General features: G+C 66.6%; 58 protein-coding genes, 5 tRNA genes and 1 pseudogene (2 of these 64 only partly in view). 19 read left to right on the forward strand and 45 right to left on the reverse strand.

The features are described from left to right. Nucleotides 1-503, forward strand: partial view of a recombinase family protein gene (locus CSW62_RS27485; protein ID WP_099582303.1) — the 3' end only. 1,180 nt of this gene lie to the left of the window's left edge; 503 of the gene's 1,683 nt are visible here — the last part of the coding sequence; its start codon lies off the left edge, out of view; it ends in the stop codon at nucleotides 501-503. Here CSW62_RS27485 and CSW62_RS14240 read toward each other — a convergent pair. The 13 genes and pseudogenes from CSW62_RS14240 to CSW62_RS14300 form a co-directional block, all read right to left on the reverse strand. After that, nucleotides 462-538, reverse strand: a tRNA-Arg gene (locus tag CSW62_RS14240). The two genes, CSW62_RS27485 and CSW62_RS14240, sit on opposite strands and share 42 nt — an antisense overlap. Before the next feature lie 28 nt (nucleotides 539-566). After that, nucleotides 567-872, reverse strand: coding sequence for an ETC complex I subunit (locus CSW62_RS14245; protein WP_099578850.1), 306 nt, complete (start codon nucleotides 870-872; stop codon nucleotides 567-569). A gap of 40 nt (nucleotides 873-912) precedes the next feature. Beyond that, a tRNA-Pro gene (locus tag CSW62_RS14250) sits at nucleotides 913-989 on the reverse strand. Between the two features lie 65 nt (nucleotides 990-1,054). Then, nucleotides 1,055-1,721: pseudogene (locus tag CSW62_RS14255) on the reverse strand (DUF192 domain-containing protein). Next, nucleotides 1,633-2,223, reverse strand: a complete 591-nt coding sequence (gene cspD, locus CSW62_RS14260) for a stationary phase survival cold shock domain protein CspD (RefSeq protein WP_099578854.1) — start codon at nucleotides 2,221-2,223, stop codon at nucleotides 1,633-1,635. The pseudogene CSW62_RS14255 and the gene cspD overlap by 89 nt, the downstream one beginning before the upstream one ends. A 172-nt stretch (nucleotides 2,224-2,395) precedes the next feature. Then, nucleotides 2,396-2,470, reverse strand: a tRNA-Glu gene (locus CSW62_RS14265). Nucleotides 2,471-2,516: 46 nt separating this feature from the next. Beyond that, nucleotides 2,517-2,591 (reverse strand) — tRNA-Glu (locus CSW62_RS14270). A gap of 101 nt (nucleotides 2,592-2,692) precedes the next feature. After that, nucleotides 2,693-4,522, reverse strand: a complete 1,830-nt coding sequence (gene recJ / locus CSW62_RS14275; protein WP_099578856.1) for a single-stranded-DNA-specific exonuclease RecJ — start codon at nucleotides 4,520-4,522, stop codon at nucleotides 2,693-2,695. Nucleotides 4,523-4,648: 126 nt separating this feature from the next. Next, complete coding sequence (locus CSW62_RS14280) at nucleotides 4,649-5,626, reverse strand: class 1 fructose-bisphosphatase (RefSeq protein ID WP_099578858.1); 978 nt, start codon at nucleotides 5,624-5,626, stop codon at nucleotides 4,649-4,651. A gap of 63 nt (nucleotides 5,627-5,689) precedes the next feature. After that, the gene (gene glpX / locus CSW62_RS14285; protein WP_099578860.1) at nucleotides 5,690-6,643 is read right to left on the reverse strand and encodes a class II fructose-bisphosphatase; all 954 of its coding nucleotides are present in this window, start codon (nucleotides 6,641-6,643) and stop codon (nucleotides 5,690-5,692) included. A gap of 76 nt (nucleotides 6,644-6,719) precedes the next feature. Next, nucleotides 6,720-8,009, reverse strand: a complete 1,290-nt coding sequence (locus CSW62_RS14290; RefSeq protein ID WP_099578862.1) for a homoserine dehydrogenase — start codon at nucleotides 8,007-8,009, stop codon at nucleotides 6,720-6,722. 30 nt (nucleotides 8,010-8,039) lie between these two features. After that, on the reverse strand, nucleotides 8,040-9,260 hold the full coding sequence (locus CSW62_RS14295) for an LL-diaminopimelate aminotransferase (protein WP_099578864.1): 1,221 nt from the start codon (nucleotides 9,258-9,260) through the stop codon (nucleotides 8,040-8,042). 109 nt (nucleotides 9,261-9,369) lie between these two features. Then, the gene (locus CSW62_RS14300; RefSeq protein WP_099578866.1) at nucleotides 9,370-9,810 is read right to left on the reverse strand and encodes a hypothetical protein; all 441 of its coding nucleotides are present in this window, start codon (nucleotides 9,808-9,810) and stop codon (nucleotides 9,370-9,372) included. 82 nt (nucleotides 9,811-9,892) lie between these two features. Here CSW62_RS14300 and CSW62_RS14305 point away from each other — a divergent pair, with 82 nt between their 5' ends. Further along, nucleotides 9,893-11,893, forward strand: coding sequence for a class I poly(R)-hydroxyalkanoic acid synthase (locus CSW62_RS14305; RefSeq protein ID WP_199170603.1), 2,001 nt, complete (start codon nucleotides 9,893-9,895; stop codon nucleotides 11,891-11,893). Between the two features lie 99 nt (nucleotides 11,894-11,992). After that, nucleotides 11,993-12,625: a DUF1287 domain-containing protein gene (locus CSW62_RS14310; protein WP_099582305.1), complete on the forward strand. Its 633-nt coding sequence runs from the start codon at nucleotides 11,993-11,995 to the stop codon at nucleotides 12,623-12,625. A gap of 9 nt (nucleotides 12,626-12,634) precedes the next feature. On the opposite strand, the gene argC is transcribed toward CSW62_RS14310, so the two are convergent. The 5 genes from argC to CSW62_RS14335 all read right to left on the reverse strand — a co-directional run bounded on the left by argC (nucleotide 12,635) and on the right by CSW62_RS14335 (nucleotide 17,583). Continuing rightward, entirely contained in the window at nucleotides 12,635-13,588 is a 954-nt protein-coding gene (gene argC, locus CSW62_RS14315; RefSeq protein WP_099578868.1) for an N-acetyl-gamma-glutamyl-phosphate reductase, read from the reverse strand. A gap of 153 nt (nucleotides 13,589-13,741) precedes the next feature. Continuing rightward, nucleotides 13,742-14,215, reverse strand: a complete 474-nt coding sequence (gene rpsI / locus CSW62_RS14320) for a 30S ribosomal protein S9 (protein ID WP_096051467.1) — start codon at nucleotides 14,213-14,215, stop codon at nucleotides 13,742-13,744. 3 nt (nucleotides 14,216-14,218) lie between these two features. Further along, a complete protein-coding gene (gene rplM, locus CSW62_RS14325) occupies nucleotides 14,219-14,692 on the reverse strand; it encodes a 50S ribosomal protein L13 (protein WP_099578870.1) in 474 nt (157 codons plus the stop codon). A gap of 224 nt (nucleotides 14,693-14,916) precedes the next feature. Continuing rightward, nucleotides 14,917-16,470: an alkaline phosphatase gene (locus CSW62_RS14330; protein WP_233206689.1), complete on the reverse strand. Its 1,554-nt coding sequence runs from the start codon at nucleotides 16,468-16,470 to the stop codon at nucleotides 14,917-14,919. Between the two features lie 81 nt (nucleotides 16,471-16,551). Next, nucleotides 16,552-17,583, reverse strand: coding sequence for a COX15/CtaA family protein (locus CSW62_RS14335; RefSeq protein ID WP_099578872.1), 1,032 nt, complete (start codon nucleotides 17,581-17,583; stop codon nucleotides 16,552-16,554). 149 nt (nucleotides 17,584-17,732) lie between these two features. Here CSW62_RS14335 and CSW62_RS14340 point away from each other — a divergent pair, with 149 nt between their 5' ends. Beyond that, nucleotides 17,733-17,984 carry a GlsB/YeaQ/YmgE family stress response membrane protein gene (locus tag CSW62_RS14340; RefSeq protein ID WP_099578874.1) on the forward strand — a complete coding sequence of 84 codons (252 nt, stop codon included), beginning with the start codon at nucleotides 17,733-17,735 and terminating at the stop codon, nucleotides 17,982-17,984. Between the two features lie 8 nt (nucleotides 17,985-17,992). Then, nucleotides 17,993-18,232 carry a DUF2842 domain-containing protein gene (locus CSW62_RS14345; RefSeq protein WP_099582306.1) on the forward strand — a complete coding sequence of 80 codons (240 nt, stop codon included), beginning with the start codon at nucleotides 17,993-17,995 and terminating at the stop codon, nucleotides 18,230-18,232. Between the two features lie 81 nt (nucleotides 18,233-18,313). Here CSW62_RS14345 and CSW62_RS14350 read toward each other — a convergent pair. The 7 genes from CSW62_RS14350 to CSW62_RS14380 form a co-directional block, all read right to left on the reverse strand. After that, nucleotides 18,314-18,390, reverse strand: a tRNA-Pro gene (locus tag CSW62_RS14350). Nucleotides 18,391-18,452: 62 nt separating this feature from the next. Then, nucleotides 18,453-18,881 carry a MerR family transcriptional regulator gene (locus CSW62_RS14355; protein ID WP_099578876.1) on the reverse strand — a complete coding sequence of 143 codons (429 nt, stop codon included), beginning with the start codon at nucleotides 18,879-18,881 and terminating at the stop codon, nucleotides 18,453-18,455. 12 nt (nucleotides 18,882-18,893) lie between these two features. Beyond that, the gene (locus CSW62_RS14360; RefSeq protein ID WP_099578878.1) at nucleotides 18,894-19,196 is read right to left on the reverse strand and encodes an integration host factor subunit alpha; all 303 of its coding nucleotides are present in this window, start codon (nucleotides 19,194-19,196) and stop codon (nucleotides 18,894-18,896) included. A gap of 257 nt (nucleotides 19,197-19,453) precedes the next feature. Further along, nucleotides 19,454-20,431, reverse strand: a complete 978-nt coding sequence (locus tag CSW62_RS14365; protein WP_099578880.1) for a beta-ketoacyl-ACP synthase III — start codon at nucleotides 20,429-20,431, stop codon at nucleotides 19,454-19,456. Next, nucleotides 20,428-21,492 carry a phosphate acyltransferase PlsX gene (gene plsX / locus CSW62_RS14370; RefSeq protein ID WP_099582307.1) on the reverse strand — a complete coding sequence of 355 codons (1,065 nt, stop codon included), beginning with the start codon at nucleotides 21,490-21,492 and terminating at the stop codon, nucleotides 20,428-20,430. Before plsX ends, CSW62_RS14365 begins: the two co-directional genes overlap by 4 nt. Nucleotides 21,493-21,586: 94 nt before the next feature. Further along, the gene (locus tag CSW62_RS14375; protein ID WP_099578882.1) at nucleotides 21,587-22,123 is read right to left on the reverse strand and encodes a DUF177 domain-containing protein; all 537 of its coding nucleotides are present in this window, start codon (nucleotides 22,121-22,123) and stop codon (nucleotides 21,587-21,589) included. After that, on the reverse strand, nucleotides 22,108-22,638 hold the full coding sequence (locus CSW62_RS14380) for a ubiquinol-cytochrome C chaperone family protein (protein ID WP_099578884.1): 531 nt from the start codon (nucleotides 22,636-22,638) through the stop codon (nucleotides 22,108-22,110). The genes CSW62_RS14375 and CSW62_RS14380 overlap by 16 nt, the downstream gene beginning before the upstream one ends. 120 nt (nucleotides 22,639-22,758) lie before the next feature. Here CSW62_RS14380 and CSW62_RS14385 point away from each other — a divergent pair, with 120 nt between their 5' ends. After that, nucleotides 22,759-23,241, forward strand: a complete 483-nt coding sequence (locus CSW62_RS14385) for an outer membrane protein assembly factor BamE (RefSeq protein ID WP_099578886.1) — start codon at nucleotides 22,759-22,761, stop codon at nucleotides 23,239-23,241. A gap of 264 nt (nucleotides 23,242-23,505) precedes the next feature. Beyond that, nucleotides 23,506-24,048: a response regulator gene (locus tag CSW62_RS14390; protein ID WP_199170605.1), complete on the forward strand. Its 543-nt coding sequence runs from the start codon at nucleotides 23,506-23,508 to the stop codon at nucleotides 24,046-24,048. Between the two features lie 96 nt (nucleotides 24,049-24,144). Here CSW62_RS14390 and CSW62_RS14395 read toward each other — a convergent pair whose 3' ends face one another. From CSW62_RS14395 to glyA, 7 genes are all read right to left on the reverse strand, one after another. After that, nucleotides 24,145-26,280 (reverse strand): sodium-translocating pyrophosphatase, encoded by a 2,136-nt coding sequence (locus tag CSW62_RS14395; RefSeq protein WP_099578890.1) that lies wholly within the window; start codon nucleotides 26,278-26,280, stop codon nucleotides 24,145-24,147. 245 nt (nucleotides 26,281-26,525) lie between these two features. Next, nucleotides 26,526-27,023 carry a flagellar basal body-associated FliL family protein gene (locus CSW62_RS14400; RefSeq protein WP_099582308.1) on the reverse strand — a complete coding sequence of 166 codons (498 nt, stop codon included), beginning with the start codon at nucleotides 27,021-27,023 and terminating at the stop codon, nucleotides 26,526-26,528. A gap of 68 nt (nucleotides 27,024-27,091) precedes the next feature. Beyond that, complete coding sequence (thiL, locus tag CSW62_RS14405) at nucleotides 27,092-28,156, reverse strand: thiamine-phosphate kinase (protein WP_099578892.1); 1,065 nt, start codon at nucleotides 28,154-28,156, stop codon at nucleotides 27,092-27,094. After that, on the reverse strand, nucleotides 28,116-28,565 hold the full coding sequence (gene nusB / locus CSW62_RS14410) for a transcription antitermination factor NusB (protein WP_099578894.1): 450 nt from the start codon (nucleotides 28,563-28,565) through the stop codon (nucleotides 28,116-28,118). The genes thiL and nusB overlap by 41 nt, the downstream gene beginning before the upstream one ends. Continuing rightward, a complete protein-coding gene (locus tag CSW62_RS14415) occupies nucleotides 28,562-29,026 on the reverse strand; it encodes a 6,7-dimethyl-8-ribityllumazine synthase (protein ID WP_099578896.1) in 465 nt (154 codons plus the stop codon). Before CSW62_RS14415 ends, nusB begins: the two co-directional genes overlap by 4 nt. A gap of 65 nt (nucleotides 29,027-29,091) precedes the next feature. Further along, complete coding sequence (gene nrdR, locus CSW62_RS14420) at nucleotides 29,092-29,565, reverse strand: transcriptional regulator NrdR (protein WP_099578898.1); 474 nt, start codon at nucleotides 29,563-29,565, stop codon at nucleotides 29,092-29,094. A 31-nt stretch (nucleotides 29,566-29,596) separates the two neighbouring features. Next, nucleotides 29,597-30,883: a serine hydroxymethyltransferase gene (gene glyA / locus CSW62_RS14425; RefSeq protein ID WP_099578900.1), complete on the reverse strand. Its 1,287-nt coding sequence runs from the start codon at nucleotides 30,881-30,883 to the stop codon at nucleotides 29,597-29,599. 164 nt (nucleotides 30,884-31,047) lie between these two features. On the opposite strand from glyA, the gene CSW62_RS14430 reads away from it, so the two are divergent. Beyond that, the gene (locus CSW62_RS14430) at nucleotides 31,048-31,491 is read left to right on the forward strand and encodes a MucR family transcriptional regulator (protein WP_099578902.1); all 444 of its coding nucleotides are present in this window, start codon (nucleotides 31,048-31,050) and stop codon (nucleotides 31,489-31,491) included. A gap of 102 nt (nucleotides 31,492-31,593) precedes the next feature. Here CSW62_RS14430 and hemA read toward each other — a convergent pair whose 3' ends face one another. From hemA to CSW62_RS14465, 7 genes are all read right to left on the reverse strand, one after another. Next, nucleotides 31,594-32,820 (reverse strand): 5-aminolevulinate synthase, encoded by a 1,227-nt coding sequence (gene hemA, locus CSW62_RS14435; RefSeq protein ID WP_099578904.1) that lies wholly within the window; start codon nucleotides 32,818-32,820, stop codon nucleotides 31,594-31,596. A 178-nt stretch (nucleotides 32,821-32,998) separates the two neighbouring features. Continuing rightward, on the reverse strand, nucleotides 32,999-33,895 hold the full coding sequence (mmsB, locus tag CSW62_RS14440) for a 3-hydroxyisobutyrate dehydrogenase (RefSeq protein WP_099578907.1): 897 nt from the start codon (nucleotides 33,893-33,895) through the stop codon (nucleotides 32,999-33,001). A 76-nt stretch (nucleotides 33,896-33,971) separates the two neighbouring features. Then, on the reverse strand, nucleotides 33,972-34,775 hold the full coding sequence (locus CSW62_RS14445) for a class I SAM-dependent methyltransferase (RefSeq protein ID WP_099578909.1): 804 nt from the start codon (nucleotides 34,773-34,775) through the stop codon (nucleotides 33,972-33,974). Between the two features lie 56 nt (nucleotides 34,776-34,831). Beyond that, entirely contained in the window at nucleotides 34,832-35,884 is a 1,053-nt protein-coding gene (locus CSW62_RS14450) for an enoyl-CoA hydratase/isomerase family protein (protein WP_099578911.1), read from the reverse strand. A 9-nt stretch (nucleotides 35,885-35,893) separates the two neighbouring features. Further along, on the reverse strand, nucleotides 35,894-36,493 hold the full coding sequence (locus tag CSW62_RS14455; RefSeq protein ID WP_099578914.1) for a histidine phosphatase family protein: 600 nt from the start codon (nucleotides 36,491-36,493) through the stop codon (nucleotides 35,894-35,896). Beyond that, nucleotides 36,490-36,852 (reverse strand): hypothetical protein, encoded by a 363-nt coding sequence (locus CSW62_RS14460; protein ID WP_099578916.1) that lies wholly within the window; start codon nucleotides 36,850-36,852, stop codon nucleotides 36,490-36,492. The genes CSW62_RS14455 and CSW62_RS14460 overlap by 4 nt, the downstream gene beginning before the upstream one ends. Next, nucleotides 36,849-37,994 carry an isobutyryl-CoA dehydrogenase gene (locus CSW62_RS14465; protein ID WP_199170606.1) on the reverse strand — a complete coding sequence of 382 codons (1,146 nt, stop codon included), beginning with the start codon at nucleotides 37,992-37,994 and terminating at the stop codon, nucleotides 36,849-36,851. The genes CSW62_RS14460 and CSW62_RS14465 overlap by 4 nt, the downstream gene beginning before the upstream one ends. A 276-nt stretch (nucleotides 37,995-38,270) precedes the next feature. Between CSW62_RS14465 and CSW62_RS14470 the strand changes: the two genes are divergently transcribed. The 6 genes from CSW62_RS14470 (at nucleotide 38,271) to CSW62_RS14495 (ending at nucleotide 43,844) form a co-directional block, all read left to right on the forward strand. Next, nucleotides 38,271-38,735 carry a DUF2147 domain-containing protein gene (locus tag CSW62_RS14470; protein ID WP_099578920.1) on the forward strand — a complete coding sequence of 155 codons (465 nt, stop codon included), beginning with the start codon at nucleotides 38,271-38,273 and terminating at the stop codon, nucleotides 38,733-38,735. Nucleotides 38,736-38,875: 140 nt separating this feature from the next. Then, on the forward strand, nucleotides 38,876-40,375 hold the full coding sequence (locus CSW62_RS14475; RefSeq protein ID WP_099578922.1) for an NAD(P)/FAD-dependent oxidoreductase: 1,500 nt from the start codon (nucleotides 38,876-38,878) through the stop codon (nucleotides 40,373-40,375). A gap of 57 nt (nucleotides 40,376-40,432) precedes the next feature. Further along, the gene (gene hemB / locus CSW62_RS14480; protein WP_099578924.1) at nucleotides 40,433-41,434 is read left to right on the forward strand and encodes a porphobilinogen synthase; all 1,002 of its coding nucleotides are present in this window, start codon (nucleotides 40,433-40,435) and stop codon (nucleotides 41,432-41,434) included. Between the two features lies 1 nt (nucleotide 41,435). Then, entirely contained in the window at nucleotides 41,436-42,299 is an 864-nt protein-coding gene (locus tag CSW62_RS14485) for an AraC family transcriptional regulator (protein WP_099578926.1), read from the forward strand. A gap of 30 nt (nucleotides 42,300-42,329) precedes the next feature. Next, entirely contained in the window at nucleotides 42,330-43,415 is a 1,086-nt protein-coding gene (locus tag CSW62_RS14490; RefSeq protein WP_099578928.1) for a serine hydrolase, read from the forward strand. 36 nt (nucleotides 43,416-43,451) lie between these two features. Continuing rightward, on the forward strand, nucleotides 43,452-43,844 hold the full coding sequence (locus CSW62_RS14495) for an NUDIX domain-containing protein (protein WP_099578930.1): 393 nt from the start codon (nucleotides 43,452-43,454) through the stop codon (nucleotides 43,842-43,844). Here the strand turns inward: CSW62_RS14495 and CSW62_RS14500 are convergent. Then, complete coding sequence (locus tag CSW62_RS14500; RefSeq protein ID WP_199170607.1) at nucleotides 43,841-44,446, reverse strand: TetR/AcrR family transcriptional regulator; 606 nt, start codon at nucleotides 44,444-44,446, stop codon at nucleotides 43,841-43,843. The genes CSW62_RS14495 and CSW62_RS14500 overlap by 4 nt on opposite strands. A 73-nt stretch (nucleotides 44,447-44,519) precedes the next feature. Between CSW62_RS14500 and CSW62_RS14505 the strand changes: the two genes are divergently transcribed. Together CSW62_RS14505 and CSW62_RS14510 are read left to right on the forward strand one after the other, a co-directional pair. Beyond that, nucleotides 44,520-45,377 (forward strand): metal-dependent hydrolase, encoded by an 858-nt coding sequence (locus CSW62_RS14505; protein ID WP_099578934.1) that lies wholly within the window; start codon nucleotides 44,520-44,522, stop codon nucleotides 45,375-45,377. A 47-nt stretch (nucleotides 45,378-45,424) separates the two neighbouring features. Then, nucleotides 45,425-45,751: a GIY-YIG nuclease family protein gene (locus CSW62_RS14510; RefSeq protein ID WP_099578936.1), complete on the forward strand. Its 327-nt coding sequence runs from the start codon at nucleotides 45,425-45,427 to the stop codon at nucleotides 45,749-45,751. 156 nt (nucleotides 45,752-45,907) lie between these two features. Here the strand turns inward: CSW62_RS14510 and glyS are convergent, their stop codons facing one another. The 3 genes from glyS to CSW62_RS14530 all read right to left on the reverse strand — a co-directional run bounded on the left by glyS (nucleotide 45,908) and on the right by CSW62_RS14530 (nucleotide 49,931). Then, complete coding sequence (glyS, locus tag CSW62_RS14515; protein ID WP_099578938.1) at nucleotides 45,908-48,016, reverse strand: glycine--tRNA ligase subunit beta; 2,109 nt, start codon at nucleotides 48,014-48,016, stop codon at nucleotides 45,908-45,910. Between the two features lie 6 nt (nucleotides 48,017-48,022). Then, entirely contained in the window at nucleotides 48,023-48,922 is a 900-nt protein-coding gene (locus tag CSW62_RS14520) for a glycine--tRNA ligase subunit alpha (RefSeq protein WP_099578940.1), read from the reverse strand. An 85-nt stretch (nucleotides 48,923-49,007) separates the two neighbouring features. Next, entirely contained in the window at nucleotides 49,008-49,931 is a 924-nt protein-coding gene (locus tag CSW62_RS14530) for a fasciclin domain-containing protein (protein ID WP_099578942.1), read from the reverse strand. 386 nt (nucleotides 49,932-50,317) lie between these two features. Here CSW62_RS14530 and CSW62_RS14535 point away from each other — a divergent pair, with 386 nt between their 5' ends. The 3 genes from CSW62_RS14535 (at nucleotide 50,318) to CSW62_RS14545 (ending at nucleotide 53,135) form a co-directional block, all read left to right on the forward strand. Then, complete coding sequence (locus CSW62_RS14535) at nucleotides 50,318-50,656, forward strand: P-II family nitrogen regulator (RefSeq protein WP_004623580.1); 339 nt, start codon at nucleotides 50,318-50,320, stop codon at nucleotides 50,654-50,656. A gap of 26 nt (nucleotides 50,657-50,682) precedes the next feature. Then, entirely contained in the window at nucleotides 50,683-52,212 is a 1,530-nt protein-coding gene (locus tag CSW62_RS14540; RefSeq protein ID WP_099578944.1) for an ammonium transporter, read from the forward strand. Between the two features lie 119 nt (nucleotides 52,213-52,331). Further along, nucleotides 52,332-53,135: a lipid II flippase Amj family protein gene (locus CSW62_RS14545; protein ID WP_099578946.1), complete on the forward strand. Its 804-nt coding sequence runs from the start codon at nucleotides 52,332-52,334 to the stop codon at nucleotides 53,133-53,135. Here CSW62_RS14545 and CSW62_RS14550 read toward each other — a convergent pair. Both CSW62_RS14550 and CSW62_RS14555 read right to left on the reverse strand, forming a co-directional pair. Continuing rightward, a complete protein-coding gene (locus tag CSW62_RS14550; RefSeq protein ID WP_099582309.1) occupies nucleotides 53,132-53,767 on the reverse strand; it encodes a peptidylprolyl isomerase in 636 nt (211 codons plus the stop codon). The genes CSW62_RS14545 and CSW62_RS14550 overlap by 4 nt on opposite strands. Nucleotides 53,768-53,777: 10 nt before the next feature. Then, on the reverse strand, nucleotides 53,778-54,076 hold the end of the coding sequence (locus tag CSW62_RS14555; protein WP_099578948.1) for a 4-(cytidine 5'-diphospho)-2-C-methyl-D-erythritol kinase. Its footprint extends 574 nt past the window's final position; the window shows 299 of its 873 coding nt (coding positions 575-873); the start codon falls outside the window, past its right edge — the gene reads right to left on this strand; it ends in the stop codon at nucleotides 53,778-53,780.

Below are 54,076 nucleotides of genomic sequence, written 5' to 3' on the forward strand. Positions count from 1 at the left end.
ATCGGCGCGACGCGTTCGTGCAGCGCCGCAGCAAACACATCGCCGACCTGCGCAAGCGGGCGACCGAGACCGACGCCAAGCTTCAACGGCTCTACCAGGCGATCGAGGATGGCCTGACCGATCCACGCGACAAGTCGCTCAAGTCCCGAATCTTCGAGTTAAAGGAAATCCGCGACGGTCTGGAAGGTGAGGCCACGCGCGCCGCCGCGGCCGTCGAACGGATGGGCACGAGCCTCACCCCGGCGCTTCTGAAACAGTTCGCCAAGGCGACTCGGGAAATGTTGAGGAGTGAAAACGGCGGCTATCGGCGGGATCTGCTGAAGGCGGTTGCTCAGCGGGTCGAGGTGACCCCAGAGGGGGGTCTTCGCGTCAGCGGCTGCAAGGTCGAGTTGCTGAGGACGATTTCAGCGAACAATGGCGTAGAGTCGGCGGCTGTAGACGTTCATACGCGTGTACCGGAGTGGCGCGCCCTGCTGGATTCGAACCAGCGACCGCTCGCTTAGAAGGCGAGTGCTCTATCCAGCTGAGCTAAGGGCGCGCGCTGGCCGGCCTGGTCCGCGAGCGCCCTAGTGGGTCCAGGGTTGCTTGCGGTTGGCGGCGAAGTTGTCGGCGTAGGCCTTGATGATCCGCTTGGGAGTCTTCGGCTCGAAGAGCTGGAACGGGATCTCGTGGCGCTGGGCGTAGGCCACCGCCTCGTCGCGCGTCTCGAAGGTCAGGCGGATCTGGCCGTTCATGTCGCTGGAGGTGGTCCAGCCCATCAGCGGGTCGGGCTTGCGGGCCGAGGCCGGTTCGAACTCCAGCACCCAGTCCTTGGTCTTGGCCTTGCCCGACTGCATGGCGTTCTTGGCGGGGCGATAGATGCGGGCCAGCATGGACCTCTCCCAGAGTACCTTACCGAGAATACCTTGCCGATGGTCGGAGCGGCAGGATTTGAACCTGCGACATCCTGGTCCCAAACCAGGCGCGCTACCAGACTGCGCTACGCTCCGAAACATCGGCAGGCGCGTGCTCTACAGGGGTTCGATGCGCGGATCAACGATCCGAACGCCCCAATTCACCCCTTCGGGAAGATTCGATGCATAACCCGGTCGCCAGGCAGGATGCCCAACTGCGCCGCGCGACCGCCCGCCAGCTCCAGAACGCCCAGCACTAGGCCGCCGGAGGCCAGCGGCGTCTCGTCGTGCGGACGGGCGTTGCGGGCGATCGACAGGATCTTGCCGTTCGGCGCGATGTAGATGATGTCGAGCGGAATCAGGGTGTTCTTCATCCAGTAGGCCACGCGTTGCGGCTTGGCGTAGGTGAAGAGCATCCCGTGGTCTGGGGCCAGGCTCTTGCGGAACATCAGCCCCCGCTCCTGCTGGGCGCGGGTTGCGGCGATCTCCACCTGGAAGCTCTGGCGACCACGCATGGTGACGATCTCGACCGTCTCCAGCTTGCCGCCAGCCGACTTGCCCTGAGGCGCGGCCCTGGCGCTGGCGCCCGCGCCGACGCCAAGCATCAACCCGGCCAGCAGCGCCCGCCTTCCGATCATCCGTTCCGCCACGCATCACCTCGGTGAAAGCCAATCTCGACCGAGACTAGCCTTCCCCCAGAGATCGAGGAAGCGAGATGGCGAAAGCGAGGCGGCGAAAGTCAGGCGTCGCCGGCGGTGATTTCCGCGACCACCAAGCCTTTGGGCCCGCGCGCGAACCGCACCAGGACGTCGTCGCCCGGCTGCAGATCCTCGAGCCCCCCCCTGCGGAGCGTCTCGATATGCACGAAGATGTCGCCCGGCTCGGCGTCACGAATGACGAAGCCGTAGCCCTTGGTGCGGTTGAACCACTTGACCTTGGCGTGCTCGGCCGGCCCCTCGGGCTCCAGGGCGTGACGCCCGTGGCCTTCCCGCATCGGATCGCGGCGCGGCGGCCCCTCGGCGAACGTTCGCCTCTGCCGCTCAAGCGGCGCGGCGGCGCTGCTTTCGTCAAGATTGACGACCTCGCACACTTGCCAGCCTTTCGGCCTTCGCACCACGTCACACACGATCACCGCCCCCTCCATGGCGGTTTCGCGGCCGCAGTTACGCAGCGATGTCACATGTAGAAGCACGTCCTTGAGCCCGGTTTGGCCCGGATCATCCGGTACGATGAACCCGTAACCCTTGCCGGCGTCGAACCACTTCACCTTACCGCTGATGCGCACGAACTCTTCGTGCGCCGCAGCGTCCTCAAAATCGAAACCAGACATCCCACCCCTCTGGCTCGCCCAATCAGCCCATCGGAGCGAGCACTACAAGAACAGTGTTCTCGCGTGAGGAGAGCCGTCAATGACGAATTCACGTCAAAACGGCGCTCATAGGCGAACCGCGACATTTCGTCGCAGAAACACCACAGAAACAATTCTGAAATACAGCCGAAGGTGGCAGTCCCTAGGGGAGTCGAACCCCTCTCTCCAGATTGAAAATCTGGCGTCCTAACCGATAGACGAAGGGACCACGTCGCCGCCGAAGCGGAACACAGCCGAAATATAGCCTCGCGGGGTGGCAGTCCCTAGGGGAGTCGAACCCCTCTCTCCAGATTGAAAATCTGGCGTCCTAACCGATAGACGAAGGGACCACGGCCCCGCGAGGAAGCGGGTGTATAGCCGCGACCTTAGGGGTGCGCAAGCGGGCGAAAGTCATTTTTTCGGTCCGCCCACACCGCCTGCGTCAAGGCGGCTAATCCGAGTACCTTGCGCGAGGATCGTGAGCGTCCTCGATCTCCAGCTGGACGCCATTGCGGCCCATGTAATCGTCCGGCTTCAGCTTGCCGACCACATCCAGCGCGCCGCCGCCGGCCAGCAGGCGCTGGCCCAGCGGTGTCTCGGCGCTGCGCCAGCTGATGGCCTTGATGCGGTCGCCGGTCGGACCGACGAGGTCCATGCGGACATGCCCCCCCTTCAGGGCCGAGACGCGGTCGGGCCGCACCTGGGTGAGCGCGAACATCGGCTCTGGATTGCCGGGTCCGAACGGCGCCAAGCGCTGGAAGTCATCGAGCAGCGCCCGATTCGCCGCGCGCGGCTGCACCAGGGCGTCGATCTCGACCGATTCGATTCCCACGGCCTCCATCTCTCCGGCCAGCCGCTCTTCCAGGAAGGCGCGGAACTCGGGAATCATCTCGGGACGGATCGACAGACCGGCCGCCATGGCGTGGCCGCCGCCGGCCATCAGCAGGCCGGCCTCGAAAGCGGCCTGGATAGCGCGCCCCAGATTGACGCCGGGCTGCGAGCGGCCGGAGCCCTTGCCGACATTGGCGGCGCGGTCGATGCCGATGACCACCACCGGCTTGCGATAGCGCTCGCGCAGGCGACCGGCGACGATGCCGATGACGCCGGGATGCCAGTCTTCGCCGGCCACAACGATCACCGGCGCTTCGGTGTTGAAATTGCCGCGCTCCAGAACGGCGGCGGCCTCTTCGACCACGGCGGCCTCGACGGCCTTGCGCTCGGTGTTGAGGCCGTCCAGCTCCTCGGCCAGGGCCGCAGCCTCCAGCGGATCGTCGGTCGACAGCAGCATGGCGCCAAGGTCCGAACGCCCGATACGCCCACCGGCGTTGATGCGCGGCCCCAGGATGAAGCCGGCGTGGAACACGGACGGTTCGCCCGAGCCCTTGCCGACCTCGAACAAGGCCTTCAGTCCGGGATTGGCCCAGGCGCCCATGGTCCGCAGGCCCAGCGCCGTCAGGGCGCGGTTGAAGCCGACCAGCTGGGTGACGTCGCAGACCTCGCCCAGGGCCACAAGGTCGAGCCATTGGCGCAGGTCCGGCTGCGGCCGCTCGTCGGTGAATAGACCGCGCTTGCGGGCCTCGCGGTTCAAGGCGGCCAGCAACACGAAGGTGACCCCGGCGGCGGCCAGAACCCCCTGCCCGCTCTGACAGCCCGGACGGTTGGGATTGACCACGGCGGCGGCGGCCGGCGGGTCCTCGCGCATCAGGTGGTGGTCGATGACCACGACCTCCAGGCCGATCTCGCCGGCGCTGGCGATGGCGTCATAGGCCGCCGCCCCGCAATCCAGGGTCACGACCAGTTCGGCCCCGCCATCGCGGATCGTCTTGAACGCCGCCGGGCTTGGGCCGTATCCCTCGGTTAGTCGGTCGGGAATGTAGATGGGCAGTTCGACGCCCATATAGCGGAACCAGCGAACCAGTTGCGCGGCGCTGGTGGCCCCGTCGACATCATAGTCGGCGAAGACCATGGTCGGCCGGCCCTGCTCCAGAGCGTCGATCAGGATCTCGGCAGCCCGGTCCATGTCGGTGAAGCTGGACGGATCGGGGAACAGCGCCTTCAGGGTCGGACGCAGATAGTGCTCGGCCTGCTCCAGCGAGACGCCGCGCGAGGCCAGGGCCCTAGCCAGCGGCTCGGTCAGGCCGTGCCGCTGCTGGATGTCGCGCACCACGGCCATGTCGGCCGGCCGCTCGCGCCAGGCGCGGCCGCTCAGCGAGCGTTCGACGCCCAGGAAGGCGCTGGGCAAGGCGCTGGCGGAAATATCGGTGACACCATCGGCAGGCATCGCTGGAGAGTAGCTGGTCACTTGGATTCGGACCATGCGGCGCCGAGACGACAGTCCCGGACGTGGGGAGTCTTTGCTTGGCGCGCGATGGCCGCCGAAACCGGCGACCACTTTCGGCTATCGCGCTTAGCCGGCCTGAACCTCGCGACGGACCGCCTCGACCTCGTTGGCCGAACCCAGCACCACGGGCACGCGCTGGTGCAGCTTGGTCGGCTGGATGTCGAGAATATCCGTGACACCCTCGATCGACTTGCCGCCCGCCCGCTCAATCAGCAGGCTCATCGGGTTGGCCTCGTACATCAGGCGCAGCTTGCCGGGCTTGGCCGGCTCGCGAGCGTCCCACGGGTACATGAAGATCCCGCCGCGCATCAGGATGCGGTGGACGTCGGCGACCATCGAGGCCACCCAGCGCATGTTGAAATTCTTGCCCCGCGGGCCATCCTTGCCGGCCAGGCAACCGTCGATGTAGCGGCGCACGGGCGGCGCCCAGTGGCGTTGGTTGGACATGTTGATCGCGAACTCGGCCGTGTCGGCCTTGATCGCCAGGTTCGGGTGGGTCAGCAGCCACTGGCCGTCGGCGCTCAGCGTGAAGCCATCGACGCCGTCCGACAGGGTCAGGACCAGCATGGTCTGCGGGCCGTAGACGGCGTAGCCGGCCGCGACCTGATTTCTGCCCGACTGCAGGAAGTCGGCCTCGGTCGGCGCATGGCCGCCGGGCGCGGGCAACACCGAAAAGATCGTCCCGACCGAGACGTTGACGTCGATGTTGCTGGAGCCGTCCAGCGGGTCGAAGGTCACCAGATAGCCGCCCACACGGCCGGTCGGCTCGACCTCTTCCAGTTCTTCCGAGGCCAGGCCAGCGACGGCGGCGCAGGCTTTCAGGGCGTCGCTCAACATGTCGTTGGTGATGACGTCGAGCTTCTTCTGCTCCTCGTCCTGGACATTGGTGCTGCCGGCCGCGCCCAGGCTGCCCGACAGGGCGCCGCTGGCGACGACCCGGCTGATCTCCGCACAGGTCTTGGAGATCGTCAGGACGACGTCCTTGAGGGCGGCGTCGGCCGGCTCGGCCGCGAGCCGGGCGGCCAGGTCGACAAAGGCAGTCATCTATAATCCTCGAAACCGAAAGCAGAGCGGTCGCCTCTACACGGCGGCCGTGACAGGAAGATCCTAGACCTTCCGCTTCATGCGAACCTCGCGGACCGTGCCCGTCGAGGAGTTCATAACCAGGGTATGGGTGTGGACGCAGCCATCGCGGAAGACGACGCCGTCCAGCAGTCCGCCGCGGGTCACGCCGGTGGCGGCGAAGATCGCCTCGTCCCGGACGATCTCATGCAGGTCGTACTTCTTGTCGAGTTCGGTGATGCCCCACTTGGAGGCGCGCGCCCGCTCGTCGTTGTTGCGGAACAACAGGCGTCCCTGGAATTGGCCGCCGACGCACTTCAACGCCGCGCAGGCCAACACGCCTTCCGGCGCGCCGCCCGAGCCCAGATAGAGGTCGATACCGGTCGAAGGATCGGTGGTGTTGATCACCCCAGCCACGTCGCCGTCCGTAATCAGATGGATGCGGGCGCCGGCGGCCCGGACTTTGGCAATGATGTCGGCGTGACGCGGACGATCCAGCACGCAGACGGTGATCTCGGTCTCGGCCACGCCCTTGGCGTCGGCGATGGCCTTGATGTTCTCGGCTGGCGAGCGGTCCAGGTCGATCACCCCGGCGGGCAGGCCCGGACCGCAGGCGATCTTGTCCATATAGGTGTCGGGCGCGTTCAGCAGCGTCCCCTTCGGCGCCCAGGCCATCACCGTCAGGGCGTTAGGCTGGGCCTTGGCCGCCAGGGTCGTGCCTTCCAGCGGATCCAGGGCGATGTCGACCTTGGGGCCTTTGCCCGTACCGACCTTCTCGCCGATGTACAGCATTGGCGCTTCGTCGCGCTCACCTTCGCCAATGACGATCTCGCCATCGATATCCAGCGTGTTCAAGGCGTTGCGCATCGCGTCGACGGCGGCCTGGTCGGCGGCCATCTCGTCGCCACGACCAAGCATCGTCCACGAGGCGATGGCGGCGGCTTCGGTTACGCGAACGGCGTCCAGGACCAGCGAGCGGTCCAGGGTGTTCGAACTCATCCGTCTCTCCCGACCGCCCCGAAAGAAGGCGGCCTTGTTCCCAATGTCGCCTTCAACGCCGAGTTTTCTCGGTCGTCTAGATGCGCGCGACGCGCAGGAGGCGGGGACGCTCTAGCACGGTATCGAGCTTTTCGATGCGGCTAATCGCGTCCAGAAGTTTCGATTCCGGCGTCGCATGGGTAACGAGCACGATCGGCACGCCACCTGCGCCTTCGACGGGCTTTTGCAGGAAGCTGTCGATCGAAACGCCGCATTCGGCCAGGGTTTCGGAGATGGCGGCGATCACGCCCGGCTGGTCCTTAACCATCACGCGCAGATAGGCCTTACCCACCGCGCGGGCCGGATCGATGGCGATGAACGGGGCCAGATCGCCGGCCGGAGCCTGGAACACGGGGCGCACGGCCTTGGTCATCACGTCGGCGATGTCGGCGGCGACTGCGGCGGCTGTCGGACCCGCGCCCGCGCCCGGCCCCTGGATGAAGATCCGGCCGATGCGCTTGCCCTCGATGAACAGCGCGTTGAGCGCGCCGCCCGCCTGAGCCAGCGGGTGCTCCAGCGGGGTCAGCGACGGATGCACCTTCACGGCCACGCCATCGTCGGTCTTGGCGGCGCTGGCGACCAGCTTGATGCGGTAGCCCAGATCCTTGGCCAGCTTGATGTCGAGCAGTTCGACATCGCTGATGCCCTCGATCTCGGCGGCCGCAAAGTTCGGGGCGCAGCCAAAGGCCAGGGCGGCCAGGATGCTGATCTTGTGACCGGCGTCGAAACCGCCGACATCGGTGGTCGGATCGGCCTCGGCATAGCCCAGGCCCTGGGCTTCGCGCAGCACGTCGGCGAACGAACGGCCCGTCTTCTCCATCTCGGTGAGGATGAAGTTGCAGGTGCCATTGAGGATGCCCGCCACCGAGACCACGTCGTCGCCGACCATGGCCTCGCGCAGCATCTTCACCGCCGGGGTGCCGCCCATCACGGCGGCCTCGAACAGCAGCGGCACGACCTGGGATTCAGCCAGGGCGGCCAGTTCGGCGCCGTGCACGGCGATAAGCGCCTTGTTGGCGGTTACCACCGGCTTGCCGGCCTTCAGGGCGGTTTCGACCGCGACCTTGGCCGGGCCGTCGCTGCCGCCGACCAGCTCGACGAACAGATCGATATCCGGAGAGCCTGCCAGGGCCACCGGATCATCGAACCAGGCCAGGTTCGAGATGTCGACCGTGCGCGCCCGCGACTTGTTGCGGGCCGAGACGGCGGTGATCACCGCCCGGTCGCCGGCCGGCGCGAAATCCGGGCGCTCGGCCAGGAACTGCAGCAGGCCGCCGCCGACGGTGCCCAGGCCCGCGACGCCGATGCGCCAGGTCTTCTTCGTCATCTTAGAATCCTTGGAGGCAGAACCGGCCCTTTAGGCCTGTTCCATCTTGTTGTGGGCCTTGGCCAGGATGGAGTCAGCGTTGGCGATGAATTTCTTCACGTTGCGCGCGGCCTGGCGGATGCGGTGCTCGTTCTCGACCAGACCGATCCGCACATAGCCCTCGCCGTACTCGCCAAAGCCGATGCCGGGGGCGACGGCGACGCCGGCCTCCTCGATCAGCAGGCGCGAGAACAGCATCGAGCCGGCCTCGCGATAGGCCTCGGGGATCTTGGCCCAGGCGAACATCGAGGCCGGCGGATTGGGGATGTCCCAGCCCGCGCCCTTCATCGACTTGATCAGGGTGTCGCGACGGCTCTTGTAGATCCCCCGGATCTCATCGACGCAGTCCTGCGGACCGTTCAGCGCGGCGGCCGCGGCCACCTGCACCGGCGTGTAGGCGCCGTAGTCGAGATACGACTTCACGCGCGCCAGGGCCGCGCAGATGCGCGCGTTGCCGACCACCATGCCCACGCGCCAGCCGGCCATGGCGTAGGTCTTCGACAGCGAATTGACCTCGACCGCGATGTCCTTGGCGCCGTCGACCTGCAGGATCGACGGCGGCGGGTTGTTGTCGAAATAGATCTCGCCATAGGCGACGTCGCTGATCACCAGCAGATCGTGCTTCTTCGCCAGAGCGACGGCGTCCTTGTAGAAGTCGAGATCCACCCACTGCGCGGTCGGGTTCGACGGATAGGACAGGATCAGCACGGAGGGCGGCGGCACCGAGTGCTTCACCGCGCGGCTGATATTGGAGAGGTACTCTTCCGGCGACAGGGCCGGCACGTGGCGGATGATGCCGCCAGCCATGATGAAGCCGAAGGCGTGGATCGGATAGGCTGGGTTCGGGCAGATGATCACGTCGCCCGGACCGGTCAGGGCCTGGGCCAGGTTGGCGAAGCCTTCCTTCGACCCGAGCGTAGCGATCACCTCGGTGTCGGGGTTCAGCTTCACGCCGAAGCGACGGCCGTAGTAGCCGGCCATGGCCTTGCGCAGGCCGGGTATGCCCTTGGAGGCCGAATAGCGCCCCGCCTTGGGGTCGCGCGCGGTCTCGATAAGCTTGTCGACGATATGCTGGGGCGTGGGCATGTCCGGATTGCCCATGCCGAAGTCGATGATGTCGGTCCCCTCGGCGCGGAGGCGCGCCTTGATCTTGTTGACCTCTTCGAAGACGTACGGCGGCAGGCGGCGGATACGGTGAAAATCGGTGCTCATGAGGGCTCTGTGCGCCGCTTCGGCGCTCTGGGAGCTGAAAGTCGGGCATGGATAGACCCCGAGCGGGGCCGCGCCAAGCCAGTTCAAGGAAGATTATGCCTCCGTCGCCCTATTTGGGCTGGGACGGAGGCGCGCTAGCTCGGCCGCGTGCGTCACGGGCGAAGGCTTCGGTCGCCGCGCGGTCGGCGTCGGTCGGGGCTTCGAAGGCCGGCGGCTTGGCGTCGCGACGGGCCTTGGACGCGTAGGTTTCGCTGTCCTTGAGTTCCCAGGTGCTGGGCGCGGTGGCCGCAGTCAGGGCGTCGCCGGCGCGTTGCTGCTGCACCACAGCCGCGCGGACCTGGTCGGCGGTCGGGACGTCGGTGGGGATCGCCGGGATGTCCGAGAACTTGCGGCGCTCGCCCTTGGCCTTGGCCGCAGCGGTGGCGCGGGCGGCGACCGGCGAGCTGGGATCGACCTTGGCGGTCGAGAACGGCGTCGCGCACGCGGCTACGCCAGCCGTCAGGCCGACGATCAGAGCAACACTTACGATTTTGCGGGTTTCGCCGTTCATTGGTTCTGGTCTTATGCGATGATCGCGACGAGCGAAAGGCGTTCGACGCTGCTTTTCGCGAACACAACAGGCGGAGGAACTCATGGCCACGGCGAAGGCGGCTCCCAAGGCCCGGAAGAAGGCTTCCTCCAAGGACGAGACCGCCGATTCCAAGGCCAAGGCCGCGCCGAAGACCGTCAAGGCGAAGGCCGCGCCGAAGGCCCCGGAACCGCCGCCGAAAGCCGAATCGGCCGGCAAGGCGTCGGGCGGCTTCCACGGGAGGGCGACACCCCCGCCCTTCCCGCCGTTTGAGAACGTGCTCTCGGCCGACCAACTGAAAATGGTCGAGACCCTGTCGGCGAACCTGGCCCGCGCCGCCGTCACCGCCCAGGGCGCGATCGCCGAGGCCGCATTGCGGCAGGCCGACCGTCCGGCCGCCCTGACCCCGGATCCGTTCCATGTCGCGCCGGCCCTGAACGAGGTGATGACCCGCCTGGCCGCCCAGCCCGATCGGCTGATGCGGGCCCAGGCGGATCTGTTCAGCCAGTACATGGATCTCTGGCAGTCGACCGCCCGCCGCGCCGCCGGCGAAGCCGTCACGCCCGTGGTCGCCCCGGCCGCCGGCGATAAGCGCTTCAACGACCCGGACTGGGCCTCCAACCCGATGTTCGACCTGATGAAGCAGTCCTACCTGCTGTCATCCAACTGGCTGAACGGCCTGATCGCCGAGGTCGAGGGCGTCGAGCCGGGCGCCAAGCGCCGGGTCGAGTTCTTCACCAAGATGCTGACCGACGCCTTCTCGCCGTCGAACTTCCTGATCTCCAACCCCGCCGCCCTGCGCGAGGTGGTCCAAACCCAGGGCCAGAGCCTCGTGCGCGGCATGGAGAACTTCGCCGCCGACCTGGAGCGCGGCGGCGGCCAGCTGGCGATCAGCCAGACGGATCTGGCCAAGTTCAAGGTCGGCGAGAACGTCGCCACCGCCCCCGGCAAGGTCGTCTACCAGAACGACATCCTGCAGCTGCTGCAGTTCGATCCGACCACGGAAACGGTCTGCGAGATCCCGCTGCTGATCTTCCCGCCGTGGATCAACAAGTTCTACATCATGGACCTGCGGCCCGAGAACTCGATGATCCGCTGGCTGACCGGCCAGGGCTTCACGGTGTTCGTCGCCTCGTGGGTCAATCCGGACCAGACGCTCGCCGCCAAGACCTTCGAAGACTACATGTTCGAAGGGATCTACGACGCCACCCAGCAGGTCATGACCCAGTGCGGCGTCGATCGCGTCAATACGGTCGGCTACTGCATCGGCGGCACCCTGCTGTCGGTCGCCATGGCCCACATGGCCGCGCGCGGCGACAAGCGGATCAATTCGGCCACCTTCTTCGCCGCCCAGCAGGACTTCGCCGAGGCTGGCGACCTTCTGCTGTTCACCAATGAAGAGTGGCTGCAGTCGATCGAGCAACAGATGGACCAGGCCGGCGGCTTCCTGCCCAGCCAGTCGATGGCCGACACCTTCAACGCCCTGCGTGGCAACGACCTGATCTGGTCGTTCTTCGTCAGCAACTACCTGATGGGCAAGGAGCCACGGCCGTTCGACCTGCTGTTCTGGAACGCCGACCAGACGCGGATGCCCAAGGCCCTGCACCTGTTCTATCTGCGCAATTTCTACAAGGACAACGCCCTGACCACGGGCAAACTCAGCCTTGGCGGCGAGCATCTGGACCTGAGCAAGGTCAAGACGCCGATCTATGTGCAGTCCTCAAAGGACGACCACATCGCGCCCTATCGCAGCGTCTATCGCGGGGCCAAGGCGTTCGGCGGTCCGGTGACCTTCACCATGGCCGGCTCGGGCCACATCGCCGGGGTCATCAACCACCCGGACGCCAAGAAGTACCAGCACTGGACCAACGAAAGCCTGCCCGGCGACGTCGGTGAATGGATCGCAGGCGCGCAGGAGCATCCCGGCTCTTGGTGGCCGCACTGGTCAGCCTGGCTGAAGTCTCGCTCGGGCGATCAGGTCCCAGCCCGCGACCCGGCCAAGGGCAAGCTGAAACCGCTTGAAGATGCGCCAGGCTCGTTCGTAATGGTCCGGTCGAGCGACTAAATTCAAAATTGCAGGCGCTCGCGTTTCGATTGTTCTTAATCGCCTGCAAGACCCATGTTCGCCCAAATGCCGCCCCGATCGTGGCGGAGCTTCCGCGCCATGCTCACGCTGGATCGTAGAACTGTTTTGGGAATGGCCGTCGCCGCGCCCTTCGCGGCCGGCGGCGACGCAAGCCATGCTCTGATCCCGGACGCCGGGCACAAGCTGGCCATGGCCGCCCGCCAACAGGTCGGCGTGACGGTCGACTACGATCCCAGCTACCGAAACATCGGCTATCCGAACGGCGACGTGCTGCGCACCAGCGGTGTCTGCTCCGACGTGCTCGTCCGCGCCGCCCGCGACGCCTGGGACATCGACCTGCAACAGCGGGTGCACGAGGACATGCTCAAGGCCTTCTCGGCCTATCCGTCACGCCGCGAGTGGGGCCTGTCCAAGCCGGACGCCAACATCGATCACCGGCGGGTGCTGAACCTGGAGACCTTCCTGGCGCGGCAAGGCGCCAGCCTGCTCCTGCCCGCCCGGCGGCCGTTCGGCGGCGACGGCTTCGACGCGCCGCAGCCCGGCGACGTGCTGACTTGGCGGCTGAGCGGCGGCCGGCCGCACTTGGGCGTCGTGGTCGACGGTCCTCAGCACGTGCGGGTGGCGCACAACATCGGCGAGGGCGTTCGCGAAGAACCCCTCTGGATGTTCAAGCTGCACAAGCCCGCCGGCCACTACCGCTGGCGGGTTTGAAGACGCCCCTTAGAGGCCCGCGTCTTCCTTGAGGCCCAGGGCGATGTTCATGTTCTGAACGGCCGCGCCCGAAGCGCCCTTGCCCAGATTGTCCAGTAGCGCCACCAGACGCGCCTGGCCACTGCTGTCCGAACCGAACACGAACAGCTTCAACCGGTTGGTGCCGTTCAGGCCCTCCGGGTCCAAGGTCGTCAGGCTCTTGGCTTCGTCCAGCGAGGCGACCTCCACGAACGGCTCGCCCTTGTAGTGCTTCGCCAGCACGCTGTGGATGTCGCCCAGCGACGGGGCGCCGTTCAGGGTCGAGAAGTGCAGCGGCATCTCGACGATCATGCCCTGCAGGTAGCGGCCCACGGCCGGCATGAAGATCGGCCGGCTCAGCAGGCCGCCGTGCATCTGCATTTCCGGCACGTGCTTGTGGCCCATCGACAGGCCGTAGATGCGGTACGGGACCTTGGTGAAGTTTGCGGCGCTCTCGTCCTCGAACTCGGCGATCATGGCCTTGCCGCCGCCGCTGTAGCCCGAGACGGCGTTGTACGAGACCGGCAGTTCCGGCGGCAGGATACCGGCGCTGACCAGCGGCCGCGTCAGGGCGATGGCGCCGGTCGGATAGCAGCCGGGGTTGGAGATGCGCTTGGACTTGGCGATCTTGCCGCGCTGTTCCTTGTCCAGCTCGGCGAAGCCGTAGGTCCAGCCCTCGGCGGTGCGATAGGCGGTCGAGGCGTCGATGATCACGGTGTTCGGGTTGGTGACCAGCGCCACGGCCTCCTTGGCCGCGTCGTCGGGCAGACACAGGATCACCGCGTCGGCGCCGTTCAGCATCTCGGCGCGGGCGTCGGCGTCCTTGCGCTTGTCGGGGTCGATCGAGATCAGTTGCAGATCGGCGCGGGAGATCAGGCGCTCACGGATCTGCAGGCCGGTGGTGCCGGCTTCGCCGTCGATGAAGACCTTGGGCGCGCTCGCCATGCTGCTACTCCTCGACCTGGACAGGGACGCCCAGTCTTTCAACGTCGTGTGACGGATGTCGTGGTGGGTCCTGATCGACCCAAGAGGAAGTCCAAAAGAAAAAGGGCGCTTCGGATAACCGAAGCGCCCTCTTCCAAACGCGTGCGACCGCGCTTAGCGCTTCGAGAACTGGAAGCTGCGGCGGGCCTTGGCCTTGCCGTACTTCTTACGCTCGACGACGCGGCTGTCGCGGGTCAGGAAGCCGTGCGGCTTCAGGACCGGACGCAGGCCGGGTTCGTAGTAGGTCAGGGCCTTGGACAGGCCGTGACGGATGGCGCCGGCTTGACCCGACAGACCCGAGCCTTCGACGGTCACGACGACGTCGAATTGACCCAGACGATCGGTCACTTCCAGCGGCTGGGCGATCATCATGCGCAGCACCGGACGCGCGAAGTAAACTTCCTGGTCGCGGCCGTTGATGGTGATGGAACCCTTGCCCGGCTTGATCCAGACGCGAGCGATCGCGTTCTTGCGCTTGCCGGTCGCGTACGAGCGGCCTTGGGCGTCGATCTTCGGTTCGGCCGGAGCGGCAGCTTCCGGGTTGCTGGACAGGCTGGCCAGCGCTTCAAAGCCTTGTGCGTCGGTCATGGCTTAGAGGCTCCGGGTGTTCTTGGCGTTGCGGGCCGCGAAGTCGATGACTTCGGGGCTTTGCGCTTGGTGCGGGTGCTCGCCGTTGTTGTAGATGAGCAGGTGCGTCAGCTGCTTGCGAGCCAGCGGGCTCTCCTTCGGCAGCATGCGCTCGACGGCCTTTTCCAGAACGCGTTCCGGGAACTTGCCGCCCAGCACCTTGCGCGGGGTGGTCGACTTGACGCCGCCCGGGTGACCGGTGTGACGGTAGTAAACCTTGTCGTCCATCTTCTTGCCGGTGAACTTCACCTTGTCGGCGTTGATGACGACGACGAAGTCACCGCAATCGACGTGCGGGGTATAGTCGGGACGGTGCTTGCCGCGAAGACGCATGGCGATGAACGTCGCCAGACGACCGACAACGGCGTCCTGGGCGTCGACCACGATCCACTTCTTCTCGACCTCGGCCGGCTTCAACGAAGCCGTGATCTTTTGCATGGGATTGATCCGTAATTTCTAGGCGTCCGACCCCGAGAAATCCGGTTTCGTCCGTGTGAGGCGCGGCATGTACGGGAGGCTTCGCGGACTGTCAACAACAGCGACGCAATAAACTTATAAATCTTAGCAAAATCAATGAGATAGATATTACGGTATTATAATACCGCATCAACTCGCCGTTCGGAGTTCAGGCGGCCGCCAGAACCTGACGACCGCCGCTCCGACTAGAAGCGCCAGGCCTTCTTCTTGGCCTTGGGCGCATCGGCTGGCGTAGCTGTCGCGGCCGTCGCGGGGGCGTCGAAGCCGAAGGCATGGCGCATGACCTGGAAGATGTAGCTCTCTTCCACGACGCCGCGCAGCAGGAAGGCCTGCGGACCATCGGCGAAGACGCCGACATCCTCACCCGCGTGGGCGGCGCTGGGAAGGTTGACGACCGCCTGCTGGTGATAGTCGACGTCGTCCAGGTCTTCCTTGGCCGGATCGGCCCGGGTGTCGGCGCCAAGCGGACCGCCGGGACCCGTGGCGAACATCAGGGTCGTATAGGTCTTGCCGTCGGCGGCGATGGCGGGTTCGCCCTCATTGCCCGACACGCCCAGGATCGGAGAATTGCGCGGCGCGTAGCCCGAGATCACCAGGCCGTGGCTGTGGTCGGCGGTGACGACCACCAGGGTGTCCTTCAGGTCGACCTTGGCCAGCACGGCGGCGATGGCTTTGGAGAACTCGACCGTCTCGCTGAGCGTGCGCTTGGCGTTGCCCAGGTGGCTGCCCATGTCGATCTTGCCGCCCTCGACCATCAGGAAGTAGCCGTTCGGGTTCTTGGACAGGACATCGACCGCCGAGGTCGCCATCTCGGCCAGGGTCGGGACGCCCTGCCCCAGCACCGCGCGCTCGACCTCGTAGGGCAGATGCTCGGGCGCGAAGAGGCCAAGGACGTGCTTGGTGTCGGCGGGAACGGCCTTCAGCTGGTCAGCCGTGGTGACGTAGGCCGAGCCCGCGCCCTCGGCTTTAAGCCACTCGGCGGTCAGATCGCGGCCATCGCCGCGCTTGCCCACGTCCTTGCCATCGGGAAGGAAGCGCGAGCGCCCGCCGCCCATGACGACGTCCAGGCGCAGGTTGTCGGGGGCCTCGATCAGCTGGCGGGCGATGTCCTTGCAGCCGGCCTGCAGAGCCTCGACCGGCATGTCGCCGTCGCCTTCCCAGTCGCGATAGGCGGTGTGGGCGTAGGCGCCGGCCGGCGTGGCGTGGGTGACGCGGGTGGTGGTGACGACGCCCGCGGCCTTGCCGCGCGCCTTGGCCAGTTCGGCCAGGGTGTCGACGCCATTGCCCTTCTCGGTCTCGCACTTCTCGCCCAGCGCAGCGCCGGTCAGGCCGATGATCTTGTTGCGGGTCTTCACGCCGGTCATGATCGCCGTGATCCCGGCGGCGCTGTCGGTGACCTGGGTGTCGTGGCTGTAGGTCTTGGACAGCGCCGAATAGGACAGCGTCTCGAAGGCCAGGGAATTGGACTCGCCGTCGACGCCTTTCAGTTGACCATCGTAGATGCGACCGGCCGTGACCGTCGAAATGCCCATGCCGTCGCCCAGGAACAGGATGACGTTCTTGGCCTTGCCCGTGTTCGGGACCACGGCCATCTGCCTGACCAGGGCGGCCTCGCCGGCCTTGTAGTAGGCGTCAGCGGCGCTGATGGCGGCGTTCGGGGTCTCGATCGGTTTCTGGGCGAAGGCGAGAGCGGGAACGGCGACGGACGCGACCAGCGCGAGAACAAGGGGGCGGATCAAGGCCAAGCTCCATGAGGAATCGGCCCGATTTGCGCCTGGCGTGTGACAGTTGTTCGGGGACTCTGTTTCAGCCCCCGAAATTCAGGGCCTCCGGACCCGCCACGCGAAGACAGTCGCCGTCGCCAGCAGCACGGCCGCTCCCGCCTGGTGCAGCACGCCCAGGAAGATCGGCACGCTGGCCATCAGCGTCCAGATCCCCAGGGCCGCCTGCAGGGTGACCACAATCGCCACTGCCAAGGCCACGGCCTTGCTGCCCGCCGCCAGTGGACGGTCACGGCGCGCCAGGAAGGCGACGGCCAGGCCAGCCGCGAACAGGGCGTAGGCCATCAACCGGTGGTGCAGCTGAACAGCGCCCTGGCTGTGCGCTAGCGTGCCCCAGAAGCCCTTTCCCAGATATTCGGCCGGGAAGAAGGCTCCATTCATCAGCGGCCAGTCATTATAGACAAGGCCGGCGTCGTTGCCGGCGACCAGCGCGCCCAGCAGGCTCTGGAAGAACACCGCGCCCAGGAACGCCAGGGCCCAGCCGCGCCAGGCCGAGCGTTCCTCGACCCGCGGCGAGCCGCTCCAGGCGTCCAGCGCCGTCCAGATCAGGGTGACGAACAGGGCCAGCGCCAGGCCCAGGTGGGTCATCAGCCGCTCGGGCGCGACCGAGACCCGCTCGGAAAGACCGCTGGAGACCATCCACCAGCCGACCAGCCCTTGCAGTCCGCCCAGGCCCAGCATGACGGCGCAGCGCCAGATCAGGCGGCGCGGGATGTGGCGGCGGATCAGGAAGACGGCGAACGGGATGGCGAACGCCACGCCCACGGTCCGGCCCAGCAGGCGGTGCGCCCATTCCCACCAGAAGATGCCCTTGTACCCCTCCAGGGTCATGTCGGGGTTCACCAGCTGGAACTGGGGGATTTTCTTGTAGAGCTCGAAACTCTCCCGCCAGGCCTGCTCGGACAGCGGCGGCAGCGAGCCCATGATCGGCTTCCACTGGGTGATCGAAAGGCCTGAGTCGGTCAGGCGGGTCGCGCCGCCCACGACGACCATGGCGAACACCATGGCGGCGACGATGAAAAGCCAGATCGCGACGGGTCGCGAACGGTCGGAACGCAGGAAGGACGTCATGGGGCCTGAAAAGCGTCACTACTGGGCCGAAATGCGGCGAGACCTCCCTACGCCCGACGCCGGCCCGCATCAATGTTTCTGTGGCTCAGCATGACGGCGCCGCGACTTCGTGCGAAAAGCAGCGATCTCGCGCGGGGCGGAACAAGGCAATGAGCGGCATGGGCGTATTCGCTGCGGCGGTGATCGGCATCCTGGCCGGATGGATCGCCGACATCGTGTTGGGTCGCCGCCACTCGCTGTTCATCAAGCTCTTGATCGGCGTGATCGGCTCGTTCATCGGAGCTTTCATCGCCTCGCGCATCGACCTGCACCTGGTCGGATTCGTCGGCGAGCTGATCGTCTCCAGCGTGGGCGCGATCCTGTTCCTGGCCGTGCTCGGCCTTTTCCGGAGAACCGCGTGAGCGATCCCATGATTCCAGCCCGCCAGATCCCCGCGAGACTGCGCAAGCTGATCGGCTCGTTCGCCGTGATGGCTGTGCTGTTCGCCTGGATCTGGGCCTTCACCAGCCTCTACGATCACCTGCCGCAGAACCGCTTCGTGCATCTGGTCTACTTCGTGGCCCTGGGGATGGGCTGGGTGCTGCCCGTGATTCCGCTGATCACGTGGATGGGCAAGGCCGACAAGCCGCTGGACGTCGGCCAAAGATAATTAGGGCCAGCGCCGATCCCGGACATGAAAAAGGCCGCCCCGAAGGGCGGCCTTTCGTCTTCCGTTCTTTCCCGAAGGAAATGGTCGGAGCGACAGGATTTGAACCTGCGACCCCTTGACCCCCAGTCAAGTGCGCTACCAGGCTGCGCCACGCTCCGACGGAAGAGGCGCTCTTATAGGCGCCGCTCCCGCGTTGGGCAACAGCGATTTCGGACGAATTTCACCCCCTGACGAGAAGACCGTCCAGGCGTGATTTGATGGCCGTCAGGTCGTCCAGCGCGAAGGCCAGACGATCGCGCGCGCGTGCGTCCAGGCGCTTGGCGGGCGCTTCCGAAATCTTGTAGTCGAAATTGGGATCCAGGCTGGCCGAGCCGTTCGAGCCGATGCCGGCGGCGATCACCTGGGCCAGGCCCTGATCACGGTGCAGCTTCTGCACGCCCTTGATGGTCAGGCCTTCGCTGTGCAGCAGGGTCCGGACACCGTTCAGCACGGCCACGTCCTGCGGGCGATAGAAGCGCCGCCCGCCCGCCCGTTTCATCGGGCGGATGAAGGAGAACTTGGTTTCCCAGAAACGCAGGACGTGCTGCGGCACGCCCAACTCGTCGGCGGCCTCGGAGATCGTGCGGAAGGCGTTAGGCCCCTTCGCCACCGCATCGAACTCCTAGTCGCCGAGGGCGCGGTCGATTCGCGCCTTCATGACCTGGGAAGCGCGGAAACCGATCACCCGACGGGGTTCGATCTCGGCCGGCTCGCCGGTCTTGGGATTACGCCCCATGCGGGCGCGCTTGGCGCGGACCTGGAAGACGCCGAAACCGGAAAGCTTGACCGTTTCGCCCTCTTCGAGCGCCTCGGCCACGAGATCCAGGGTGCGTTCCACGAGCCCGGCGCAGTCCTGACGGGTCAAACCGACCTCTTCATGGACCGCCTCGCACAGGTCGGCCCGGGTCAAAGTAGCGCCCTTCATGCAACCCCCTTCACGCGTATCTTGGCGGTCCAACAGACCACCTCCGATGGAGTACTCGCGGCGAACCTGAGTATGCCGCGACCGCCCTCAACAGGCCGCGCCCAAATTCACCGACGACCTCATGCCGTGATTATCGCATGAAGTCAAAGGCTCAACACCAACAGTTCAGGCCGGGCGAGAACTCCGGGCAAGTTGCGCCTTAAAAGCGCGATAGCCCAAAGTGAATGCCGGTTTCGGCGACCATCGCGCGTAAAGCCCTAGAGCCGCAGAACGCAGGCGCCCCAGGTCAGGCCGCCCCCCATGGCTTCCAGCAGCAGGAGGTCGCCCTTCTTGATCCGACCATCCTTCACGCCGTGCGCAAAGGCCAGCGGGATCGAAGCAGCCGAGGTGTTGGCATGGATCGCGACCGTCGAGATCACCTTGTCCTCGTCGATGCCGCAGCGATGCGCCACGCCGGCCAGGATGCGCTGGTTGGCCTGGTGTGGGATGAACCAGTCGACATCGGCCACCGCAACATCGGCCTGAACCGCCGCCGCGTGGATGGCCTCTGAGATATTGACCACAGCGTGCTTGAAGACCTGGTTGCCCAGCATCCGCAGCTTGCCGACCGTGCCGGTCGTGGAGACGCCGCCGTCGACATAGAGCAGATCCTGCTTGGTCCCGTCGGCGCGCAGGGCGAAGCCCAGCATGCCCTGGTCCTCGGTGGTCCCCTCGCCTTCCTTCGGCTCCAGCACAACCGCGCCGGCCCCATCGCCGAACAGCACGCAGGTGCCGCGGTCGCTCCAGTCCATCAGGCGGGTCATGGTCTCGGCGCCGATCACCAGGGCGCACTTGGCGTGGCCGCGCGCCACGAAGCCGTCGGCGACGCTCAAGGCGTAGACGAAGCCCGAGCAGACGGCCTGGATGTCGAAGGCGATGCCGACCGGCGCGCCCAGCTTGCGCTGAACCATGGTGGCGACGGCGGGAAAGGTCAGGTCGGCGGTGGTGGTGGCCACAATGATCAGATCAACGTCGGCGGCGGACTTGCCGGCGGCTTCCAGAGCCTCCTTGGCCGCTTCGACGGCCAGATCCGAGACCGGCTGGTCGTCGGCGGCCTGGTGGCGCTGGCGGATACCCGTGCGCTCGATGATCCAGGCGTCGCTCGTGTCGACGAACTTGGCCAGGTCGTCGTTCGTCACGATCTTCGGCGGCAGGTACGCGCCGACGCCAGTCACTGCACTGCGAGTTACGCTCACTCGGCCGCTCCCTGCCCCTGCTCCGGGGCTTCGCTCTTGGCCGCGACAGCGGTCAGACGCTTCAGATTTCTGTCGATCTCGGCGCGGAAATCGCTGCGCGCGAGGTTGGTCGCGACCCGGATGGCCGACTCGAAACCGTTGGCGTCCGCGCCGCCGTGGCTCTTCACCACGATCCCGTTCAGGCCCAGCAGCGGCGCCCCGTTCACCCGGCTCGGGTCGAGCCGCTTGCGCATCTTGGAGAGCGCGCCCGAGGCGATCGCCGCGCCCAGCATGGCCAGCGGGCCCGAGGTCAGGGTCGACTTGATCTCGTTCGAGAAGAACCGCGCCATGCCCTCGGCCGTCTTCAGGGCCACATTGCCGGTAAAGCCGTCGGTGACCACGACATCGACGGTCCCATAGGCGATGTCGTTACCCTCGACGAAGCCGTGGTAGTCGAAATCGAGCTTGGCTTCGCGCAGGATGGCGTGGGCTTCCCGGACCTCCTCGTGGCCCTTCTGGTCCTCGGAGCCGACGTTCAGCAGGCCCACGGTCGGGCGCTTGGAGCCATGCACGGCGTGATGGAAAGCCGCGCCCATGATCGCGAACTCGACCAGCTGCGCCGCATCGCTTTCGACATTGGCGCCGACGTCCAGAACAGTGGTCACGCCCTTCATGTTGGGCCAGTTGGCGACGATCGCCGGTCGCTCCAGGCCCGCGCCCATCCGCAAAATCAGCTTGGAGATCGCCATCAAGGCGCCGGTGTTGCCGGCCGATACGCAGGCCTGGGCCTCGTTCTCGCGCAGAGCCTCGATGGCGTTCCACATCGACGAGCCCTTGCCCCGGCGCATAGCCTGGGCGGGCTTCTCGTCCATGGCGATCACCTTATCGCTATGGCGGATCTCGCTAACCAACTTGGCGGCGGGACATTTGGCCAGCTCGGCCTCGATCTTCGCGCCGTCGCCATGCAGCAGGAACCGCACCTCCGGATGGGCCTTGGCCGCTTGCGCGACACCGGGCACGACGACGGAGGGGCCGTGGTCGCCGCCCATGGCGTCGACCGAAATGACTACGGATTTGGACACGTGGCGCTGTGAGCTCCGAGAGGCGGTCTCGCCGGGCGGCGGACGATACATCCGCGTGAATATCACGCAAGCGGTCGAGTCGGGCGCTTGCGCCCTACTCGCTCTTGCCTTTCAGGCTCTTCAGCGCCGCGAACGGGGACAATTCGACCGGCTCGGGCGGCTGGACGAACACCGCGCCCGGCTTGCGGGGAAACGGATCCAGCTCCAGGGCCAGGTGTTCGATGACGTAACCCGAGACGTCGATCTTGTCGCCCTCCAGCACGTCCGGCGGATCGTCGGCGTCGGGATCGACACCCAGATCGCCGCTGTCCTCGTCCTGCGGCGCGTTCCTGCTGTTGGCCGGCAGCACGCGCAGGTCGAAGCGCGCGTCGATCGGCGTTTCGAAATCGTCGGCAGTCGCGCTGCAGGTCTGAACGACTCGGGCGCGCAGGATGCCCGAGACCTCGGCCCCGTCCAGCCACGAGGTCAGGAACACCTCGGCGCTCAGCTCTTCCAGGCTGACCAGACCCAGCTGCTTGGCGATCGCCTGCCGCTGTTCGGCCGACGGCTCCAGGCGCAGCTTGACGGCGCCACGGTCGACCTGGGCCAGCGGGATTTCACACGGCCAGGGCGCGGTCACGGGTTCGGCCACGTCACGTCTCCTTGCAGCAGGCTCTCCAGCGGCTGTTCCGCCAGGGACTCGCGCGTCTTGATCACATAGGCGGCCAGGGCCGCCGTGTCGCCCTCGCCGCGCTCCTCGAACGCGGTGCGGGCCAGGAAGTCGGTCACGCCCGCCCGTTCAGGCAGGGTGGCGACGGCTTCATCATAGGCCTTCAGGCGGCCGTAGAAGGCGCCAGCCAGCTTCTTCATCTTCTTGCCGACCGCGGTGTCGGAGACGCCGATCTCGCGGAAGGCGTCGTCCAGGCCCTTCACATACGAGTCGAACACCGCCTGAGAGGTCTCGGCCGCCGCTTCGCCCTGCCCCTTCAATCGCTCGATCAGGAAGATGACGTGAAGGCTGAACAGTTCGAACCGGCCTTCCAGCGAGTCGCGAACGCCAAGATCGCGATAAAAGGCCACGGAACGGGCCTGGGCCACCGCGCCAGCATAGAGCTTGGCTCCCGCCGCCTTGGCGGGCCTGGGCTTGAGCCACCGATCCAGAAACATGAAACGCCTCGATTTCGCCGCGACATCCCGCTAGACGCAGGGTCCGCTTTCACGCGGGCATTGAACTAAGCTCCTGCGGGCGATAGGTCAAAGTCTGCATTTTTCCGGTTCGGAGCCTTGATGTCTCGCCCCGCCGTTTTCGCCGCCGCCATTCTGGGCCTGGCGATCGCCACCTCCGCCTGTACGCCGCTGACCAGCTACTCCGGCTTTCAGGCCATCGAGGCCAAGCCCACCGACATGAAAGTCGGCGAGGACAGCAAGTCGACCCTGATGGAAAAGCTGGGTTCGCCGTCGGCGGTTTCGACCTTCGACAACAACACCTGGTACTACATCTCGCAGACGACCGACCGCGTGGCCTTCTACATGCCGCGCGTGATCAAGCGCGACGTGGTGGCTATCAAGTTCAACCAGGCCGACGAAAAGGTCGCGTCGGTGAACACCTATTCGCTGAAGGACGGCAAGGTCATCGCCTACAACGGCCGCGAGACCCCGACCCGCGGCCGCGAGATGACCATTCTCGAACAGCTGCTCGGCAACGTCGGCCGCGGCGGCATGCTCCCGCAGGATGACGAGGCGCCGGGCCAGCGTCCAGGCGGCCGCTAGACCAAAAAGTCGACAACTCGACAGATCACATAAGCCGTCCACTGCAAGGTGGGCGGCTTTTTCGCGCGCTGATTATATCGCCGCCCGCCGCTATCGGCGCAGCTTAGTAAATCCAGGCCATTTAATCTGAATTCGATATTCACCGTCTCAATTCAGAGATGGAACCCGACCATCAACACTTCATAAACCCGAAATGGGTCACGATCGACTCAAGCCACCTAAGTCGTGGCGCGATGAATTCACGGCGACGTTGGGAGACGCACTGTGGAGGGCATGGACCTTCGTGACGTATCGGTGCTTCTGGTCGACGACAACGCGAACATGCGCAAGCTCGTGGGCGAAATGCTCAAGGCCGCCGGCGTTCGCAGGATCCGCGAGGCGGGTGATGGCCTTGGCGGGCTGAAGATCTTTCAGACGCAGGAGATCGACATCGTCTTCACCGACCTGATGATGTCGCCCGTCGACGGCCTGGCGTTCATTCGCTGGATCCGCACCTCGAGCGCCAGTCCCAATCCGTACGTGCCGATCATCATGATGACGGGCCACGCCACCCAGCGGACGCTGACCGCCGCGCGCATGGCCGGGGTCACGGAGTTCCTGGCCAAGCCGCTGACCGCGCGCGGGGTCATGCACCGGATCAATGAGATCGTGAACAATCCCCGGCCTTTCGTGCGGGCCAGCGCGTATTTCGGCCCCTGTCGGCGCCGGCGGATCGACCATGAGTTCTCAGGCGTCGAACGCCGCGGAGATCCGGCGGACGAGATCACGGACGCCCTGGCGCAGATGGATCACGAAGACGTCTACTGATCTCCCCGCACCACCCTCACCGAGGATGGGCCCGGAAAACAAAACGCCCCGGAGGAAACTCCGGGGCGTTCCAGTTTCAGGCGTGCTCCCGAAGGATCAGCCGTGGGCCAGCACCGCCAGCAGCAGCAGAGCCACGATGTTGGTGATCTTGATCATCGGGTTCACGGCCGGACCCGAGGTGTCCTTGTAGGGGTCGCCGACGGTGTCGCCGGTGACGGCGGCCTTGTGAGCCTCCGAGCCCTTGGTGTGCAGGACGCCATTCTTGTCCGTGAAACCCTCTTCAATGACCTTCTTGGCGTTGTCCCAGGCGCCGCCGCCGCTGGTCATCGAGATGGCGACGAACAGGCCCGTGACGATCACGCCCATCAGCATGGCGCCGAGCGACGCGAAGGCGTCGACCTTGCCGGCGATGGCCTTGATCACGAAGAACAGCACCACCGGCGAGACGACCGGCAGCAGGCTGGGCACGATCATCTCGCGGATGGCGGCCTTGGTCAGGATGTCCACGGCCTTGCCGTACTCGGGCTTGACCTCGCCGGTCATGATGCCCGGGTTCTCGCGGAACTGACGACGCACCTCGGCGACGACCGACTCGGCCGCGCGCCCGACGGCGGTCATCGACATGCCGCTGAACAGGAACGGCAGCAGGCCGCCGAACAACAGGCCGACCACGACGTACGGGTTGGACAGATCGAAGCTGACCGGCCCCATGCCGTCGAAGAAGCTGCCCGGCGTTGCATTGGCCGAGAAGAACTTCAGATCCTCGGTATAGGCGGCGAACAGCACAAGGGCGCCCAGGCCGGCCGAACCGATGGCGTAGCCCTTGGTGACGGCCTTGGTGGTGTTGCCGACGGCGTCGAGGGCGTCGGTGGTGACACGAACCTCGGGCGGCAGGCCGGCCATTTCGGCGATGCCGCCCGCGTTGTCGGTGACCGGACCGAAGGCGTCGAGCGCGACGATGAAGCCGGCCAGCGACAGCATGGTCGTGGTGGCGATGGCGATGCCGAACAGGCCCGCCAGATTATAGGTCACCACGATGCCGACGATGATGGTCAGGGCCGGCAGGGCCGTGGCTTCCAGCGACATGGCCAGGCCCTGGATCACGTTGGTGCCGTGACCCGAGACCGAGGCCTGGGCCACCGACTTCACCGGACGGAAGTTGGTGCCCGTGTAGTACTCGGTGATCATGACGATGGCGGCTGTGACCGCCAGACCGACGAGGCCGCAATAGAACAGGCCGTCGGCGGTATAGGTGCGCGCGGCCGTCACGACCGGGGTCGGGATCAGGTCATGCAGCACGTACCAGACGGCCGGGATCGAGAGCACGCCGGTCACGATGAGGCCCTTGTAGAGAGCTCCCATGATGTTCTGGCTCTTGCCCAGGCGGACGAAGAACGCGCCGATGATCGACGTGACGATGCAGACCGCGCAGATCGCCAGCGGCAGCAGCATCATCGCGCCCACGGCCTCGGTGCCGCGGAAGAAGATGGCGGCCAGGACCATGGTGGCGACCGTGGTCACCGCATAGGTCTCGAACAGGTCGGCGGCCATGCCGGCGCAGTCGCCGACATTGTCGCCGACGTTATCGGCTATGGTGGCGGCGTTACGGGGGTCATCCTCGGGGATACCGGCTTCCACCTTGCCCACCAGGTCGCCGCCCACGTCGGCGCCCTTGGTGAAGATGCCGCCGCCCAGACGCGCGAAGATCGAGATCAGAGAAGCGCCGAAGCCCAGGGCCACCAGGGCGTCGACAACGCCGCGGCCGGTGGGCTCAAGGCCCAGCGGGCCCGTCAGCAGCCAGTAGTAGCCCGCGACGCCCAGCAGGGCGAAGCCGGCCACCAGCATGCCGGTGATGGCGCCGGACGTGAAGGCCAGCGACAGACCCTTGGCTAGGCCTTCGGAGGCGGCCTGGGCGGTGCGGACATTGGCCCGGACCGAGATCAGCATGCCCGCGAAACCAGCCGCGCCGGAAAGCACCGCGCCGACCAGGAAGCCCAGAGCGGCCCAAAGGCCGATCAGCAGATAGACGGCGACGAGGATGACCGCGCCGACGACCGAAATGGTGAGATATTGCCGACGCAGATAGGCCTGGGCCCCTTCCTGGATCGCCGCGGCGATCTCCTGCATCCGCGCATTGCCGGGCGACGCCCGCATCAGACTGGCCGTCTGCACGGCTCCGTAAAGCACCGCCAGCAGCCCGGCCGCTATGGCCAGATAAAGCCAAAGACTCATTAGGTTCTTCGCCCCTTCGCGCTTCCAATCACGAGGGGGATGCCGGTCCCGGCGGCTGGAGGTAATGACGCACGTCAAACCACCGCCCGGATCGACGGGCGGGCCTTTGGCCTCGTGCCCCCTCGATGCTCCCAAAATGACAGCCGAACGGCGTCATCCGAAAGAGACTGTCAGATGGCCGGGGGGCGCGCAACCCGTGTCGGCGCAAGCCTTTGCAGCGACAAGGCTTGGCTTTTTTGATGGAATCAGGGGTGCAGATCGCCCTGGCTGGGCGGCTTGACGCCGGACTTGGGCGGCATCAGCTGCTGGCGTGGGATCTGCTTGACGATCTCGACGGAGGCCACCTTGCCCTTGCCCAGAAGCACGCCGCATTGGCTGAGGACGAAGCTGGTCAGGCGCGGACCATCCACTTCCTTCCAGGTGTCGGCGCGGGTGAACGGGGTCTTGTAGGCCGCGCGCACGATGGCGTCGCGCAACATCGGCTCCTGATCCTTCAGCGCTGCGGCGTCGGCGCCTTCCTTCAGCTTCAGGGTCATGGCCACGAAGACGTAGTTGACGATCCGACCGTTGGCGATGATCGGGATCGTCATGGAGCCCAGCTTGTAGGTAGGGTCGAGCGCCTGGCCCTCGCCCTCCTTCTTCTTCTCCTCCTTCTTGCCGCTGCTGGCGAAGGCGGGCGCGGAAACGGCCGCGAAGGCGGCGGCGAGCAGGAGGCGGCGCGAGGGCGTGACAAGACGGGTCATGGCGTCATCCATAACCGACAGGGCTTGAGATTAACCTAACCGGCGCCTTGCAGGGGCCGTGAGGGGGATCAGCCGTGCAGCCAGCCCAGACGGGACGGCGTGACGTCGCGCCCCTTGTAGTAGGCCGAGACCCCCTCGCCTTCCACGAACTCGCCGATCTCGCTGACCTTCACGCCGGCCGCGGCTGCGGCGATGCGGAAGTTCCAGGCCTCGTTCGGGTCGACGGCGCAGATGATCTCGTAGTCGTCGCCGCCGGAGGCCAGGGAGATGCGCCCCTCGACCTGCTCGGGCTGCTGTTCCAGCCAGGCCTGGCCGCCAGGCGACAGCGGCAGGCGCTCCAGATCGACCCGCACGCGGCAGCCGCTGGCCTTGGCGATATGGGCGCTGTCGGCCAGCAATCCGTCGGAGACGTCGGCGGCGGCCTTGGCGTGGACGCGCATGGCGTCGCGCAGGGTGACGCGCGGCTCGGGCTGGCGATAGCGGCGCAGCATGGCGCCATCGGCGTCCATCACCTCGCCCCACTGGGCCAGGAGACCCAGCCAGCCGTCGCCGATCGTGCCGGAGACCATCAGGCGATCGCCCGGCTTGGCGCCCCGACGCAGAATGGCGCCGCCTTCCGGAACCCATCCCAGCAGCGTGGCCGAGACGACCAGTGGTCCGGAGGTGGTAACCGTGTCGCCGCCCAGCAGCGACATGTCGAACAGAGCGCCGTCCTCGGCGAGCCCTCGGGCGAAGGTCTCACGCGAGGCGACGTCGGAGCCGGACGGCCAGCCGACGGCCAGGAAATAGCCGTAGGGCTCGGCCGCCTTGGCCGCCAGGTCGGAGAGATTGGTGCGCAGCAGCTTGCGAGCGACGACGTCCAGGGCCTCGTCCGCCAGGAAGTGCACGCCGGCGACCATGGCGTCCTTGGTGATGACCAGGTCGTAGCCCGGACGCGACGGCAGCACGGCCGCGTCATCCAACAGATCCAGGGCCACGGGGTCCCCGCGGGTCAGCGGGCGCAGCAGCCGCGCGATATGGTCGAATTCAGTCGGCGCCGCCTCCGCCGCGGCGGGCGCTGCGGCGTCGTCTTCGGCAAACCAGTCGTCTTCGTCAGTCTCGTGCATCACGGGCGATCGCGTCGAGGGCTCCATTGATGAAGCCTGACTCGGGACCTTCAAAAAAGGATTTAGCGATCTCGACATACTCATTGATGACGACTTCGGTCGGAACATCCGGCCGGTACATCAATTCGTAGGCGCCGGCGCGCAGCACGGCGCGGGCCGTGGCGTCCAGGCGCTCCAGTCGCCAGCCCGAGGCCAGGCGCTTGACGATGCCCTGGTCGATCTTGGACTGGTTGCTCACCACGCCCTTGGCCAGTTCGGCGAAGAAGGTCTCGTCGGCGGCGGCCAGACGCTCGCCCTCGACGTCTCGGTCGAACCGGTGCTCGCCGAACTCGCGGACCACGGCGTCGACGCCCGCACCCGAGACTTCCATCTGGTACAGGGCCTGGACGGCGGCGAGACGCGCCACCGAGCGCGGTTGGATGCGGTTGCCGCTCATCGGGCCTGTCCCAGCAGTTGACGCTTCAGCCCGATGGTCTCGAGGCAGGCCTTGGCGGCCGAACCGCCGCGATCGCCTTCGCTGACCCGCGCCCGGGTCCAGGCCTGGTCCTCGTCGTCGACGGCAAGGACGCCGAAGCCGATCGCCAGCCGCTTGCCAATGCCCAGATCCTGCAGGCCGCGAGCGGTTTCGTTAGCGACCAGTTCGAAATGGTAGGTTTCGCCCCGGATGACCGCGCCGAGCGCGACATAGCCGTCGTAACGCACGCCCACGGGGCGGTGACCGGCTTCCTCGGCCATGGCGATCACCGTCGGGATCTGCAGGGCGCTGGAGACCGTGATCACGTCATATTCCGCGCCCTGGGCTTCGATCGCCTGCACGGCTCCGCGCAGCAGTTCGTCGGAGATCCCCGAATGGCTTCGGCCCTCCACGATCAGCAAGCGGATGTTGTCTTGAACCATCTAGCTTCGAATCTCCACGGCCGCGCTGGCGGCGCGCACACAAACACACATCAGGGATTAACGGATTATAGCTCTTCTTCGACCGTGTCGCTCAGACCTTCTTCGGTCAAGAACTTGGCGAAGTCGCTGGTTTCCTTGAAATCCCGGTAGACTGAGGCGTAGCGGACATAGGCGACGTCATCGAGCGATTTCAACGCCTTCATGACCATTTCACCCACCGACGACGACGGAAGCTCGGTCTCGCCCATGCTTTCCAGCTGTCGGACGATGCCATTGATCATGCGCTCGACGCGCTCGCCCTCGACGGGACGCTTCTGGGTGGCCAGGGCGATCGAGCGCACCAACTTGTCGCGATCGAATGGCGACCGCCGGCCGGAGCGCTTCAAGATGATCAGTTCGCGCAACTGCACGCGCTCGAATGTGGTGAAGCGGCCACCGCATTCGGGGCACATCCGACGACGTCGGATCGCCGCGCCGTCTTCCGACGGCCGGCTGTCCTTGACCTGGCTTTCGGCATGGCCGCAGAAGGGGCAACGCATGATGTGGCCCCTCCCGCGGCGCCTATTGCCATTAGTTGTAGATCGGGAACCGAGCCGTCAAGGCCAGCACTTCCTCACGGACCTTGGCCTCGACCTCGGCATTGCCTTCCGGACCGTTGGCGGCGAGGCCGTTGACCACTTCACCGATCAGTTCGCCCACGCGAGTGAACTCGGCTTCCTTGAAGCCGCGCGTGGTGCCCGCGGGCGTGCCCAGACGGATGCCCGAGGTGATCGTGAACGGCGCGGTGTCGAACGGCACGCCGTTCTTGTTGCAGGTCATGTTGGCGCGCTCGAGGCTGTGCTCGGCGTCGCGGCCGGTCACGCCCTTGGGGCGCAGGTCCACCAGCATCAGGTGGCTGTCGGTGCCGCCCGAGACGATGTTGACGCCCGACTTGCCCAGCGCATCCGCCAGGGCCCTGGCGTTGGCGATGACCTGAGCGGCGTAGTCCTTGAAGGCCGGCTGCAGCGCTTCACCGAAGGCCACGGCCTTGGCGGCGATGACATGCTCCAGCGGACCGCCCTGCAGGCCCGGGAAGACGGCCGAGTTGACCTTCTTGATGATCGCTTCGTCGTTGGTCAGCACCATGCCGCCGCGCGGACCGCGCAGGGTCTTGTGGGTGGTGGTGGTGACGACGTGGGCGTGCGGGATGGGGCTGGGGAACGCGCCGCCGGCCACCAGGCCGGCGAAGTGGGCCATGTCGACCATCAGATAGGCGCCGATGCTGTCGGCGATCTGGCGGAAGCGGGCGAAGTCGATCTCGCGGCTATAGGCGCTGCCGCCGGCGATGATCAGCTTGGGCTTCTCGCGCTCGGCCACCTCGGCGACATTGTCGTAGTCGATCAGCTGGTCCTGCTGACGCACGGTGTAGGACACCGGCTTGAACCACTTGCCCGATTGGTTGGCGGGGCTGCCATGCGTCAAATGGCCGCCGGCGGCCAGGTCCATGCCCAGGAAGCCGTCACCCGGCTGCAGCAGGGCCATGAACACCGCCTGATTGGCCTGCGAGCCCGAGTGCGGCTGGACGTTGGCGAAGCCGGCGCCGAACAGCTGCTTGGCGCGCTCGATCGCGATCGTCTCGATCTCGTCGACATATTCGCAGCCACCGTAGTAGCGCTTGCCGGGGTAACCCTCGGCGTACTTGTTGGTCAGGATCGAGCCCTGGGCCTCCAGCACGGCCTTCGAGACGATGTTCTCGGACGCGATCAGCTCGATCTGGTTCTGCTGACGGTCCAGCTCACGACCGATGCGGTCGAAGATGTCCTTGTCCGCGGTGGCGAGGTCCGCGCCGAAAAAGGCGCTGGTGTTGGCTTGGGTCATTTCGCTCTCCGGGCGTTTGGGGGAGTCGGCAGAGGCGCCCTCTTTAACGGGATAGGCGCGGCGATCAATCTCGGAACCACATGTCGCGTTTCGCGTTGCCGTCCTGCAGGGCGGTGCTCACCCCCCGCGAAGTTCAAGCGACAACAACGGTAATGGGGTATCTCATGGCGTCTCAGGGCGGCGGCACGGACACGGCGAACGACAATGACGTCGATATCCTGGGGCTCAGCGCCGAGATCGTGGCGGCTTATGTCGGTCAGAACACAGTCTCTCAGACGGCCATTCCGGACCTGATCCGTACGGTCCATCAAGCGCTCGCCTCGCTCAATAATGGCGGCGAGCCCCCGCAAACCGTCGAAAAGGCCAAGCCGGCGGTGCCGGTGAGCCGCTCCGTGCAGCACGACTACATCGTGTGCCTGGAGGACGGGAAGAAGCTCAAGATGCTGAAGCGCTATCTGCGTTCGCACTACGACATCAGTCCCGAGGAATACCGTCGCAAGTGGGGCCTGCCGCCCGACTATCCGATGGTGGCGCCGGCCTATGCGGCCCGGCGCTCGGACTTCGCCAAGAAGATCGGCTTGGGCAAGGGCGTGCGACGCGGCAGCTAGACGCCCCCCACCCTCCAGCCACGCGAACGCCGCCGGGCTCCGGCGGCGTTCTTCTTTTTGGCGATGAGCGGTTTGGTCGAAGTTGAAGGTGCGTCTTTTCCTTTAGGCTGCGTGGCCGCCCATGCGGGCGACATTGCAGTGGGCCCACAGCTTTTCCATCGCCGCGACCAGCTTGCGCATCATGTCGTCGGTGTGGAACGGGGTCGGGGTGAAGCGCAGGCGCTCGGTGCCGCGCGGCACGGTCGGATAGTTGATCGGCTGCACATAGACGCCGTGATCGGCCAGCAGCATGTCGCTGATCAGCTTGGTGTGGACCGGATCGCCGACCAGCACCGGCACGATGTGGCTGTCGTTTTCCATGACCGGCAGACCGGCGGCCTTGAACATGGCCTTCAGGGTCTTGGCGCGTTCCTGGTGGATCTCGCGCACTTCCGGATGTTGCTTCAGCCAGCGGACACTGGCCAGGGCGCCGGCCACCAGGGCGGGCGGCAGCGATGTGGTGAAGATGAAGCCAGCGGCCATCAGGCGGATGGCGTCGATCACTTCGGCGTCGCCGGTGATGTAGCCGCCCATGACGCCGAACGCCTTGCCCAGCGTGCCTTCGATGACGTCGATCTCGCCCATCAGGCCTTCGCGCTCGGCGACGCCGCCGCCGCGCGGGCCGTACATGCCGACCGCGTGGACCTCGTCCAGATAGGTCATGGCGCCGTACTTCTTGGCGAGCGCCGCCGTCGCGCGGATGTCGGCGATGTCGCCGTCCATCGAATAGACGCTCTCGAACGCGACCATCTTGGGCGCGTCGGCCGGGGCGGCCGCCAGCAGCTCTTCAAGATGCGCCAGGTCGTTGTGGCGGAACACCTTGCGCGGACCACCGCCGTTGCGGATGCCGGCGATCATCGAGGCGTGGTTCAGTTCGTCCGAGAAGATGATCAGGCCGGGCAGGATCTTCTGCACCACCGACAGGCTGGCCTCGTTCGAGACATAGCCCGAGGTGAACAGCAGCGCGCCTTCCTTGCCGTGCAGGTCCGCCAGCTCCTGCTCCAGCAGGACGTGGTCGTGGTTGGTGCCCGAGATGTTGCGGGTGCCGCCCGAGCCCGAGCCGTGCGCGTCGACGGCGGCCTTCATGGCGTCCATGACGACGGGGTTCTGGCCCTGGCCGAGATAGTCGTTGCTGCACCAGACCACGACTTCGCGTTCCGAGCCGTCCTGGCGGGTCCAGGTGGCGCGCGGGAACTGCCCACGCTGTCGCTTCAGGTCGGCGAAGACCCGGTATCGGCCCTCTTCGCGGATCTGGTCGACGGCGCTGCGGAACGCGGCTTTGTAGTCCATTTCGGCCTCTAAACCTTCCGGCCAGATGGTCCGGAGGTCCCCTTATTCATGGTGCGGTTTTTCGCACCAAGCGCCAGCAGTGTCTATCTAAGGACGTTTACCTAGCAAATTGAATTGCGCGATTGGCCGCATCGACTTCGTCAATGGACACTCTCGCGGACGCGGCGTCTTGGACGATTCACGTAAGCTGCGCCAGCTTTCCGCGCAGCAACTCGATGATGGCCGAGAAGTCCTTGCCGCCGAAACCATTGCCGTCGAACAGCGCGTAGAGGGCCTCGGCCTGCGCGCCCATTGGCGTGCTGGCGCCGGCCTTGGCGGCCGCTTCCTGCGACAGCTTCAAGTCCTTCAGCATCATGGCGGTGGCGAAACCGCCCTCGTAGTGGCGGTCGGCCGGGGTCTGCGGACCGACGCCCGGGACCGGACAATAGCTGGTCACCGACCAGCACTGGCCCGAGGACTTGCTGGCGATCTCGAAGAAGCGATCGGCGGCCAAACCCAGCTTGTCGGCCAGGACGAAGGCCTCGCAGGTCCCCAGCATCGAGACGCCCAGCAGCATGTTGTTGCAGATCTTGGCCGCCTGCCCCGCCCCATGGTCGCCAGCGTGGATGGTCACGCGCGACATCGGGTCCAGCGCCGCCTCGATGATCGGGAAGTCCACGGCCGCGCAGCCCACCATGAAAGCCAGGCTCCCGGCCTCGGCGGCCATGACGCCGCCCGACACCGGCGCGTCGGCGAAGCGGAAACCGGCCTCGGCCGCCTGCGCGGCCACGACGCGGGCGCTTTCGACGTCGATGGTCGAGCAGTCGATCAGCAGGGCCGACTTTGGCGCGCTCTTCAGGATCTGGTCGCCGTAGACCGAGCGGACATGCGGACCGGCCGGCAGCATGGTGATCACCACCTCGGCGTCCGCCACGGCCTCGGACACGGAGGCCGCCGCCTGGCAGCCAGCCGCCACCGCCCGCTCGACCGCCGCCGCCGACAGATCGAAGGCGCGAACCGTGTGGCCGGCCCTGGCCTGATTGGCGGCCATGCCGCCGCCCATGTTGCCCAGGCCGATGAAGGCGATGCGGGTCATTGTAGAGCTCCCTGAAAATGCGAACCGCGCCTCATGGGCGCGGCTCTTATCGTTGAGTATCGAGACGCCCTTGGGCTCAGCGCGCCGTGGCCGGCTTGCGGAACTTGTAGACGAACTGGTCGGTCTTGCCGCGGATCGACGGGTCGAAGACGTTGACCTTGCGGGTGTCGCCCGGATCCTTCAGCACGCGGCTCTCGCCCTCGAAGACGAAGCCGGCGGCCGTGACCTCGGACCTGACCACCGCTGAGTCGATGCGGTGCAGGGTCTCGGTGTCACGCAGGCCCGAGCCGGCCTCGGCCGAGTGGTCGATGACCAGGAACACGCCGCCCGGCTTCAGGGCCTTGAAGATCTGGCGGTTCACGACCGACAGGTCGGCCGGGCCCATGAACTTGTCGTGCATGTCGTGATAGTTCTGGGCGGTGAACACCAGATCCAGCTTCTCCGGCGCGGAGAAGTTAGGCAGCGTGTTCAGGATCACCTTCACGTTCGAGTAGGCCGGATCGCGGGCGATGGCGTTCACAGCCGGTTCGCGCTTGGCCAGCTTGGTCAGCTCGTCCGGCACATAGGCGTAAACCACGCCCCTGGGGCCGACCGACTTGGCCAGGATACGGGTGAAGTAGCCACCACCCGGAATCAGGTCGGCGACCTTCGCGCCCGGCCGCACGCCGGCGAAGGTCAGGACCGCGCCCGGATGGCGGTTCTCGTCTCGGACCATATCGGCGGCCGGACGCGACGGATCGCTGAGCGCGGCGGCGATGTTCGGCGAGATGGCCGCGGCCACCGGGCCCGAAGGCGGCGGGGGCGGAGGTGCCATCATCGGCTGGGTGGCGCAGGCCGCGAGGCCCAGCACGGCGACGAGACTGAGAAGCGGCTTACGCATGGCAATCCTTCCGAACCGACGTGTTCTTGTTGTGCGACCCTAGCCTAGCGTGACGGCTACGTCAGCGGCCTCCATTCCTCGCCGCGGGGAAGCGGAGCGAAAATCTCATCGAGCATGGCGTCCGTGACGCCCTCAAGGGTCGCGGGGTTCCACTTCGGGGCGCTGTCCTTGTCGACGATCACGGCCCGGACGCCCTCGATGAAGTCGTGCTTCATCACCACCCGAGAGCCGATCCGGTATTCCATGACCATGTTGTCGGCGAAGTCGGTCATGGCCGCGCCGCGCTTCAATTGCTCGAAGGCGACCTTCAGCGTCTGGGGCGACTTGGTCTTCATGACCTCGAGTTGGGCCTTGCCCCAGTCGCTGGAGTCGAGGGTCAGGAATTCGACGATCTGCTCGACGCTCTCGCCGACGAACAGGCGGTTGAGGTCCTGCTCGAAGCCCAGCAACGCGGCCTTGCCGGCGTCTGCGCGGTATTTCTTGAGGATATCTTCGATGCGGCGCGGGTCGGCGATGATCGCCTTCTTCAGCCCCGCGACGGCGCCGAACTCGACGAAGTGGGTGGCGATACCCAGGCGCATGCAGTCCGCGCCCTTGATCCGAGCGCCGGTGAGGGCCAGCCACAGCCCCGCCTTGCCCGGCAGGCGCGGCAGGTACCAGCCGCCGCCGACGTCCGGGAACAGGCCTATGCCGGTCTCGGGCATGGCGAAGGTGGTCCGCTCCGTGGCGATCCGGATGTGGGCCGGCATCGAGATCCCGACGCCCCCGCCCATGACGATGCCGTCCATCACCGCCACGACGGGCGTGTCATAGGTGAACAGCAGGTGGTTCAGCTGGTACTCGGTGTGAAAGAACCGCCTGGCCTCGACGCCATCCTTGGCCCCACTGTCGGCCAGCATGCGGATGTCGCCGCCGGCGCAAAAGCCCCGCTCGCCCGTATGGTCGATCAGGACCATGTAGACCTCGGGGTCTTCCTGCCAGTCCAGCAGCGCGCCGATCATGGTCTCGCACATGCCGAGCGTCAGGGCGTGCAAGGCCTTGGGACGATTGAGCGTGATGCGGCCGACGTTCTTCTCGACGCGGATGAGGACTTCAGGTTCGTCGGTCATCGATAGGTCCTAGACGGGTTCTTCGATCGGCGCGCAGTCGAAGCGGTCGACCTGGCCGGCCATCAGGCGATAGACGGCGTCCTGCGGGATGTCCTGGCGCAGCGTGTGGTCTCGCGACAGTCCGGCATAGGCGCCGCGCAGCAGCCGGCCGGCGACGCCGTGGCTGACCACGATCAGTCGGCGCTCGGGCTCGGCCGCCTGCTCGGCAAGCCAATGGGTGATGCGGGCCATCATGGTCTCGTAGGTCTCGCCGCCCGGCGCGTGGAAGCCCCAGGCGTCGTCGCCGCGCAGATGCGGGTTTTCGCCCCTCACCTCCTCGCGCAGCCGGTTGGACCATTCGCCGACGTCGATCTCGACCAGGCGTTCGTCGGTCGCGACCGGCAGGCCCAGGCGCGCGCCGATGATCTCGGCCGTGTCCCGCGCCCGGCGCAACGGGCTGGCGACGATGCGCCAATCCGCGGGCGGGTCGCGGCGGACGAGGTCGAACAGCAGGTCGCTCATGGCGCGCGCCTGGGCGTGGCCCAGCGGCGTCAGGTCCGACTCCGACCGCCCCTGCAGGCGGCCTTCGCGATTGTGGAAGGTCTCACCATGGCGGCAGAGATAGATCATTTGGCCTCGAAACGCGCTTTCCGCTCGGCGACTACATCAGCCACAGCCGACAACATCGGCAATCCCAGATCATCGTTCAGGTCGAACCAATAGACGGGATTCTTGGAGACGATGAGTTCGGAACCGACCATACAAAACGCGAGGAATAAGGCTTGCGCGGAATCTTCGCCGCCGATCCGCCGGATTCGCACGCGGCCATCGGGCCACGTCGTCTGCACGGGGCACTCCCAGCCCACCTCCATCGGCTGCGGCTGAAGCCAGCGGATAAACAGCGGGCGCGGCTCGCCATCCATGACGATCCAGTAGGTTCGCTCGCAGGCGACGCCTTCGGCCAGCGGGACCTGAAGCGCGTCGCTCACTGCCGAAACATCTCGCGGGCGATGATGACGCGCATGATCTCGTTGGTCCCTTCCAGGATCTGGTGCACCCGCAGGTCGCGGACGATGCGCTCCAGCGGATAGTCCTGGAGGTAGCCGTAGCCGCCGTGCAGCTGCAAGGCGTCATTGGCCACCTGGAAACCGGCGTCGGTGGCGAAGCGCTTGGCCATGGCGCACAGCTTGGTCGCCTCGGGATGCTTGTTGTCCAGGGCGTGGGCGGCGCGGCGCACCATCAGGCGGGCGGCCTCCAATTCCGTGGCCATGTCGGCCAGCTTGAACTGCAGGGCCTGGAAGTCCTTCAAGGCTTTGCCGAACTGGTTGCGGGTTTCCATGTAGGCCTTGGCCGTGTCGAGGGCGAATTGCGCGCCGCCCAGCGAGCACGAGGCGATGTTCAGGCGTCCGCCGTCCAGGCCCATCATGGCGAAGCGGAAGCCCTCGCCTTCCTGGCCGATGCGGTTCTCGATCGGCACGCGGCAATTGTCGAAATTCACCTGCGCCGTCGGCTGGGCGTTCCAGCCCATCTTGCGCTCATTGGCCCCGAAGCTGAGCCCGTCCGTCCCCTTCTCGACCACGAAGGCCGAGACGCCCTTGGCGCCGTCGCCGCCCGTGCGGGCCATGACGACATAGACGTCCGAGACACCGCCGCCCGAGATGAAGGCCTTGCCGCCATTCAGCACATAGTTGTCGCCGTCCAGCTTGGCGCTGGTGCGCATATTGGCCGCGTCCGAGCCCGAGCCCGGCTCGGTCAGGCAGTAGCTGGCGATCAGCTCCATGGTCGTAAGGCGCGGCAGGTAGCGCTGACGCAGATCGTCCGAGCCGAAGCGGTCGATCATCCACGACGCCATGTTGTGGATGGTCAGATAGGCGGCAGTCGGGACGTCGCCGTAGCTAAGCGCCTCGAAAATGATCGAGGCGTCCAGGCGCGACAGGCCGCTGCCTCCGACATCTTCGTTCACATAGATGCCGGCGAAGCCCAGCGCGGCGGCCTGGCGCAGGGTCTCGACGGGGAAGTGCTTCTTCTCGTCCCACTCAGCCGAGAACGGGGCAAGCTGTCCCTCGGCGAAGGCGAGAGCAGCCTCCTGGATTGCGACTTGATCTTCGTTCAGAGCGAAATCCATGCGCACTTCCTCCCGTTCGGGGCAGAACAACCCCGCCCCTATCGGGGCTTTCTTGCCGGCTGACGTGCCGCGCGGCGGCCCGCCTGTCAATCGCGCGAGGCCTCGATGTCAGGTCGCCCATACACGTTTCGATCCGCGAGCGGACGGTGTGACCTGAAATCCTCCGTTACACGGTGTGAATCGGCAAAGGCGCCACACCCACTTGATAACCATGGTCATTCGCTCCAAATGCCGTGTCACGGGGATGGCGTCCTCCAACTCTTTTTTACTGCTCAGAACACAATGCGTTTCGTGAAACTTGCACTGGCCGCTCTCGTGGCTGCCCTGGGGATGGCTGCGGTCTCGGCTCCCGCCTATGCGGCCGAGGGCGGCGACGTCGCGCGCAGTTACGGCGTGTGGCGCAATCCGCACAACACCGTGCACCTGGAAATCAAGGACTGCGGCCCCAGCACCTGTGGCGTCGTGGTGTGGGCCAGCGCCAAGGCCGAGGCCGACGCGCGAAAGGCTGGCGCAGACACCCTGATCGGCAAGCAACTGCTGCGCGACTTTGAAAGCCAGCGCGACGGTTCGCTGAAGGGCCGCGTCTGGGTTCCGACCTTGAAGGTCACCCTGGTGGGGTCGGCCGACATCATCGACCCGAGGACCATGCGCGCCAAGGGCTGCGTGATCGGCAACTTCCTGTGCAAGTCGCAGCTGTGGACCCGCATCGACGGCCCGGCGATGCTGGCCTCGCGCGCCGCGCCCTGATCTCTCATCCCACCGCGCGCATAACACCCTTGATTCAGCGCAAAGGGCGCGCGAACACTCTAAGTGTACGTTGATAACCCAGGCGTCCGAAGAGACGCCGGGCAACTTGGCCGCCTGTCGGCCAGCACGGGAGGAACGGCATGACCGAAGCGGCGACGCTTTCCGGGACCGCGCCAGGAGCGGCGGTACAGCATTTCGACGTGCTCATCGTGGGCGCGGGCATTTCCGGGATCGGAAGCGCCTACCACCTCGGCGCGCAAAGACCGGGCACGACCTTCACGGTGCTGGAGGCGCTCGAGAGTTTTGGCGGCACCTGGCTTACGCACACCTACCCCGGCATCCGCTCGGACAGCGATCTCTACACCTTCGGCTATCGCTTCAAGCCCTGGGTCGGCCCGCCGATCGCCACCGCCGCGGAAATTCTCGACTACATGGGCGAAGTGATCGCCGAGAACGACCTGGCGCGCCACATCCGCTATCGGCGACGGATCGCCTCGGCCAGTTGGTCGTCCGCCGACAAGCTCTGGACGCTGGAGGTGACCGGTCCGGACGGCGCCGAGCGCTACACCACCAACTTCCTGTGGATGTGCCAGGGCTATTACCGTCACGCGGTGGGCTATACGCCCGACTGGCCGGGCATGTCCGACTACAAGGGCCGGATCGTGCATCCGCAAACCTGGCCCGACGACCTAGACCTGAAGAACAAGCGGGTGGTGGTGATCGGATCGGGCGCGACGGCCGCGACCCTGGTTCCCAACATCGCCGGCGACTGCGCCCATGTCACCGTGCTGCAGCGCTCGCCGACCTACTTCGTGCCTGGCCGCAACGAGAACGAGTTGGCCAACACCCTGCGCCAACTGGAGATCGACGAGACCTGGATCCACGAGATCGTGCGCCGCAAGGTGCTGTTCGATCAGAACGAATTCACCCGGCGCTCGCTTGAGGAGCCCGAGGTGGTCAAGGCCGAGCTGCTGGAGGGCGTGAAGGCGTTCCTGGGTCCGGACTCCGACATTCAGACCCATTTCACGCCGCGCTATCGTCCCTGGCGGCAGCGCATCGCCTTCGTGCCCGACGGCGACCTCTTCCAGGGGATCGCCTCCGGCAAGGCCTCGGTCGTGACCGACGAGATCGACCGCTTCACCGAGACGGGCCTGCTGCTCAAGTCCGGCGAGACGCTGGACGCGGATGTCGTCGTCACGGCGACGGGCTTCGACCTCAGCGTCCTGGGCGACATCGCGTTCGCGGTGGACGGCAAGCCGCTCGACTTCGGCAAGACGGTCACCTACCGCGGCATGATGTTCACGGGCCTGCCGAACCTCGTCTGGGTCTTCGGCTATTTCCGGGCCAGCTGGACCCTGCGCGCCGACCTGATCGGCGACTTCGTCTGCCGCCTGCTCGCCCACATGGCGGCGAAAGGCGCGCGACAGGTCGAGGTCGCCCTGCGGCCGCAGGACGACGACATGAAGATCGGGAGCTGGATGGATCCGGAGGACTTCAATCCCGGCTATCTGATGCGGAACATGCATCTGCTGCCCAAGGCGGGCGACAAGCCGGAGTGGCGGCACACCCAGGACTACTGGACCGAGAAGGACCTCTTCCCGACTCTCGACCTGGACGATCCGGCGTTCCGCTATTCTTGAGCCTCTTAAGGGCCCCATGAACTTGCCTAGAGGGGCGGCGCGGTCCAAATCAACGCCATGACCGTTCCGTCCCTCGCCCCCTACCCCGCCACCCGCCTGCGTCGCGTGCGTCAGGCCGACTGGACCCGCCGCCTCGTCCGCGAGACCGAGGTCCGACCGTCGGACCTGATCTGGTCGATGGTGGTGCACGAGGGCGAAGGCGTGATCCCAGTGGCCTCGATGCCGGGCGTCGAGCGCCTCTCCGTCAAGGAGGCCGCCAAGGCCGCTGTCCGCGCCCGCGACCTCGGCATCCCGGCCATCGCCATCTTCCCGCACATCGACGGCTCACGGAAGGATGCGAGCGGCTCGATCGCCGCCGATCCGGACGGCGTCATTCCGCGCGCCGTCAAGGCTATGAAGGACGCCGCCCCCGAGGTCGGCATCATGTGCGACGTCGCCCTGGACCCGTTCACCGACCATGGCCACGACGGCGTGATCGAAGGCGGCAGGATTCTCAACGACCCGACCATCGAGCGCCTGATCGAACAGGGCCTGATGCAGGCGGAAGCCGGCGCCGACATCCTGGCGCCGTCCGACATGATGGACGGCCGCATCGGCAAGCTGCGCGCGGCGCTGGAAGGCGCGAACTTCCAGGACACGATGATCATGTCCTACGCCGCCAAGTACGCCTCGGCCTTCTACGGCCCGTACCGCGACGCCATCGGCTCGGCGAAACTCGCGGGCGGCCAGGGAGACAAGAAGACCTACCAGATGGACCCCGCCAACACCGAGGAAGCCCTCCGCGAGGTCGCGCTCGACATCGCCGAGGGCGCCGACATGGTCATGGTCAAGCCGGGCATGCCATATCTGGACATCTTGCGCCGCCTGGTCGACGAATTCCGCATGCCGACCTACGCCTTCCAGGTGTCGGGCGAGTACGCGATGATCATGGCCGCCGCCCAGAACGGCTGGATCGATCACGACCGCGCCATCCTCGAAAGCCTGACCGCCTTCAAGCGGGCCGGCGCGGCGGGCGTCATCACCTATTTCGCCCCCTGGGCCGCCGAGAAGCTGGGTTAGGATGGCCTCGTCGAGAACCGCCTTCAGCCAAGGCCGGTTCTACGGCGCGCCCACCGTCGAGCGTCAGCTGCCCGGCGTACGTCTCGCGCACTTGGAGGCCACCAAGCGCGCCGAGCATGTCGACGAGCACAGCCACGACGACGCCCACTTCGTGCTGGCCACTCATGGCCGCTACCTGACCACCGCCGCCGGCCCCGAGACCGAGGGGCCGGTGCTGGTCTTCAACCCGCCGGGCGTCGTCCACCGCGACCGCTTCGTGGATGTCGGCGGCTACTTCCTGGCCGTCAGCTTCGCCCCCACCGACTGGCGCACCCTGGCCGACGCCGGACGCGGCGCGGCGATCGACGCCCTGCGGCTGACCGGACCCGCCGCCCGCCGCGCGGCCCTGCGCCTGACCCGCTCGCTGCTGGCCCGCGACGCCGAGACACTGTCACTGGAAGGCCTGAGCCTGGAGCTGGCCGCCCAGGCCCTGACGCCAGCCTCGGACGGCGACAAGCGCCCCCCGTGGCTGGACCGCGCCGAGACCTATCTGGCGGATGCGTTCGACCAGCCGATCAGCGTCGCGGATCTGGCCGAGATCGCCGGGGTGCATCCGGTCCACCTGGCGCGCGGCTATCGCCGCTGGCTAGGCGCGGCGCCCGGCGACCGACTGCGCACGCGCCGGCTGGAGCGGGCCGCCGACCTGCTGATGCGCGGTCGCGACCCGATCGGCGAGATCGCCCTGGCCTCCGGCTTCTGCGACCAGAGCCACCTTAATCGCCAGTTCCTCAAGGCCTATGGCGTCACGCCCGGTGAGTTCGCCCGGCTGTGTGGTCGCCGGCCGGGTGTTGCAAGCGTCCAAGACGAGGCGGCCGACGCGGCCTAGACGGCAGAGGTTCCTTTTGGAGTTCCCGCCTTGAAAGCCTTCGCGTTCGCCGCCGCCCTCGTACTGGCGCCCCTCTCAGTTCACGCCGCCGACTGGCCCACGGCCGCGCCCGCCGCCGAAGGCCTTTCCGCCGCTAAACTCGAAGCAATGTCGGCCGCGATCAAGGCCGGCCAGTTCCAGCAGATCACCAGCGTCCTGATCGCCCGCCACGGCAAGCTTGTGTTCGAGGCCTATTACGACGCCGATCAAAAGGACGGCGGTCCCGAGGCGCGGCGTAATACCCGCTCCGCCACCAAGACCGTCACCGCCATGCTGGCCGGGGCCGCGATCGCGCGCGGCGCCCTGCCCAGCGTCAATGCTCCCATCAAGGCCTATCTGAAGGGCCGCCCGCCGGTGGCCAATCCCGACCCGCGCAAGGACAAGGTCACGGTCGAGGACCTGCTGACCATGAGCTCCATCGCCGAGTGCGATGACGACAACGAGTTCTCGCGCGGCAACGAAGAGCGGATGTACCTGATCGAGGATTGGGTCGGCTTCTACCTCGACCTGCCGGTGCGCGGCTTCCCGGACTGGATGCCCAAGCCGGAGGCCTCGCCCTATGGCCGGAGCTTCAGCTACTGCACCGCCGGCGTGACCACGCTGGGCGCGGTGATCCAGAGCGCGGTGAAAAGGCCCCTGCCCGACTTCGCCGACGAGGCGCTGTTCAAGCCCCTCGGGATCGAGAACCCGCACTGGCAAAAGTCGCCGCTGGGTCTGGCCCAGGGCGGCGGCGGCCTGGGCCTGCGCAGCCGTGACCTGCTGAAGCTGGGCCAGCTCTACGCCAATGGCGGCCAGTGGGACGGCAAGCAGGTGCTGCCGGCCGACTTCGTGAAAGCCGCTGTCGCGCCGCACGCCAATGCCCGCGAGAACACCGACTACGGCTATCTGATCTGGCTGCAGACCTTTGCCGGCCACAAGGCCTGGACGATGAGCGGCACGGGCGGCCAGAAGGTCGCCGTGGTGCCGGATCTCGATCTGGTCGCCGTGATCACCACCACCAACTTCGGTGTCCGCCAGCCGCACGTCATCGCCGAAAAGCTGCTGACCGAGCATGTCCTGGCGGCGGTCGAGAAGTAGCGACGCGAATCTGGAGGGCGCGGCTATCCTGCCGGGATGAGCCGCGTCCTCGACATCGTCACCGCCGTGATCCGCGACCAGGACGGCCGCATGCTGCTGGTCCGCAAGCGCGGCACGACCGCCTTCATGAAGCCCGGCGGCAAGCGCGACGCCGGCGAGGACGACCTGACCACCCTGGCCCGCGAACTCAATGAGGAGCTGGGCTGCGGCCTGGTCCACGCCGAACTGCTGGGCCATTTCTCGGCCCCGGCCGCCAATGAGGCCGGCTTCACCGTCCAGTCGGCGACCTATCTGGCGACGGTCGAGGGCGCGATCGCCGCGCGGGCCGAGATCGAGGAACTGGCCTGGATCGACCCCGCCGCGCCGGGCGAGCTGCGCCTCGCGCCCTTGCTGACCGAGCAGGTCCTGCCCGCGCTGCTCCGCGCCTAGGCCTTGCTGCCCATGGCGGTGATCCGCCCCGCGACCATCTCCAGCGCCAGCTCGCGCGCCCGCTCAGACGGACGCCCCAGCAGTTCGCTGAGCGTCGGCCCGAACAGGCCCACCCCGATCGCCAGCACGATGTTCAGCAGGATGAAGTCGATGATCTTCTCGCGCTCGACCCCGACGTCGCGGGCCAGCCGGGTCTGAACCACCTCGTCGACGACCTCGCGCACCAGGGTCATGCGCCGCCCTTCCCCGGTCAGCTCCAGCCACGCCGCCAGCCGCGCCACGCCCTTGGCCTCGAAGGCGTCGAACAGCGCCTGGGCGCCGAAGCCGGGCGAGGCGCCCTGTTCGTTGAAGCCGACGATGATCTTGTCGGCCAGTTGCCGGATCATCCGCTCCATCAGCGCCGTCTCGACTCCGGCGATCGAGCCGAAATGGTGGATGACATTGGCGTGGACCACCCCGGCGGCCTTGGCGACATCCGCCAGCTTGATGGCCTGAGGGCCGTGCTCGACCAGCAGGACTTCGGCGGCGGCGAGGATGTTCTCGCGCGCGGCCTCGGGCGTCCGGCGCACGCGCGTCTTCGGGGCTGAAGCCTCTATTGACATTTTTGTCAGTACAACTCACTCTGCGCCCATCGAGAGGCTTAGACAGCCCTAAACCGGCGGAGCGCATAACGCCATGATCGACACCCAAACCCCTCAGACGAAGTCCACCCCGGCCGAACTGGACGTCACCCCGCGCGACATCCGCTTCGACTTGACAGAGGCCCAGAAGGGCCACTGGCTGGGCGGCGATCCCGTCGGCACGGCGGTGTTCAACGCCCTGTCCCTGACCTTCCCGGACGGCGAGCGCCTGTTCATGGACGCGGTGCGCAACTACCGCCACTTGCTGACCGGCAAGCTGCTGGACGACGCCCGGAACTTCATCGCCCAGGAAGCCATCCACTCGCGCGAACACCATCAGCTGAACAGCCTGATCGACCGCGACCGCTACCCGGTCGCCGAGATCGAGGAGACCGTCCGCGGCCGCGTGAAGATGGCCCGCGAGCGCGGCAAGATGGCCATGCTGCTGTCGACCATCGCCCTGGAGCACTTCACGGCGATGATGGCCGAGATGCACGTGCGCCATCAGGACCTGTTCGACAACGCCCATCCCGAGGTCGAAAAGCTGTGGCGCTGGCACGCCATGGAAGAGACCGAGCACAAGGCCGTCGCCTACGACGTCTTCATGGTCGCGACCAAGGACTGGTCGCCGCGTCGCCGTTACATGATGCGCTGCCGGGCGATGTTCTTCGTGACCATCATGTTCACCCGCAACATCAGCCGCTACGCCGCCCGCCTGCTGGAGGCCGACGGCTATTCGCCCAAGGCGGCGCTGAAGGCGGTCAGTGCGTACGTGTGGGGCAATCCCGGCATCTTCCGTCGAGGCTGGAAGACCTACTTCGCCTGGTACCGCCCCGGCTTCCACCCCTGGGACCAGGACGACCGCGCGGCGTTCGCTGGGTGGAAGGCGGAGTTCGACGCGGCGGCGGCTTAACTCGACCCATAGTTGATTTACTGCGAGCCATGCCTCAGCTTTGGGGCATGGTGCCGCGCGACGCTTCCATCGCCGTCTACATGATGGCCAACAAGCCCTACGGCACGCTCTACATCGGCGTGACGAGCCTGTTTGAGGCGAGGATCGTTCAGCATCGCGAGAAGCTGATCAAAGGCTTCACCCAGAAATACGGACTCACGCGGCTCGTCTGGTACGAGACCCATGAAGACATGACCGTCGCCATCCATCGCGAGAAGCGGCTGAAGGAATGGCCCAGGCAGTGGAAGATCAATCTGATCGAGCAGGACAACCCGCGCTGGGATGACCTCTATGATCAGGTGCTGAACTGGACGCCCGTACCGCGCCAGTTTTAGCCCCCAACCAACTCCGTCATCCCGCGCTTTATGCGCGGGACCCATGGTTCAGCTTCCGCGTGAGAGCCTAGGCCCGCACTTCACTTGCGGCGGGCAAATGGGTCCCGCGCATAAAGCGCGGGATGACGGTGCTTGTTGTTGGAATGGAGCTAAAAGCTACCCCGCAATCAACCCGAAGTCCGCCACCCTACCCATTTCATCCCGCACCGCCGCCAGGGTCCGCAGGCGGTTGTCGCGGTGCTCGGGTTCGTTGACGAAGACGCCGTCGAGATAGGCGTCGACCGGGCCGCGCAGCTCGGCCAGCTGGGTCATGGCGCCGGTGAAGTCCTCGGCGTCCAGGGCGTCCTTCAGCGGCTTGGCCAGCAGGCGCAGGGCGTTGTAGAGGCCCACCTCGGCGTCGCTGTCGGCGGCGGGTTCCTCGGGAGCCCCGACCGGCAGAGCGCCCTTCTTCTCCTCGGCCTTGAGGATGTTGGAGGCGCGCTTGTAGCCGGCCATCAGGCTCTTACCGTCGTCGGTCTTCAGGAAGCCGTCCAGCGCCTCGACCCGCGCGACGATCCGCGCCAGGTCGTCGTCGCCCAGGGCGAAGACGGCGTCGACAAGGTCGTGGCGCTTGCCTTGGTCGCGGAGGGTGACCTTCAGGCGGTCGGCGAAGAAGGCGATCAGGTCGATAACAACGGTCGGATTGAGCGGCACCGGGCGGCCGTTTTGCAAACCGCCCTTGTCATCCACGTCAAAGAGCGTGCGATCGCCATTCGCCGCTTCATGCGTCCGCTCGTGAGCGGGCTTCAAGACCTGAGACAGCGGGAAGCGCTTGTTAGATTCCAGGATGATCCGGATCACGCCCAGCGCCGCGCGACGAAGGGCATAGGGATCCTTCGAGCCTGTGGGCTTCTCATCGATCGCGAAGAAGCCCACCAGCGTGTCCAGCTTATCCGCCAGCGCCACAGCCACGCTCACCGGCGCGGTCGGCACAGCATCCGAGGGGCCTTGCGGCTTGTAGTGGTCGCGCACAGCGTCAGCGATCTCGCCGTCCAGGCCGAAGGTGCGGGCGTAGTAGCCGCCCATGATGCCTTGCAGCTCAGGGAACTCGCCGACCATCTGCGAGGCGAGGTCCGCCTTGGCGAGGCGCGCGGCTTCCTTGGTCTTTTCGACATCGGCGCCGACCAGCGGGGCGATCTCGCCGGCCAGGGCGACGATGCGCTCGACGCGCTGGGCCATCGTGCCCAGCTTGGCGTGGAAGGTGACGCCGTTCAGCTTTTCCAGCCACGGCTCGAAGCCGACCTTGACGTCCTCGTCCCAGAAGAAGCGAGCGTCGGACAGGCGCGAGGACAGCACCTTGGCGTTGCCGGCCGCGATCACCGCGCCGCCGTCGGCCGCCTGGATGTTGGCGATGGTGATGAAGTGCGGGGCCAGGCCCTCTTCCCCGGCCTTGCGGACGGCGAAGTACTTCTGGTGCGTGCGCATCGAGGTGCGGATCACCTCGGGCGGCAGGCTGAGGAACACCGGGTCCATGTCGCCCAGCACCGGGGTGGGCCATTCAGCCAGGCCGGCGACTTCTTCCAGCAGGCCCTGGTCCTCGACCAGTTCCAGGTGACGCGCGAAGCACAGGGTCTTGCAGCCTTCGAGGATGCGCTGCTTGCGCTCCTCGACGTCGAGCACGACGTAGTGGGCTTCCAGACCGGCCGCGTATTCGTCGAAGTCACGCGCCACGAATGGCTGGGCGTCGCCCATGAAGCGGTGGCCCTCGGAGATGTCCCCGCTCGGGATGCCCTCGATGGCGAACGGCACGACCTCGCGGTCGAGCACGCACAGGATGCGCTTGAGCGGACGCACCCAGCGCAGCTTCTTGGTTCCCCAGATCATCGACTTGGGCCAAGGGAAGCCGCGAACGATCGCCTCGACCATCTCGGCGACGATCTCCGGCGTCGGGCGGCCCTTCTTCTCGATGAAGGCCATGTAGACGCCGTCGCGCTCTACCAGCTGGTCCTGGGTCAGGCCGGCCTTGCGCAGGAAGCCTTCCATGGCTTGCGGCGGGGCGCCGACGCGGGGGCCTTTCAGCTCTTCCTTGCGGTCGGCCTGGGCTAGCGGCAGGCCTTCGACCACCAGGGTCAGGCGGCGAGGGCCGGCGAAGGTCTTCAGCGCCTCGGGCAGGAAGCCGGCGGCGGCCAGGTGCTCGCGCGCCATGCGCTCCAGGTCCTTGGCGGCCTGGGCCTGCATACGGGCGGGGATCTCTTCCGAGAACAGTTCGAGGAGAAGTTGGGGCATCGTGACTTACGCGGCTTCCTGCTGATCGACCCAGGCGTTGGCGCACAGCTTACAAAGGTCGCGGATGCGGCCGATGTAGCTGGCGCGCTCGGCGACGGCGATCGCGCCGCGGGCGTTCATCAGGTTGAAAAGGTGGCTGGCCTTGAGGACCATATCGTAGGCGGGCAGCACCAGGGCCTTGCCCTGGTACGAGCGGGCCAGCATCAGCGGCACCTGCTCTTCCATCTGCTCGAACTGCTGCTTGAGCACGGCGACGTCATAGCCGTGGAAGTTGGCTTCCGACTGCTGGCGCTCGTTCTCCAGGAACACGTCGCCATAGGTCGTCGCGCCCAGCGGCGAGTCCGGGTCGTTGAACGGCAGGTCATAGACGTTGTCGACGCCGAACACGTACATGGCCAGGCGTTCCAGGCCATAGGTCAGCTCGCCAGCCACCGGCGAGACGTCCAGGCCGCCGACCTGCTGGAAGTAGGTGTACTGGCTGACTTCCATGCCATCGCACCAGACTTCCCAGCCCAGGCCCCAGGCCCCGACGGTCGGGTTCTCCCAGTCGTCCTCGACGAAGCGGATGTCGTGGGTGCGCAGGTCCAGGCCGATCGCTTCCAGCGAGCCGAGATACAGGTCCTGCATGTTCTCGGGGTTCGGCTTCAGGATCACCTGGTACTGGTAATAGTGCTGCAGGCGGTTGGGGTTCTCGCCATAGCGCCCGTCGCCCGGACGGCGCGAGGGCTGCACATAGGCCGCGTTCCAGGGCTTGGGACCCAGGGCGCGCAGGACCGTAGCGGGGTGCAGGGTCCCCGCCCCCACTTCCACGTCATGCGGCTGCAGGATGATACAGCCCTGCCGGCTCCAATAGTCATGGAGCGTCAGGATCAGGCTTTGGAAGGACTTGGGTTTTTCGCGCGACATGTATCGAAGCAGGCCTAGAAAAAAGTCGGCGGACCATAGGGCCCGCCGACTGCTGCTTCAAGCGAAGTCCGAGGCTGTGGAAGCCTTAGTTGCCCTTAGGGACCGTACGCTTGCCGGCGTTCGAGTCCGGCTTGCCGTACTTGGCGCGGTTGGCGACGGTGTCGGCGACCGGCGGGTTGGACACCACATTGGCGTCACCGGCCTTCAGCGAGGCCTGGGCCTCCGGCGACTGCGACGACACCGGCACGACGCCCGAGGTGTTCACGCCAGCGTCCGGCGCCGCCGTGGCCGCCGGCATGGCGGGGCTGGCGGCCGGGTCGGAGGCCATGTCCGTGGTGGTGGTCGGAGTCGGCACGGACTGGGCGGGATCAGCCGACATCGCCTGACCGGCCGGAGCCATCTGCTCGTTGGCGGCCACCTGCATCGTCGCATTGGCGTCGGTCGCCGAGGCGGCGGCCTGCAGGCCGGGGACGTCCTTAGGGATCAGCACCTTGTCGACCACGTGCAGCACGCCGTTGGTGGCCATCACGTCGGTCTGGGTGATCGTGGCGGTGTCGACCATCGGCGCCGCGCCCGAGCCGTCCAGCAGCAGCGGCGAGCCCTCGACGCTCTTCACTTCGCCCTTGGAGCCCTTGATCTTGGTGGAGTCCACCTTGGCGTTGATCAGGTGATAGGTCAGCACCTTCTGCAGCATCGGCCCGTTTTCGGGCAACATTAGCTTGTCCAGCTCACCGGCCGGCAGGGCGGCAAACGCCGCGTCGGTCGGGGCGAACAGGGTCAGGTTCTGGTTGGTCTTCAGGACGCTGGTCAGGTTCACGGCGCCGACCGCCTTCAGGAAGGTGGTGAACTGGCCCGAAGCCTCGGCGGTCTGGATCAGGTCGCCCTTGGCGACGACGGGCGAGGACGCGGCCGGCGCTGGCGCGGCGGGCGCCGCGGCGTCCTGGGCATGGGCGAATCCGGTCATCAGGGCGACCGCGGCGGCGGCGGTCAGAAGACGCTGAGTAATCATGATCGAGTTCCTCTCGGTTCGAGCGGAGTACGCCCGGACCGGGGAGTCGGTTCCGTAATCACGGGCACGTGATCACTCGAACGGAGCGGTTAGGATCCTCGAAAACCGGGACAAGCTCGCCAGCGGCGCCGAAGCCTCTCGTCAGGACGCATCGCCGGTTTTTGACGCATCGGCTGCAGAGTCTGCCAAGAATTTAGGCGCCTTGCCTATTTCCTTTCCAAAACCTTGCCCATGCCACCCGTCACGGAACCGTCGCCGATAGCGTAGCCAGGCCGGGGAACGATGCAGCGCGTGAAGGCGGCGTCGGCGGTGATTTCCGGGGGCGAGAACGCTTCCGAACAACCAAGCAAAGCAAGCCCGTAGCTCAACGGGTCGGAGCAAGGCGGATGAAACTGATCATAGCGGTCGTCAAACCCTTCAAGCTGGACGAGGTGCGCGAAGCGCTCGTCGCCGCCGGCGTCGAAGGTCTGACGGTTTCGGAAGTGAAGGGCTACGGCCGTCAGAAAGGGCAGACCGAGATCTACCGGGGCGCCGAGTACCAGGTGAATTTCGTGCCGAAAGTGAAGCTGGAAGCGGTCGTCGACGACGCGTCCGCCGCCAAGGCCGTCGAAGCCGTCAAGGCCGCCGCGGCCACCGGCAAGATCGGCGACGGCAAGATCTTCGTCCTGAACGTCGAAGAAGCCGTCCGCATCCGCACCGGCGAAACCGGCTCGGCCGCTCTGTAACGCATCGGGAAAAGGGGATACCGACGATGAAACTCACCTTCAAACCGCTGGCCGGGCTGTTGCTCGCCGCGACCCTGGCGGGGGCTCCGCTGGGCGCCACCGCCTTCGCCCAGGAGGCCGCGCCCGCGCCGGCCGCCGCCATGACCGCCGCCGCGCCCGCCGAGGCCGCGCCCGCCGCCACGCCGGCTCCCGCCCCGGCCGCCGCGCCCACCATCGTCGACAAGAACGACAAGGGTGACAACGCGTGGATGCTGACGTCCTCGCTGCTGGTCCTGCTGATGATCATCCCGGGCCTGGCCCTGTTCTACGGCGGCCTGGTCCGCACCAAGAACATGCTGTCGGTGATGATGCAGGTCTCGACCGTCGCCATCATCGGCTTCGTCGCCTGGGTGCTGTGGGGCTATAGCTTCGCCTTCACCGACGGCGGCAGCTGGGACACCTTCGTGGGCGGCCTCGGTCGTCTCTTCCTGAAGGACGTGACCCCGGCCAGCAACGTCGCGACGTTCTCGACCGGCGTGGTGATCCCCGAGTTCACCTTCATCTCGTTCCAGTCGACCTTCGCGGCCATCACCGCCGCCCTCGTGGTCGGTTCGCTGGTCGAGCGCATGAAGTTCGCCGCCATCGTCGCCTTCGCCGTCCTGTGGCCGCTGCTGTCGTACTATCCGATGGCGCACATGGTCTGGTGGTGGCCGGGTCCTGACGCGATCGCGCTCGCCCCGACCGCTCCGATCAAGTCGGGCCTGATCTGGGGCTTCGGCGCCCTGGACTTCGCCGGCGGCACCGTCGTCCACATCAACGCTGGTATCGCTGCTCTCGTCGGCGCCCTGATCCTCGGCAAGCGCCAAGGCTACGGCAAGGAGCCGATGCCCCCGCACTCGCTGACCCTGACCCTGGTCGGCGCCGGCCTGCTGTGGGTGGGCTGGTTCGGCTTCAACGCCGGCTCCAACCTCGAGTCGAACGGCTACGCCTCGCTGGCCATGATCAACACCTTCGTCGCCACCGCCGCCGCCGGTCTGTCGTGGATCGTCGTCGAGTGGGTCACCCGCAAGAAGCCGTCGGCCCTGGGCCTGGCCTCGGGCATCGTCGCCGGCCTCGTCGCCGTCACCCCGGCCGCCGGCTTCGCCGGTCCGATGGGCTCGGTGATCCTGGGTCTGGTCGTCTCGCCGATCTGCATCTTCTTCTGCTCGGTCGTGAAGAACGCCTTCAAGTATGACGACAGCCTGGACGCCTTCGGCATCCACGGCATCGGCGGCATTGTCGGCGCCATCGGCACCGGCCTGCTGGTCAACCCCGCCTGGGGCGGCGCCGGCATCGTCGACTACACGAGCTGCGCCAAGGACGGCGACCTCTCGACCTGCGACAACGCCGTCTACAGCCTGGGCACGCAAGTGATCGCCCAACTGAAGGCCGTCGGCGTCACGGTCGTGTGGTCGCTGGTGGCCTCGCTGATCGTCTTCTTCGTGATCAAGCTTGTCATCGGCCTGAAGGCTTCGCCGGAAGCCGAAGAAGAAGGCCTGGACATCTCGGAACACGGCGAACGCGCCTACCACAGCTAAGGCTGGCGTAAGCACCAAGTCGAAGGGCGCGGAGGGCAACCTCCGCGCCCTTTCTGTTTGGCCCTTTCCAAACGGGGAAGCGATCGGCCAAGCTCGCCCTGCCCCGCCTGGAGACCGCCGTGGACGCCCAACTGTTCCTGCTCTGCGTCCTGACCTTCGTGATCCACCTGATCGGAGCCCTGGCCTACGCGGTGCGCATCGCGGGCGTCCGCACGCGTCGGATCGCCATGTCGTTCGCGCTGTTCAACGTGCTGGTGCTGCTGTCGCGCGCCTCGAACGCCTTCCAGGGCCCGTTCCTGTCCAAGCGGATCGAGAGCGACCTGCTGCATGGTACGGGTCAGAACCTGCTGGCCGACTTCCAATGGCTGATGGCCAGCGCCAGCCTGGCGGCGATCATCGGAGCTCTGGCGATCCCGACCGCCCAGCGCCTGTTCACCCGCGCGGTCGCCCACTTCCAGATCCACCGTTCCGTGCCCAAGCTCCTGATGCACGCTTTCGCCAAGGGCGGCGTCGGCTATATCCGCGACGCGGTCGCCCTGCCCTCGCCGCGCCACCTCGACGGGCTGAAGCAGAAGATCGACGTCCCCGCCCGAGTGATCGTGCTGAACGTCCTGGCCCAGGCCCTGCTGACCGTCGGGGTCTTCGCCTCGCTCTACGCCGGCTATCTGGATCCTCAGTTCCGGGTCACGGCCGTCAGTCTGTCCTCGGTGATCAACGGCGTGGCGACGATCCTGCTGTTCGTGCTGATCGACCCGGCCCTGTCGATCATGACCGACGACGTGATGGACGGCCGGGTGAGCGAGCCCGCCTTCCGCCGCGCCGTGGTCTGGTTCGCCGGCAGCCGCGTGGCCGGCACCGTTCTGGCCCAGCTGCTGCTGGTCCCCGCAGCCAGCGCCGTCGTCTTTCTGGCGCGGATGATCTAGAGCCGCCGCGCCGTGACGATCGGCACGACCGGATCGAGCATCTGCCCCTTCATCACCGGATTGATCGCCTCGCCGGGCGTCGGCAAGTTCAGGATCTTGCGAACGATCTCCATGCCCTTGATCACCTGACCGAAGGCGGCGAAGCCGAGGTTGTCGCCGTCCGCCGCCGGATTTGCGTCCAGGTACGGGGCGTCGCCCGCGCAGATGAAGAAGTCGCTGTCGCCGCTGCCCGGCTCGCGTCGCGCCAGGGACAACGTGCCGTCGACGTGGAGCAGGCCCGTCTGGGTGGTCGGTTCGTGGGCGACGGGTTTCAGCACCTTCTTCGGATCGCCGGCCAGGCCGCCTTCGATCAGGCCGTAGTCGACCGAGCCCGGCGCCTTGGCCGCGCGCCAGAAGCTGGCCCCGTCATAGAGCTTGCCGTCGACATACTGGAGGAAGTTGGCCGTGGTCAGCGGCGCCTGTTTGGCCTTCAGGGCGATGATGATGGCGCCCAGACTGGTGTCCAGGCTGACCACGATGTCGCCGGCCCCGGGCACGATCGGCGTCGGGGCCAGGTTCAGGATCTGGGCGTTGGCCAGGCCAGGCGCGGCGACCAGACCCCCAAGGGCGGCGAGAACGTCACGGCGCTTCATGTCCATTTCCTCAACTCAGGCGGCAGCGCCGCACCCACCAGTCGGGGCGCATCGCCTCCAGGCGGTCGACCAGCCCCTCGGCCTCGATGTCGCCGGCGCAGAGGGCGAAACAGGTCGCCCCGGAGCCGGACATCCGGACCAGCAGACTTTCGGGCTCATCACGCAGCATATCCAGCACCTCGCCGATGCGCGGCTCCAGCGCCACGGCCGGCGCCTCCAGGTCGTTGCGGGTGGCGACGGAGAGCCAGGCGGCGACTTCCTCGACGCTTTCCAGGTCGGACGGCATGCACGGGCGCTCGGCGCCGTCAG

It is taken from the genome of Caulobacter sp. FWC2, from assembly GCF_002742625.1.
In the GTDB taxonomy this organism is placed as follows: domain Bacteria; phylum Pseudomonadota; class Alphaproteobacteria; order Caulobacterales; family Caulobacteraceae; genus Caulobacter.

Bases quoted from the DNA above. Each gene is read 5' to 3' on its own strand.
- recJ (WP_099578856.1), bottom strand. From the start codon at position 4,522: ATGCCTGCCGATGGTGTCACCGATATTTCCGCCAGCGCCTTGCCCAGC.
- hemB (WP_099578924.1), top strand. From the start codon at position 40,433: ATGACCGTTCCGTCCCTCGCCCCCTACCCCGCCACCCGCCTGCGTCGC.
- CSW62_RS14470 (WP_099578920.1), top strand. From the start codon at position 38,271: ATGCGTTTCGTGAAACTTGCACTGGCCGCTCTCGTGGCTGCCCTGGGG.
- CSW62_RS14395 (WP_099578890.1), bottom strand. From the start codon at position 26,280: ATGAGTCTTTGGCTTTATCTGGCCATAGCGGCCGGGCTGCTGGCGGTG.
- CSW62_RS14445 (WP_099578909.1), bottom strand. From the start codon at position 34,775: ATGCGTAAGCCGCTTCTCAGTCTCGTCGCCGTGCTGGGCCTCGCGGCC.
- rpsI (WP_096051467.1), bottom strand. From the start codon at position 14,215: ATGACCGACGCACAAGGCTTTGAAGCGCTGGCCAGCCTGTCCAGCAAC.
- nrdR (WP_099578898.1), bottom strand. From the start codon at position 29,565: ATGCGTTGCCCCTTCTGCGGCCATGCCGAAAGCCAGGTCAAGGACAGC.
- CSW62_RS14500 (WP_199170607.1), bottom strand. From the start codon at position 44,446: ATGTCAATAGAGGCTTCAGCCCCGAAGACGCGCGTGCGCCGGACGCCC.
- CSW62_RS14495 (WP_099578930.1), top strand. From the start codon at position 43,452: ATGAGCCGCGTCCTCGACATCGTCACCGCCGTGATCCGCGACCAGGAC.
- CSW62_RS14280 (WP_099578858.1), bottom strand. From the start codon at position 5,626: ATGACTGCCTTTGTCGACCTGGCCGCCCGGCTCGCGGCCGAGCCGGCC.
- CSW62_RS14550 (WP_099582309.1), bottom strand. From the start codon at position 53,767: ATGAAGCGCCGTGACGTTCTCGCCGCCCTTGGGGGTCTGGTCGCCGCG.
- CSW62_RS14295 (WP_099578864.1), bottom strand. From the start codon at position 9,260: ATGAGCACCGATTTTCACCGTATCCGCCGCCTGCCGCCGTACGTCTTC.
- rplM (WP_099578870.1), bottom strand. From the start codon at position 14,692: ATGCAAAAGATCACGGCTTCGTTGAAGCCGGCCGAGGTCGAGAAGAAG.
- CSW62_RS14475 (WP_099578922.1), top strand. From the start codon at position 38,876: ATGACCGAAGCGGCGACGCTTTCCGGGACCGCGCCAGGAGCGGCGGTA.
- CSW62_RS14310 (WP_099582305.1), top strand. From the start codon at position 11,993: ATGCTCACGCTGGATCGTAGAACTGTTTTGGGAATGGCCGTCGCCGCG.
- argC (WP_099578868.1), bottom strand. From the start codon at position 13,588: ATGGCGAGCGCGCCCAAGGTCTTCATCGACGGCGAAGCCGGCACCACC.
- CSW62_RS14455 (WP_099578914.1), bottom strand. From the start codon at position 36,493: ATGATCTATCTCTGCCGCCATGGTGAGACCTTCCACAATCGCGAAGGC.
- CSW62_RS14360 (WP_099578878.1), bottom strand. From the start codon at position 19,196: ATGAAGGGCGCTACTTTGACCCGGGCCGACCTGTGCGAGGCGGTCCAT.
- CSW62_RS14540 (WP_099578944.1), top strand. From the start codon at position 50,683: ATGAAACTCACCTTCAAACCGCTGGCCGGGCTGTTGCTCGCCGCGACC.
- CSW62_RS14505 (WP_099578934.1), top strand. From the start codon at position 44,520: ATGATCGACACCCAAACCCCTCAGACGAAGTCCACCCCGGCCGAACTG.
- glyA (WP_099578900.1), bottom strand. From the start codon at position 30,883: ATGACCCAAGCCAACACCAGCGCCTTTTTCGGCGCGGACCTCGCCACC.
- glyS (WP_099578938.1), bottom strand. From the start codon at position 48,016: ATGCCCCAACTTCTCCTCGAACTGTTCTCGGAAGAGATCCCCGCCCGT.
- CSW62_RS14450 (WP_099578911.1), bottom strand. From the start codon at position 35,884: ATGACCGACGAACCTGAAGTCCTCATCCGCGTCGAGAAGAACGTCGGC.
- CSW62_RS14510 (WP_099578936.1), top strand. From the start codon at position 45,425: ATGGTGCCGCGCGACGCTTCCATCGCCGTCTACATGATGGCCAACAAG.
- CSW62_RS14380 (WP_099578884.1), bottom strand. From the start codon at position 22,638: ATGTTTCTGGATCGGTGGCTCAAGCCCAGGCCCGCCAAGGCGGCGGGA.
- CSW62_RS14415 (WP_099578896.1), bottom strand. From the start codon at position 29,026: ATGGTTCAAGACAACATCCGCTTGCTGATCGTGGAGGGCCGAAGCCAT.
- nusB (WP_099578894.1), bottom strand. From the start codon at position 28,565: ATGAGCGGCAACCGCATCCAACCGCGCTCGGTGGCGCGTCTCGCCGCC.
- CSW62_RS14340 (WP_099578874.1), top strand. From the start codon at position 17,733: ATGAGCGGCATGGGCGTATTCGCTGCGGCGGTGATCGGCATCCTGGCC.
- CSW62_RS14535 (WP_004623580.1), top strand. From the start codon at position 50,318: ATGAAACTGATCATAGCGGTCGTCAAACCCTTCAAGCTGGACGAGGTG.
- CSW62_RS14335 (WP_099578872.1), bottom strand. From the start codon at position 17,583: ATGACGTCCTTCCTGCGTTCCGACCGTTCGCGACCCGTCGCGATCTGG.
- mmsB (WP_099578907.1), bottom strand. From the start codon at position 33,895: ATGACCCGCATCGCCTTCATCGGCCTGGGCAACATGGGCGGCGGCATG.
- CSW62_RS14530 (WP_099578942.1), bottom strand. From the start codon at position 49,931: ATGATTACTCAGCGTCTTCTGACCGCCGCCGCCGCGGTCGCCCTGATG.
- CSW62_RS14385 (WP_099578886.1), top strand. From the start codon at position 22,759: ATGTCTCGCCCCGCCGTTTTCGCCGCCGCCATTCTGGGCCTGGCGATC.
- CSW62_RS14245 (WP_099578850.1), bottom strand. From the start codon at position 872: ATGCTGGCCCGCATCTATCGCCCCGCCAAGAACGCCATGCAGTCGGGC.
- CSW62_RS14345 (WP_099582306.1), top strand. From the start codon at position 17,993: ATGATTCCAGCCCGCCAGATCCCCGCGAGACTGCGCAAGCTGATCGGC.
- CSW62_RS14430 (WP_099578902.1), top strand. From the start codon at position 31,048: ATGGCGTCTCAGGGCGGCGGCACGGACACGGCGAACGACAATGACGTC.
- cspD (WP_099578854.1), bottom strand. From the start codon at position 2,223: ATGTCTGGTTTCGATTTTGAGGACGCTGCGGCGCACGAAGAGTTCGTG.
- CSW62_RS14300 (WP_099578866.1), bottom strand. From the start codon at position 9,810: ATGAACGGCGAAACCCGCAAAATCGTAAGTGTTGCTCTGATCGTCGGC.
- glpX (WP_099578860.1), bottom strand. From the start codon at position 6,643: ATGAGTTCGAACACCCTGGACCGCTCGCTGGTCCTGGACGCCGTTCGC.
- CSW62_RS14305 (WP_199170603.1), top strand. From the start codon at position 9,893: ATGGCCACGGCGAAGGCGGCTCCCAAGGCCCGGAAGAAGGCTTCCTCC.
- CSW62_RS14290 (WP_099578862.1), bottom strand. From the start codon at position 8,009: ATGACGAAGAAGACCTGGCGCATCGGCGTCGCGGGCCTGGGCACCGTC.
- CSW62_RS14400 (WP_099582308.1), bottom strand. From the start codon at position 27,023: ATGACCCGTCTTGTCACGCCCTCGCGCCGCCTCCTGCTCGCCGCCGCC.
- CSW62_RS14520 (WP_099578940.1), bottom strand. From the start codon at position 48,922: ATGTCGCGCGAAAAACCCAAGTCCTTCCAAAGCCTGATCCTGACGCTC.
- hemA (WP_099578904.1), bottom strand. From the start codon at position 32,820: ATGGACTACAAAGCCGCGTTCCGCAGCGCCGTCGACCAGATCCGCGAA.
- thiL (WP_099578892.1), bottom strand. From the start codon at position 28,156: ATGGAGCCCTCGACGCGATCGCCCGTGATGCACGAGACTGACGAAGAC.
- CSW62_RS14485 (WP_099578926.1), top strand. From the start codon at position 41,436: ATGGCCTCGTCGAGAACCGCCTTCAGCCAAGGCCGGTTCTACGGCGCG.